The organism is Streptomyces sp. NPDC002156 (genome assembly GCF_053593675.1).
On sequence record NZ_JBSFDA010000048.1, the window covers coordinates 1 to 57671 of the forward strand.

At 69.9% G+C, this 57671-nt stretch carries 47 protein-coding genes, 1 tRNA gene and 1 pseudogene (1 of these 49 running past the window's edge); 25 read left to right on the plus strand and 24 right to left on the minus strand.

Annotation, left to right across the window (positions count from 1 at the left end; all coding sequences use genetic code 11):
* Positions 1 to 116: 116 nt before the first annotated feature.
* The 3 genes from cydD (at position 117) to ACWCRB_RS20780 (ending at position 6371) form a co-directional block, all read left to right on the plus strand.
* The gene (gene cydD, locus ACWCRB_RS20770) at positions 117 to 3686 is read left to right on the plus strand and encodes a thiol reductant ABC exporter subunit CydD (protein WP_450997424.1); all 3570 of its coding nucleotides are present in this window, start codon (positions 117 to 119) and stop codon (positions 3684 to 3686) included.
* A gap of 9 nt (positions 3687 to 3695) precedes the next feature.
* On the plus strand, positions 3696 to 5207 hold the full coding sequence (locus ACWCRB_RS20775; protein WP_450997425.1) for a sensor histidine kinase: 1512 nt from the start codon (positions 3696 to 3698) through the stop codon (positions 5205 to 5207).
* A gap of 102 nt (positions 5208 to 5309) precedes the next feature.
* Entirely contained in the window at positions 5310 to 6371 is a 1062-nt protein-coding gene (locus tag ACWCRB_RS20780) for a M23 family metallopeptidase (RefSeq protein WP_450997426.1), read from the plus strand.
* Between the two features lie 74 nt (positions 6372 to 6445).
* On the opposite strand, the gene ACWCRB_RS20785 is transcribed toward ACWCRB_RS20780, so the two are convergent.
* The 6 genes from ACWCRB_RS20785 to ACWCRB_RS20810 form a co-directional block, all read right to left on the minus strand.
* Complete coding sequence (locus ACWCRB_RS20785) at positions 6446 to 7315, minus strand: HAD-IIB family hydrolase (RefSeq protein ID WP_450997427.1); 870 nt, start codon at positions 7313 to 7315, stop codon at positions 6446 to 6448.
* 78 nt (positions 7316 to 7393) lie between these two features.
* Complete coding sequence (locus tag ACWCRB_RS20790) at positions 7394 to 8311, minus strand: LLM class flavin-dependent oxidoreductase (RefSeq protein WP_450997428.1); 918 nt, start codon at positions 8309 to 8311, stop codon at positions 7394 to 7396.
* A gap of 62 nt (positions 8312 to 8373) precedes the next feature.
* A complete protein-coding gene (locus ACWCRB_RS20795; RefSeq protein ID WP_450997429.1) occupies positions 8374 to 8832 on the minus strand; it encodes a hypothetical protein in 459 nt (152 codons plus the stop codon).
* 23 nt (positions 8833 to 8855) lie between these two features.
* The gene (locus ACWCRB_RS20800; protein WP_450997464.1) at positions 8856 to 9404 is read right to left on the minus strand and encodes an RNA 2'-phosphotransferase; all 549 of its coding nucleotides are present in this window, start codon (positions 9402 to 9404) and stop codon (positions 8856 to 8858) included.
* A gap of 149 nt (positions 9405 to 9553) precedes the next feature.
* Positions 9554 to 11308 (minus strand): SDR family oxidoreductase, encoded by a 1755-nt coding sequence (locus tag ACWCRB_RS20805; RefSeq protein WP_450997430.1) that lies wholly within the window; start codon positions 11306 to 11308, stop codon positions 9554 to 9556.
* A gap of 28 nt (positions 11309 to 11336) precedes the next feature.
* Complete coding sequence (locus ACWCRB_RS20810) at positions 11337 to 12179, minus strand: M24 family metallopeptidase (protein ID WP_450997431.1); 843 nt, start codon at positions 12177 to 12179, stop codon at positions 11337 to 11339.
* A 211-nt stretch (positions 12180 to 12390) separates the two neighbouring features.
* Here ACWCRB_RS20810 and ACWCRB_RS20815 point away from each other — a divergent pair, with 211 nt between their 5' ends.
* The 5 genes from ACWCRB_RS20815 (at position 12391) to ACWCRB_RS20835 (ending at position 16299) form a co-directional block, all read left to right on the plus strand.
* Positions 12391 to 13446 (plus strand): ABC transporter ATP-binding protein, encoded by a 1056-nt coding sequence (locus ACWCRB_RS20815; protein ID WP_450997432.1) that lies wholly within the window; start codon positions 12391 to 12393, stop codon positions 13444 to 13446.
* On the plus strand, positions 13436 to 14341 hold the full coding sequence (locus ACWCRB_RS20820) for an ABC transporter permease (protein WP_450997433.1): 906 nt from the start codon (positions 13436 to 13438) through the stop codon (positions 14339 to 14341). Before ACWCRB_RS20815 ends, ACWCRB_RS20820 begins: the two co-directional genes overlap by 11 nt.
* On the plus strand, positions 14338 to 15249 hold the full coding sequence (locus tag ACWCRB_RS20825) for an ABC transporter ATP-binding protein (RefSeq protein ID WP_450997434.1): 912 nt from the start codon (positions 14338 to 14340) through the stop codon (positions 15247 to 15249). Before ACWCRB_RS20820 ends, ACWCRB_RS20825 begins: the two co-directional genes overlap by 4 nt.
* Positions 15250 to 15260: 11 nt before the next feature.
* Positions 15261 to 15980: an ABC transporter permease subunit gene (locus ACWCRB_RS20830; protein WP_450997435.1), complete on the plus strand. Its 720-nt coding sequence runs from the start codon at positions 15261 to 15263 to the stop codon at positions 15978 to 15980.
* A gap of 91 nt (positions 15981 to 16071) precedes the next feature.
* The gene (locus ACWCRB_RS20835; protein ID WP_235476883.1) at positions 16072 to 16299 is read left to right on the plus strand and encodes an SGM_3592 family protein; all 228 of its coding nucleotides are present in this window, start codon (positions 16072 to 16074) and stop codon (positions 16297 to 16299) included.
* Positions 16300 to 16584: 285 nt separating this feature from the next.
* Here ACWCRB_RS20835 and ACWCRB_RS20840 read toward each other — a convergent pair whose 3' ends face one another.
* From ACWCRB_RS20840 to ACWCRB_RS20880, 9 genes are all read right to left on the minus strand, one after another.
* Positions 16585 to 17397 carry an HAD family hydrolase gene (locus tag ACWCRB_RS20840; protein WP_450997436.1) on the minus strand — a complete coding sequence of 271 codons (813 nt, stop codon included), beginning with the start codon at positions 17395 to 17397 and terminating at the stop codon, positions 16585 to 16587.
* Positions 17394 to 18671, minus strand: coding sequence for a serine--tRNA ligase (gene serS, locus ACWCRB_RS20845; RefSeq protein ID WP_450997437.1), 1278 nt, complete (start codon positions 18669 to 18671; stop codon positions 17394 to 17396). The genes ACWCRB_RS20840 and serS overlap by 4 nt, the downstream gene beginning before the upstream one ends.
* A gap of 537 nt (positions 18672 to 19208) precedes the next feature.
* On the minus strand, positions 19209 to 20141 hold the full coding sequence (pheA, locus tag ACWCRB_RS20850; RefSeq protein ID WP_369029079.1) for a prephenate dehydratase: 933 nt from the start codon (positions 20139 to 20141) through the stop codon (positions 19209 to 19211).
* 9 nt (positions 20142 to 20150) lie between these two features.
* Positions 20151 to 21458, minus strand: coding sequence for an iron uptake transporter deferrochelatase/peroxidase subunit (gene efeB, locus ACWCRB_RS20855; protein ID WP_450997438.1), 1308 nt, complete (start codon positions 21456 to 21458; stop codon positions 20151 to 20153).
* Positions 21459 to 21466: 8 nt separating this feature from the next.
* The gene (locus ACWCRB_RS20860; RefSeq protein ID WP_450997439.1) at positions 21467 to 23440 is read right to left on the minus strand and encodes a copper resistance CopC/CopD family protein; all 1974 of its coding nucleotides are present in this window, start codon (positions 23438 to 23440) and stop codon (positions 21467 to 21469) included.
* A gap of 19 nt (positions 23441 to 23459) precedes the next feature.
* Positions 23460 to 23924 (minus strand): copper chaperone PCu(A)C, encoded by a 465-nt coding sequence (locus ACWCRB_RS20865; RefSeq protein ID WP_450997440.1) that lies wholly within the window; start codon positions 23922 to 23924, stop codon positions 23460 to 23462.
* Positions 23921 to 24574 (minus strand): SCO family protein, encoded by a 654-nt coding sequence (locus ACWCRB_RS20870; protein WP_450997441.1) that lies wholly within the window; start codon positions 24572 to 24574, stop codon positions 23921 to 23923. Before ACWCRB_RS20870 ends, ACWCRB_RS20865 begins: the two co-directional genes overlap by 4 nt.
* Before the next feature lie 116 nt (positions 24575 to 24690).
* Positions 24691 to 25437, minus strand: a complete 747-nt coding sequence (locus ACWCRB_RS20875; protein ID WP_450997442.1) for a YcnI family copper-binding membrane protein — start codon at positions 25435 to 25437, stop codon at positions 24691 to 24693.
* A 198-nt stretch (positions 25438 to 25635) separates the two neighbouring features.
* The gene (locus tag ACWCRB_RS20880) at positions 25636 to 26496 is read right to left on the minus strand and encodes a hypothetical protein (protein ID WP_450997443.1); all 861 of its coding nucleotides are present in this window, start codon (positions 26494 to 26496) and stop codon (positions 25636 to 25638) included.
* A 251-nt stretch (positions 26497 to 26747) separates the two neighbouring features.
* Here ACWCRB_RS20880 and ACWCRB_RS20885 point away from each other — a divergent pair, with 251 nt between their 5' ends.
* A complete protein-coding gene (locus ACWCRB_RS20885; protein ID WP_450997444.1) occupies positions 26748 to 27251 on the plus strand; it encodes an ATP-binding protein in 504 nt (167 codons plus the stop codon).
* Between the two features lie 93 nt (positions 27252 to 27344).
* A pseudogene (locus ACWCRB_RS20890) lies at positions 27345 to 28216 on the plus strand (alpha/beta fold hydrolase).
* A gap of 54 nt (positions 28217 to 28270) precedes the next feature.
* On the opposite strand, the gene fxsT reads toward ACWCRB_RS20890, so the two are convergent.
* From fxsT to ACWCRB_RS20905, 3 genes are all read right to left on the minus strand, one after another.
* Positions 28271 to 32236, minus strand: coding sequence for an FxSxx-COOH system tetratricopeptide repeat protein (gene fxsT / locus ACWCRB_RS20895; RefSeq protein WP_450997445.1), 3966 nt, complete (start codon positions 32234 to 32236; stop codon positions 28271 to 28273).
* 213 nt (positions 32237 to 32449) lie between these two features.
* Positions 32450 to 34834 carry a tetratricopeptide repeat protein gene (locus ACWCRB_RS20900; protein WP_450997446.1) on the minus strand — a complete coding sequence of 795 codons (2385 nt, stop codon included), beginning with the start codon at positions 34832 to 34834 and terminating at the stop codon, positions 32450 to 32452.
* A gap of 40 nt (positions 34835 to 34874) precedes the next feature.
* Complete coding sequence (locus tag ACWCRB_RS20905; protein WP_450997447.1) at positions 34875 to 37295, minus strand: FxsB family cyclophane-forming radical SAM/SPASM peptide maturase; 2421 nt, start codon at positions 37293 to 37295, stop codon at positions 34875 to 34877.
* Positions 37296 to 37823: 528 nt separating this feature from the next.
* On the opposite strand from ACWCRB_RS20905, the gene ACWCRB_RS20910 reads away from it, so the two are divergent.
* The gene (locus ACWCRB_RS20910) at positions 37824 to 38762 is read left to right on the plus strand and encodes an intradiol ring-cleavage dioxygenase (RefSeq protein ID WP_450997448.1); all 939 of its coding nucleotides are present in this window, start codon (positions 37824 to 37826) and stop codon (positions 38760 to 38762) included.
* Between the two features lie 9 nt (positions 38763 to 38771).
* Positions 38772 to 39590 carry a triphosphoribosyl-dephospho-CoA synthase gene (locus ACWCRB_RS20915; RefSeq protein ID WP_369029070.1) on the plus strand — a complete coding sequence of 273 codons (819 nt, stop codon included), beginning with the start codon at positions 38772 to 38774 and terminating at the stop codon, positions 39588 to 39590.
* Between the two features lie 74 nt (positions 39591 to 39664).
* On the opposite strand, the gene ACWCRB_RS20920 is transcribed toward ACWCRB_RS20915, so the two are convergent.
* Positions 39665 to 41131 (minus strand): aminopeptidase P family protein, encoded by a 1467-nt coding sequence (locus ACWCRB_RS20920; protein WP_450997449.1) that lies wholly within the window; start codon positions 41129 to 41131, stop codon positions 39665 to 39667.
* Between the two features lie 81 nt (positions 41132 to 41212).
* Complete coding sequence (locus tag ACWCRB_RS20925; RefSeq protein ID WP_450997465.1) at positions 41213 to 42745, minus strand: PP2C family protein-serine/threonine phosphatase; 1533 nt, start codon at positions 42743 to 42745, stop codon at positions 41213 to 41215.
* Between the two features lie 494 nt (positions 42746 to 43239).
* Between ACWCRB_RS20925 and ACWCRB_RS20930 the strand changes: the two genes are divergently transcribed.
* Positions 43240 to 43917, plus strand: coding sequence for a bifunctional DNA primase/polymerase (locus tag ACWCRB_RS20930; RefSeq protein WP_450997450.1), 678 nt, complete (start codon positions 43240 to 43242; stop codon positions 43915 to 43917).
* A gap of 56 nt (positions 43918 to 43973) precedes the next feature.
* On the plus strand, positions 43974 to 44546 hold the full coding sequence (locus tag ACWCRB_RS20935; protein WP_450997451.1) for a hypothetical protein: 573 nt from the start codon (positions 43974 to 43976) through the stop codon (positions 44544 to 44546).
* A gap of 222 nt (positions 44547 to 44768) precedes the next feature.
* On the opposite strand, the gene ACWCRB_RS20940 is transcribed toward ACWCRB_RS20935, so the two are convergent.
* From ACWCRB_RS20940 to ACWCRB_RS20950, 3 genes are all read right to left on the minus strand, one after another.
* Positions 44769 to 45734 carry a DUF5926 family protein gene (locus tag ACWCRB_RS20940; protein ID WP_450997452.1) on the minus strand — a complete coding sequence of 322 codons (966 nt, stop codon included), beginning with the start codon at positions 45732 to 45734 and terminating at the stop codon, positions 44769 to 44771.
* Positions 45735 to 45890: 156 nt separating this feature from the next.
* Positions 45891 to 46529, minus strand: a complete 639-nt coding sequence (locus tag ACWCRB_RS20945; RefSeq protein WP_450997453.1) for an ATP-binding protein — start codon at positions 46527 to 46529, stop codon at positions 45891 to 45893.
* Positions 46530 to 46726: 197 nt separating this feature from the next.
* On the minus strand, positions 46727 to 47536 hold the full coding sequence (locus tag ACWCRB_RS20950; RefSeq protein WP_450997454.1) for a glycerophosphodiester phosphodiesterase: 810 nt from the start codon (positions 47534 to 47536) through the stop codon (positions 46727 to 46729).
* Between the two features lie 309 nt (positions 47537 to 47845).
* Here ACWCRB_RS20950 and ACWCRB_RS20955 point away from each other — a divergent pair, with 309 nt between their 5' ends.
* The 5 genes from ACWCRB_RS20955 (at position 47846) to ACWCRB_RS20975 (ending at position 51481) form a co-directional block, all read left to right on the plus strand.
* The gene (locus ACWCRB_RS20955) at positions 47846 to 49333 is read left to right on the plus strand and encodes a S1C family serine protease (RefSeq protein WP_450997455.1); all 1488 of its coding nucleotides are present in this window, start codon (positions 47846 to 47848) and stop codon (positions 49331 to 49333) included.
* A 65-nt stretch (positions 49334 to 49398) separates the two neighbouring features.
* Positions 49399 to 49485, plus strand: a tRNA-Ser gene (locus tag ACWCRB_RS20960).
* 219 nt (positions 49486 to 49704) lie between these two features.
* Complete coding sequence (locus ACWCRB_RS20965; RefSeq protein WP_450997456.1) at positions 49705 to 50016, plus strand: hypothetical protein; 312 nt, start codon at positions 49705 to 49707, stop codon at positions 50014 to 50016.
* A gap of 14 nt (positions 50017 to 50030) precedes the next feature.
* On the plus strand, positions 50031 to 50588 hold the full coding sequence (locus ACWCRB_RS20970; protein WP_450997457.1) for a hypothetical protein: 558 nt from the start codon (positions 50031 to 50033) through the stop codon (positions 50586 to 50588).
* Positions 50585 to 51481, plus strand: coding sequence for a hypothetical protein (locus tag ACWCRB_RS20975; RefSeq protein WP_450997458.1), 897 nt, complete (start codon positions 50585 to 50587; stop codon positions 51479 to 51481). Before ACWCRB_RS20970 ends, ACWCRB_RS20975 begins: the two co-directional genes overlap by 4 nt.
* Positions 51482 to 51559: 78 nt before the next feature.
* Here ACWCRB_RS20975 and ACWCRB_RS20980 read toward each other — a convergent pair whose 3' ends face one another.
* On the minus strand, positions 51560 to 52426 hold the full coding sequence (locus tag ACWCRB_RS20980) for a bifunctional DNA primase/polymerase (RefSeq protein ID WP_450997459.1): 867 nt from the start codon (positions 52424 to 52426) through the stop codon (positions 51560 to 51562).
* Between the two features lie 415 nt (positions 52427 to 52841).
* Between ACWCRB_RS20980 and ACWCRB_RS20985 the strand changes: the two genes are divergently transcribed.
* The 6 genes from ACWCRB_RS20985 to ACWCRB_RS21010 form a co-directional block, all read left to right on the plus strand.
* Complete coding sequence (locus tag ACWCRB_RS20985; RefSeq protein ID WP_235476904.1) at positions 52842 to 53147, plus strand: hypothetical protein; 306 nt, start codon at positions 52842 to 52844, stop codon at positions 53145 to 53147.
* A 184-nt stretch (positions 53148 to 53331) separates the two neighbouring features.
* Positions 53332 to 54303, plus strand: coding sequence for a bifunctional MaoC family dehydratase N-terminal/OB-fold nucleic acid binding domain-containing protein (locus tag ACWCRB_RS20990; RefSeq protein ID WP_450997460.1), 972 nt, complete (start codon positions 53332 to 53334; stop codon positions 54301 to 54303).
* Positions 54300 to 54713 carry a MaoC family dehydratase gene (locus tag ACWCRB_RS20995; RefSeq protein WP_450997461.1) on the plus strand — a complete coding sequence of 138 codons (414 nt, stop codon included), beginning with the start codon at positions 54300 to 54302 and terminating at the stop codon, positions 54711 to 54713. The genes ACWCRB_RS20990 and ACWCRB_RS20995 overlap by 4 nt, the downstream gene beginning before the upstream one ends.
* Positions 54710 to 55876 (plus strand): lipid-transfer protein, encoded by a 1167-nt coding sequence (locus ACWCRB_RS21000; RefSeq protein ID WP_450997462.1) that lies wholly within the window; start codon positions 54710 to 54712, stop codon positions 55874 to 55876. The genes ACWCRB_RS20995 and ACWCRB_RS21000 overlap by 4 nt, the downstream gene beginning before the upstream one ends.
* A 225-nt stretch (positions 55877 to 56101) precedes the next feature.
* Entirely contained in the window at positions 56102 to 56674 is a 573-nt protein-coding gene (locus ACWCRB_RS21005; protein ID WP_389349156.1) for a SigE family RNA polymerase sigma factor, read from the plus strand.
* A gap of 166 nt (positions 56675 to 56840) precedes the next feature.
* A protein-coding gene (locus ACWCRB_RS21010) for a long-chain fatty acid--CoA ligase (RefSeq protein WP_450997463.1) crosses the window boundary here: on the plus strand, positions 56841 to 57671 show its 5' portion. It continues 846 nt past the right edge of the window; the window shows 831 of its 1677 coding nt (coding positions 1-831); the start codon lies at positions 56841 to 56843; its stop codon lies beyond the right edge, outside the window.

Sequence of the window (57671 nt, forward strand, 5' to 3'; positions counted from 1 at the left end):
GGCTGCCGCTATTAAGAAGACGGTTCCTGTGGGGATTGCCAACTAGGCGCCGTAGATGGGTCTGTTGCGTTGTTTCACGTGAAACATCGCGAAACCACCTCCCTGGACCGAAGGGCATGTTTCACGTGAAACCAATCGATCCGCGGCTCCTCCGCTACGCCGGTGCCACCCGCCGTTTCCTGCTCGCGGTCGTCGGCCTGGGCGCTGTCGGCGCGGGGCTGGTCATCGCGCAGGCCATGCTCATCGCCGAGGTCGTGGTCGGCGCCTTCCAGCACGGACTGTCGGTCACCGAACTTCGTACGCCTCTGCTGCTGTTGGTCGCCGTCGCCGGTGGCCGGGCGTTGGTCTCCTGGCTCACCGAGCTGGCCGCGCACCGGACGAGCGCCGCGGTGAAGTCGGAGTTGCGCGGGCGGCTGCTGGAGCGGTCCGTCGCGTTGGGTCCTGGGTGGCTGAGCGGGCAGCGGACCGGGTCGCTGGTCTCCCTGGCGACACGGGGAGTCGACGCCCTCGACGACTACTTCTCGCGCTATCTGCCGCAGTTGGGGCTCGCGATCGTGGTGCCCGTGGCCGTGCTGGCGCGGATCGTCACCGAGGACTGGGTGTCGGCGGCGATCATCGTCGGCACCCTGCCGCTCATCCCGGTCTTCATGGTGCTGATCGGCTGGGCCACGCAGTCCCACATGGACCGTCAGTGGCGGCTGCTGTCCCGGCTGTCGGGCCATTTCCTCGATGTCGTGGCCGGGCTGCCGACGCTGAAGGTGTTCGGCCGGGCCAAAGCGCAGGCGGAGTCGATCCGGCGGATCACCGGTGAGTACCGGCAGGCGACGATACGGACCCTGCGGATCGCCTTCATCTCGTCCTTCGCGCTGGAACTGCTGGCGACGCTGTCCGTGGCGCTGGTCGCGGTGACCATCGGTATGCGGCTCGTGCACGGCGAGATGGACCTGTACATCGGGCTCGTCATTCTCATCCTCGCGCCCGAGGCGTATCTGCCGCTGAGGCAGGTGGGCGCCCAGTTCCACGCGGCGGCGGAGGGACTGGCCGCGGCCGAGGAGATCTTCGCCGTACTGGAGACACCGGTGTCGGAATCCGGGACCGCGGCGGTTCCGGAGGGCGGGGTGGCCTTCGAGGGCGTCACCGTCCGGTATCCCGGGCGGTCGGTGGACGCGGTGGCTGACGTTTCCTTCGCGGTGGAGGCCGGGGAGACGGTCGCACTCGTCGGGCCGAGCGGCGCGGGCAAGTCGACGCTGCTGCACGCGCTGCTCGGGTTCGTACGGCCGACGGAAGGGCGGGTGTGCGTCGGGGGAACCGACCTCGCCGGCCTCGACCTGGAGCAGTGGCGGTCGCGGGTGGCCTGGGTGCCGCAGCGGCCGCATCTGTTCGCCGGGTCGATCGCCGAGAACGTACGGCTGGCCCGCCCCGACGCCGACGACACCGCCGTACGGAGGGCACTGGCCGACGCCGGTGCGATGGAGTTCGTGGACGCGCTGCCCGAGGGTGTCCACACCGCGCTCGGTGAGGACGGCGCCGGGCTCTCCGCAGGGCAGCGGCAACGGCTCGCGCTGGCCCGGGCGTTCCTCGCGGACCGGCCCGTGCTGCTGCTCGACGAGCCGACGGCCGCGCTGGACGGGGAGACCGAGGCCGAGGTCGTGGCCGCCGTACGACGCTTGGCGGTTGGGCGGACGGTACTGCTGGTCGTGCATCGGCCGGCGTTGCTGGGGGTGGCGGACCGGGTGGTGCGGCTGGAGGAGGCTGTCGTCCCCTCGCACCTGCCTGGTGCTGAGCCGACCGGTGGTTTCTCGGGCGGCGATGGGCTCCTCGCCGGTGGTCCGCAGCTGCCCGTGCTCGACGAGGAAGAACTCGTACCCGCCGCTCCCGCAGGGCGACTTGGTGTGCTCGCGCGGGTGCGGGCCATGTCAGGGGCCCGGCGCGGGCGGCTCGGGCTCGCGCTGCTGCTCGGGAGTCTCGCGGTCGGCAGTGCCGTCGGGCTTATGGCGACCTCCGGGTGGCTCATCTCGCGGGCCTCGCAGCAGCCGCCCGTGCTGTATCTGATGGTCGCCGTGACGGCCACGCGGGCCTTCGGGATAGGGCGGGCCGTCTTCCGGTACGCCGAGCGGCTGGTGTCGCACGACGCCGTGCTGCGGATGCTGGCCGACACCCGGGTCGCCGTCTACCGGCGCCTGGAGCGGCTGGCGCCTGCCGGACTGCGGACGACCCGGCGCGGCGACCTGCTGTCGCGGCTCGTCGCCGATGTGGACGCTCTCCAGGACTACTGGCTGCGCTGGCTGCTGCCCGCCGGGGCCGCCCTCGTCGTCTCCGCCGCCTCCGTCGGGTTCACGGCGTGGCTGCTGCCCGAGGCAGGGGCGGTACTCGCCGCCGGGCTGCTCGCCGCAGGAGTCGGCGTCCCCCTCGTGACCAGCGCCGTGGCCCGGCGTGCGGAACGCCGGCTCGCCCCGGCCCGCGGCGCACTCGCCACGCACGTGGCCGACCTGCTCACGGGAACCGCCGAGTCGACGGTCGCGGGCGCCCTGAACGCGCGTACCGAGGAGGTCCGGCGGGCAGACTCCGCGCTCACCCGGATCGCCTCGCGCGCCGCCACCGCCACCGCGCTCGGCGACGGACTCACCGCGCTGCTGTCCGGACTGACCGTCGCGGCCACCGCCCTCGTGGGTGCCCAGGCGGTCGCCGACGGGCGGCTCGGCGGTGTGGTGATGGCCGTGGTCGTCCTCACTCCCCTGGCCGCCTTCGAGGCCGTCCTCGGGCTGCCGCTCGCCGTGCGGTACCGGCAGCGGGTGCGCAGGAGCGCGGAGCGCGTGTACGAGGTCCTGGACGCGCCCGAGCCCGTACGAGAGCCCGAGCAGCCGCGGCCCGCGCCGCTGTCGCCCTTCCCGGTTGTCGTCAAGGAGCTGGCCGCCCGCCATGCCGGGCAGGACCGGGACGCGCTCGCCCGGCTCGACCTCACCCTCGACGAAGGGCGCCGGATCGCCGTGGTCGGCCCGTCCGGGTCCGGCAAGACCACCCTCGCGCAGGTGCTCCTGCGGTTCCTGGACGCGGACGCCGGCTCCTACACGCTGGGCGGCGTGGACGCGTACGCGCTGGACGGCGACGACGTACGGCGGCTGGTCGGGCTGTGCGCCCAGGACGCGCACCTCTTCGACAGCTCCGTGCGGGAGAACCTGCTGCTCGCGAAGAAGGACGCCACCGAGGACGACCTGCGGGACGCCCTCGCGCGGGCGCGGCTGCTGGACTGGGCGCAGGCGCTGCCCGACGGGCTCGACACGCTGGTCGGGGAACACGGGGCACGGCTGTCCGGTGGGCAACGGCAGCGGCTGGCGCTCGCCCGGGCGCTGCTCGCGGACTTCCCGGTGCTGGTCCTCGACGAGCCTGCCGAACACCTCGACCTGCCGACCGCCGACGCGCTCACCGCCGATCTGCTGGACGCGACCAAGGGCCGTACGACGCTGCTCATCACCCACCGGCTGGCCGGTCTCGACGCCGTGGACGAGGTGATCGTGCTGGACGGCGGACAGGTCGCGCAGCGGGGGACGTACGCGGAGCTGGTCGCCGTCGACGGGCCGCTGCGGGCGATGGCCGAGCGGGAGGCGGAGTCCGAGCGGTTGGCGCTGGTGGCGGCGGGAAGCCAGCCGCGCGCTGCTCGACTTTCGGTGACAAACAGTACTAATTAGGCTCGTGGGATGTCCGGTCCCCCGCTTCGTCCCGAGCCGTGCGTGCCGCAGTTGCTGGAGGCGATGCGGGCCGTCGGGAGCGGGCTCGGGCCGCATGCCACGCTGGAGCGGATCTGTGCGACGGCGATCGCCCTGGTGGCCGCCGAACGGGCGGACATCGAGGTCCTCGCCGAGGACGGTGACGGCTTCGCCGACTTCGTTCATCGCGGTGTCGACGAGGAGACCGCCCGGTGGGTCGAGCCGATCCGGGTGCACGGCGAGGTCTTCGGCAACCTGTACCTGGGCGACAAGCGCGGCGGCGGGCCGTTCACCGAGCACGATCTGACCCTGGTCCGCGTGCTGGCCACCGAGGCGGGCATCGCCATCGGCAACGCCCGTCTGTACGAGGCCGCCCGGCAGCGCGAGCGCTGGATCGACGGGTCCGTGGCCGTGACGACCGCGCTGCTCTCGGGCGGCGACATCGGTGACTCCCTGCGGATCGTCGCCGAACAGGCCCGCCGGCTCTCCGGAGCCGCCGCCGGGATCGTGCTGCTGCCCGCAGCCGAGGGCGGTCTGGAGATCGTCGCCGTGGACGCGGAAGGCCCCCTCGACGCGCTCGGCGTGATCGTCCCGCCGGAGAGCGAGGTCGTCGCCGAACTCCTCGACGGCGAGCCGGTGTTCGTCGAGGACGCGGCCACCGACCCCCGGCTGTCCCTCGGCGCCGACCTCACCCGCGACTACGGCCCCACCATGCTGCTGCCCCTGCAGAGCGACGGCCGCGTCGTCGGCAGCCTCGCCATGCCCCGCGCGCGGGGAGAGCGCGCGTTCACGGAGACCGAGCGCGCGCTCGCCGTCCAGTTCGCCGCGCAGGCCGCACTCGCGCTGATGATGGCCGAGGCACAGCGCGACCGGGAACGGCTCGCGGTGTACGAGGATCGCGACCGGATCGCCCGTGACCTGCACGATCTCGTCATCCAACGGCTGTTCGCCACCGGGATGATGCTGGAGAGCGCCCAGCGCGGATCGGTCGCGCCCGGCGTACGGGACGGCGTCGGCAGGGCCGTCGACGAACTCGACGTCACCATCCGGGAGATCCGCACTGCGATCTTCGCCCTCCAGGACGACCCCGGCGAGGTCCCGTCCGAGCTGTCCACGCGGGTGGAGCGGGAGATCCACATGGCGTCCGTGGCGCTCGGCTTCAAGCCCTCGCTCCGGGTGGCAGGACCGGTCGACACCGTCGGCGAGCCGACCGGCAAGAACCTCGTCGCAGCCCTGCGCGAAGGGCTGTCCAACGCCTTCCGCCATGCCGGGGCGTCCCGGATCGATGTCGTGGTCGACGCGAACGTGACCCTGCCGGACGGCCGCCCGGGCGTACGGCTGACCGTCGCCGACGACGGGGTCGGCATCCCCGAGGGCGGTCGGCGCAGCGGCCTCAGGAACCTGCGACGGCGTGCCGAGTCGCTGGGCGGCGACAGCAGTCACGGACCTGGCAGCGGCCCGGACGGCGGCGGTACGACGGTGGTGTGGCAGGCGCCGTACTGAGGCCGTCGCGAACCCCGTTGCTGAGCCGTTCGTGGCAACGGATCCCCCAGGCGTACGACTTGAACAGGCAGCCCACCCGGTTTGCGGTACACGATCGCTGACATGGGCTCACGTCGCCGTCATCCACTGCTTGTTCCGGTTCTGCTGTGCGCGTTCGTGGTCCTGGTCGCCCGGCCCACGGACGCCTCGGGCGAAGGCGCCGACCCCGACTCCGCCAAGGACTCGGGCCTCAGCGCCGACGTGACCCGGCTGTACGCGGATGCCGCCGTGATCACGGAGCAGTACGAGGCCGGACGGCGCGAGGCCGAGGCGGAGGGGGCCAAGGCACGGCGGTACGAGGAACTCCTCGTCCGCGAACGGCGCGACATCACCGTCCTGCACGAGGACCTGGGCCGGATCGCACGCGGCCAGTACCGCAGCGGCGGCGGTCTGCCGCTCACCGCGCAGATGCTGCTCGCGGACAGCCCCGAGGAGCTGATGCGCGGTCAGCGGGCCGTGTGGCAGGCCGATCTCGCTTTGAATAACGCGATCGACAAGAGCCGGCGCGCGGAGGCCCGGCTCGCCGCCGACGAGGCGAAGGCGGCGGCGCACTGGCAGAAACTGGAGCGGCGCAACGGCGAGATCGCCAAGCTGAAGCGGATCATCGAGGACAAGCTCGAAGAGGCCCGCTGGACGCTGCAGGGCCGCGCCGACGCCTCGGTCGCGGCGGGCTCCTGCCGGGGCGCCGTCCGGCTCGACCAGCCGGACCCCGGGACCATGCCGGAGTACGTCACACCCGTGGAGACGTACGAGCTGTCCGCGAGTTTCGGCAGCGGCGGCGACCGCTGGGCCAACGGGCACACCGGGCAGGACTTCGCGGTACCGATCGGCACTCCGGTGCGGGCGGTCGGCGCGGGCACGGTGGTCTCGGTGTCGTGCGGGGGCGCCTTCGGCATCGAGATCGTGATCGAGCACCCCGGCGGTTACTACACGCAGTACGCGCACCTCGCCGCCGTCACCGTCGACCAGGGCCAGCGAGTGACCCCGGGCCAGTGGATCGGCCAGACCGGCACCACCGGCAACTCGACCGGCCCGCACCTGCACTTCGAGGTACGCGTCACCCCGGAACTGGGCTCCGGGGTGGACCCGGCGGCATGGCTCTCGGCACGCGGGGTGCAGCTTTAGGAGGTGGGCGGGGCGCCGGTAAGGGGCGTGCGCCAGGACGGGCGCCTCTTACCGCTACCCGTACGGCGGCTCCCTCAGCCGCGTTCCGCGAGCAGTCGCTCGATCACGATGGCGACCCCGTCCTCGTTGTTGGGCGCCGTCTGCCCCGAGGCCGCCGCGAGGACGTCCGGGTGCGCGTTGCCCATCGCGTACGACCGGCCCGCCCAGGTGAGCATCTCGACGTCGTTCGGCATGTCCCCGAAGGCGACGACCTCCTCGGCCGAGATGCCCCGCTCCGCGCAGGACAGGGCCAACGTGCTCGCCTTGGAGACCCCGGGGCCGCTGATCTCCAGCAGGGCGCTGGGGCTGGACCGGGTGACGGTGGCCCGGTCGCCGATCGCCAGCCGGGCGGTGGTGAGGAACGCGTCGGGGTCGATCGTGCGGTGGTAGGCGAGGATCTTCAGCACCGGCTCACCGTCGCTCGGCCCGCCCGGGGCCAGCAGCTTCTCGGCGGGCGCGAGATTGTCCGGCAGCTCCATGTGCAGCTTCGGGTACTCCGGCTCCTGGTGGAAGCCGTACGTCTGCTCCACGGCGTACACGGTCCCCGGCGCTGCATCGCGCAGCAGGCGTACGGCGTCCAGCGCGTTGTCCCTGGCCAGCTCCCGCACCTTCACGAAGCGGTGGGCGCCGGGGCCGCCGTGCAGGTCGACCACGGCGGCGCCGTTGCCGCAGATCGCCAGACCGTGGCCGTGGACGTGCTCGCTGACGACGTCCATCCAGCGGGCCGGGCGGCCCGTGACGAAGAAGACCTCGACGCCCGCGGCCTCGGCGGCGGCAAGGGCGGCGACCGTGCGCGGGGAGACCGACTTGTCGTCGCGCAGCAGTGTGCCGTCGAGGTCGGTGGCGATCAGCCGGATCGGGACGGTGGCGGCGGGGGTCTCGGGCTCTCGGGTCGCTGAGGTCACCCGGCCATTCTCGCGTATGTGCGCGCACGACCGTGCGGGAGCCCGCACAGGTGAGTGGCCGCCCGGACCGGCGCCGGGTCAGCCCAGCTGCGCCAGCGCCTCCGTGGCGATGCGCTCGAAGACCTGCTGGTCGGCCGCGAAGTCGGAGTCGGGGATGGGCCAGTGGATCACGATCTCGGTGAAACCCAGCTCCTGGTGCCGGCCCGCGAAGTCGACGAACGCGTCCACGGACTCCAGCGGGCGGCCCCGGTCCGGGGTGAACCCGGTGAGCAGGATCCTGTCGAGCCCGTTCACGTCCCGGCCGATCGCGGCACACGCGTCGGCCAGCCTCTCGGCCTGGCCGCGCAGTGCCTGTACCGACTGCTCGGGCGTGCCGCTCTCGAACAGCCGTGGGTCGCCGGTGGTCACCCACGCCTGCCCGTGCCGCGCCGCGAGGTCCAGCCCGCGCGGCCCGGTCGCGGCCACCGCGAAGGGCAGCCGGGGGCGCTGCACACAGCCCGGGATGTTGCGCACCTCGTGCGCCGAGTAGTAGTCGCCCTGGTACGAGACGCCGTCCTTGCCGTCCTCGGTCAGCAGCTTGTCGAGCAGCGCGACGAACTCACCGAACCGGTCGGCACGCTCCCGGGGTGTCCACGGGTCCTGGCCCAGCGCGGTCGCGTCGAAGCCGGTGCCGCCCGCGCCGACACCGAGGGTGATCCGGCCGTTCGCCACGTCGTCGAGGGAGATCAGGTCCTTGGCCAGCGTCACCGGGTGCCGGAAGTTCGGCGAGGTCACCAGGGTGCCCAGACGCACCCGGTCAGTGACAGCGGCGGCGGCCGTGAGCGTGGGCACGGCACCGAACCACGGGCCGTTCCGGAAGGTGCGCCAGGACAGATGGTCGTAGGTGAACGCGGTGTGGAAACCGAGCTGCTCCGCACCCTGCCAGGCCGAACGGCCGCCCTCGTGCCAGCGGCGGTAGGGCAGGATCACAGTGCTCAGACGCAGACTCGTACTCATGGATCAGAGCCTAGGCGCCGTTCACGTTTCACGTGAAACAGTCACCGAGGGCCCCCGGGTGGTCACCGGACCCGACTGCTTAGCCACGGGCTGAGGCCGAGCAGCGGGATGTACTCCTTGTAGGTGCGGTCGCCGGGCAGCGGTACCACCAGGTGGTGGGCGGGCAGGAAGCGGCGGGCCGTGACGAACGCCAGGCCGTCGTAGACCGAGCGGAGGAACGCGGGGACGTCGTCGCGCGGGATGTCGGGGCACTCGACGCCCTCGACCGTGATCAGCGCGTCGTCGTCGGGGAAGAGACGGACGGTCACCCGGGGGACTCCACCGAACTCTGCGAAGGCCTCGTGCGGGAGCGAGCCGTCCGGGTCCGTGGTGACGCCGACACCCGCGGACGTGCGCCGGGAGGTCTGGTCGGCGCCGATGTCGTGGCTGACCTCGATCTCACGGGCGTACTCGGCGGCGAGGGCGCGCAGGGCGGTGACGGCGGCCTCGGTGGTGGGCAGGTGGTCCATGCCCTCGATCATGCCGGTGCTGGTCCCGCACGGGGTCAGTGCGGGCCGGGAAAGCGCAGATAGCCCGGAGGTACGGCCTCCGTGAGCCATACGCCGTTCGCGCTCACGTGGAAGGTGTGGCCGTCGCGGTGCATCGCGGCCGCGTCCACCGAGAGTACGACCGGTCGGCCTCGGCGGGCGCCGACGCGGGTCGCGGTCTCGCGGTCGGGTGAGAGGTGCACGGCGTGCCGGTTCATGGGGCGCAGGCCTTCAGTACGGATCGCGTCCAGGAAGCGGTCCACCGTGCCGTGGTAGAGGTACGGCGGCGGGGTCGCCGGGGGCAGCCCGAGGTCGACCTCGATGCTGTGGCCCTGGCTGGCGCGGATCCGGGTGCCGTCGACCGCGAAGCGCTTCTTGTCGTTGGCGGCGACCACGTGGTCGAGTTCGGCCCGTGTGAACCGGAAGTTGTGGGCGGCGCACGCGGCGATCAGCTCGTCGATCTCGACCCAGCCGGCCTCGTCGAGCGTGAGCCCGATCCGCTCCGGCTGGTGCCGCAGATGCTTGGACAGGTACTTCGACACCTTCACGGTGCGTCTTTCATCCATCTCGTTCTTGGTCGTCCCGTTTTCGTTCATCCTGCAAGGGTGCCGGTGAGACCGTGATCACGCATTTGATTTTGGTCCGGAGGTTTGATCCACAGCCAAGTGCAGTTATCCACAGGGGAATTGGAGAAACTGTGGACAACGGGTGGCCGTCACAGTGGCGGATCCACCCGCGCCAGCGCCCTCAACGCCCCCGGCAGGAAACGGGACATGAGATGCGCGCCCCGGGCCTCCGGTGTCACCGGTGCGACCGCCTCGTTGCGGACCACCGCGCGCAGGATCGCCGAAGCGACCTTCTCCGGCGGGTAGTTGCGCAGTCCGTACAGCCGTGCCGTCCGCTTCTGCCGCCGGGCCTGCTCCTCGGCGTCGACTCCCGTGAAGCGCGCGGTCGTCGTGATGTTCGTGTTGACGAAGCCGGGGCAGATCGCCGAGACACCGATGCCCTGTCCCGCCAGCTCCGCGCGCAGACACTCGCTGAGCATCAGCACCGCGGCCTTCGAGGTGCTGTACGCGGGCAGCGCCTTGGAGGGCTGGTACGCGGCGGCCGACGCGATGTTCACGATGTGACCGCCCTGGCCGCGCTCGGCCATCTGCTTCCCGAAGAGCCGGCAACCGTGGATCACACCCCACAGGTTGACGTCCAGGACCTTCTTCCAGTCCTCCGGGGTCGTGTCGAAGAAGGACCCGGAGAGCCCGATCCCCGCGTTGTTCACCAGCACGTCCACGACGCCGTACTCGGTGGCGACCTTCTCGGCGAGCTTCTCCATCGCCTGCTCGTCCGTGACGTCGACGATCTCCGCCCAGGCCTCCGGGGCCCCGACCAGACGGGCCAACTCGGCCGTGCGGGCCGCGCCTTCGGCGTCCCGGTCGACGGCCACCACACGGGCGCCCGACTCGGCGAACGCGAACGCCGTGGCCCGCCCGATGCCGCTGCCCGCCCCGGTGACCAGGACCAACTGCCCGCCGAAACGCTGCGCGTGCTTGCCCGTCGCCGTCGCCGGGAGCCGTCCGCCCTCGTTGGCGGTCACGAACTCCCCGATCCAGGCGGCCACCTGGTCGGGCCGGGTGCGCGGGATCCAGTGCTTGGCGTCGAGCGTGCGGCGCACCAGCCGGGGTGCCCACCGCTCCAGTCCGTCGTACAGCCGCTCGGAGAGGAACGCGTCCCCCAGGGGCGTGATGAGCTGCACGGGCGCGTGTGCGTACGCGTCCGTGCGCGGCCTGCTCAGCCGGGACCGTACGTTGTCCCGGTACAGCCAGGCGCCGTTGGCCGCGTCCGAGGGCAGGGAGGCCGTCGGATAGCCCTCGGCGGAGACTTTCTCGACGCGGGCCAGCAGCTTCGGCCAGCGCTTGCCGAGGGGGCCGCGCCAGGCGAGTTCGGGCAGCACGGGCGTGTGCAGCGCGTACACGTACCAGGACTTGCCTCCCTGGCCCAGGAGTTGGGCGACCGCGCGCGGAGTGGGCCGCTTCAGGCGCCCCTTCGTCCAGTGGCCCAGGTGGTCCAGGGACGGCCCGGACATCGAGGTGAAGGACGCGATCCGGCCCTCGGTGCGCGCGACGGTGACGAACTCCCAGGACTGCACCGAACCCCAGTCGTGCCCCACCAGATGCACCGGCCGGTCCGGGCTCACCGCGTCCGCGACCGCCAGGAAGTCGTCGGTCAGCTTCTCCAGGGTGAAACCGCCGCGCAGCGGACGCGGCGCCGTCGAACCGCCGTGGCCCCGCACGTCGTACAGCACGACGTGGAAGCGGTCGGCGAGGCGCGCGGCGACCTCGGACCACACCTCCTTGGTGTCCGGATAGCCGTGCACGAGGATCACCGTGGGGTCCGCCGGGTCGCCCAACTCGGCGACGCACAGCTCGATCCCGCCCGTCCGTACCCGGCGCTCACGCGCCCCGTCGAGAGTCACTCGTTCTCCGTCCCCAGGGTCACGACCGTCACTTTGCCTCCGCCCAGCGCCGCACATGCGGCAGATCGTCGTCCAGCCAGAACGCGCTCTCCCGCGGGTCCGCGGAGTCCGTGACGACCAGGATCTCCTCGAACTTCGCGCCCGTACCCCGGAATCCGAGATGCGGCTCGACCGCCCACAGACCCGGCTGCGGCGGATGGTCCGAGAAGCGGTACGGCGACCACAGGGGCGACCAGCCCTCGCGGTGGCCGCGCAGCGCGTCGCCCGCCAGCCCCTTCAGGGACTGTGTGCCGAACCCGAACAGCCTGGGTGACCAGGGCCGTTCCCGCACCCGGTCGACCTTGTGCGCGATCACCCCGAAGGGATACGCGCGATGCCGGTTGGCGTAGCCCTGGCGGACCATGAGGCGGTCCACGTCCTCGTAGATCTCGCGCAGCGGTCGCCGCTCGCGCACCTCGCGCAGGATCAGCTCACGGTGCGCCTCCAGGTCGGCCATCAGCCGGTCCTGCACCGGGTTGACGCCGAGCGAGCCCGAGTAGCCGATGTCGGCCGCGAAACCCTTGTGCACCGGCGCCAGGTCCAGGATGAACGGCATCCCGGGCTCCAGCCGACGGCCGGTCGGGAAGAACTGGAGCGGGATACGGAAGTTCACGAACGCCGTGCGGTCCCCGAACCAGGCGAAGGGCAGATGGAACCAGTCCCGCACACCCCGCTCGCGCAGCCACTCCCGTTGCATCCGGGCCGCCTCGCGCTCGGTGATCCCCGGTTCAAGGCGTGCCGCGACGGCCTCCGCGCACTCGTACGCCAGCCGCTGCACCCGCCTGAACCCGGCCAGTTCCGCGGCGAGTTCGCCTGTTTCCGCCGTCGCCATCGCCCGCCGCCACCGTCCCCATCGACCGCGCTACCCGCCCGTAACCTGACCTCGCGAATCTGACACTTGTTAGAGCCCGCGTCAACAGTCGAACGCCTGTCTGTGGACAACCCAGGCCGACAACCCGACGACCTCCCCGGCGATGTGGAAACTCAGGGGCCGGTTGTTCGACCTCAGGGGGACCCCTACGGGCCCGTACGACCAGAGATGGATGCCGAGACAGCTCTTCGGGCTGACGACCGGTGTGGTGTGCGCCACTACCGTCGAGGACGTGACTGTGATCGCGACCGAAAGCCTGAGCAAGCGGTTCCCCCGGGTGACCGCGCTCGACCGGCTCTCCATGGACATCGGACCCGGTGTGACCGGACTCGTCGGCGCCAATGGCGCCGGCAAGTCCACCCTGATCAAGATCCTGCTGGGTCTGTCTCCCGCCACGGAGGGCCGGGCCAAAGTGCTCGGCCTCGACGTCGCCACCGAAGGCGGCGCCATCCGTGAGCGCGTCGGCTACATGCCCGAGCACGACTGCCTGCCGCCAGACGTCTCGGCCACCGAGTTCGTCGTCCACATGGCGCGCATGTCCGGGCTCCCGCCGGCCGCCGCCCGGGAGCGCACCGCGGACACCCTGCGCCATGTCGGTCTGTACGAGGAGCGCTACCGCCCCATCGGCGGCTACTCGACCGGTATGAAGCAGCGCGTGAAGCTCGCGCAGGCCCTGGTCCACGACCCGCAGCTGGTCTTCCTGGACGAGCCGACCAACGGCCTCGACCCGGTCGGCCGCGACGAGATGCTCGGTCTGATCCGCCGGATCCACACCGACTTCGGCATCTCGGTCCTGGTCACCTCCCACCTCCTCGGCGAGTTGGAGCGGACCTGCGACCACGTGGTGGTCGTCGACGGCGGCAAGCTCCTGCGGTCCAGCTCCACCACGGACTTCACCCAGAACACGGCCGTCCTCGCCATCGAGGTGACCGACACCGACGACCACCCGGACGGCACCCGCGCGGTGCGCGAGGCGCTCCACGCGCGCGGGATGGACACCCACGACGGCAGCGGCCTGCCCGGCGCCGGACACATCCTGCTGCTCACCGCCCAGGGCGAGGACACCTACGACCTCGTCCGGGACACCGTCGCCGACCTCGGCCTCGGACTGGTGCGCATGGAACAGCGCAGGCACCACATCTCAGAGGTCTTCACCGACAGCGACGCCCAGGCCGACGAACAGCAGAGCGTGAGTGCAGGAAAGGAGGCGGTCGGCCATGGCGGTTGAGCAGACCCCGGCACAGGTGGGCGCCCAGTCCCGCATCCACAACATCGGCTACCGCTCGTACGACGGCCAGCGCCTGGGCCGCGCGTACGCCCGCCGCTCCCTCTACTCGCAGTCCCTGCGCGGCGCCTACGGCCTCGGCCGCTCGGTCAAGTCCAAGGTGCTGCCCATGGTGCTCGTCGCGGTGATGTGCGCCCCGGCGGCCATCATGGTGGCGGTCACGGTCGCCACCACGGCCAAGGAACTGCCCGTCGAGTACACGAACTACGCGATCGTCATGCAGGCGGTCATCGGCCTGTACGTCGCCTCGCAGGCACCCCAGGCCGTCTCCCGCGACCTGCGCTTCAAGACCGTACCGCTGTACTTCTCGCGCCCGATCGAGACCGCCGACTACGTCCGCGCGAAGTTCGCGGCGCTGGCCTCGGCCCTGTTCCTCATCACCGCGGTGCCACTGGTCGTGCTCTACGTGGGCGCCCTGCTCGCCAAGCTCGACTTCACCGACCAGACCAAGGGATTCCTCCAGGGGCTCGTCTCCGTGGCACTGCTCTCGCTGCTCTTCGCCGGTATCGGCCTCGTCATCTCGGCGGTCACCCCGCGCCGCGGCTTCGGCATCGCGGCCGTCATCGCCGTACTGACCATCTCCTACGGGGCGGTGTCCACGCTCCAGGCCATCGCCGACGCCCAGGGCAGCGGCAGTGCCGTCCCCTGGATCGGCCTCTTCTCGCCCATCACGCTCGTCGACGGGGTGCAGACGGCCTTCCTGGGCGCGACGTCCGCCTACCCCGGAGGGGTAGGCCCCAGCACCGGCGAAGGTGTGATCTTCCTCCTCGCCGTCCTGGGCCTGATCGCCGGCTGCTACGGCCTTCTGATGCGCCGCTACCGAAAGGTCGGACTGTGACCACGCTCAACATCGACCACGTCTCGCGCTGGTTCGGCAACGTGGTGGCGGTCAACGACATCACCATGACGATCGGCCCCGGCGTCACCGGCCTCCTCGGCCCCAACGGCGCCGGGAAGTCCACCCTCATCAACATGATGGGCGGCTTCCTGGCCCCCTCCACCGGCACCGTCACCCTCGACGGACAGCCCGTGTGGCGCAACGAGCAGATCTACAAGCACATCGGCATCGTCCCCGAGCGCGAGGCGATGTACGACTTCCTCACCGGCCGCGAGTTCGTCGTCGCCAACGCCGAACTGCACGGACTGGGCGCCAAGGCGGCCCAGAGGGCACTCGCCACGGTCGAGATGGAGTACGCGCAGGACCGCAAGATCTCGACGTACTCCAAGGGCATGCGCCAGCGCGTGAAGATGGCCAGCGCACTCGTCCACGAGCCCTCGCTCCTCCTGCTCGACGAGCCGTTCAACGGCATGGACCCGCGTCAGCGCATGCAGCTCATGGACCTGCTGCGCCGCATGGGCGCCGAGGGCCGCACGGTCCTGTTCTCCTCGCACATCCTCGAAGAGGTCGAGCAACTGGCGGCCCACATCGAGGTCGTCGTGGCCGGACGGCACGCGGCCAGCGGCGACTTCCGCCGTATCCGCCGGCTGATGACCGACCGCCCGCACCGCTACCTCGTACGCTCCAGCGACGACCGAGCCCTCGCCGCCGCGCTGATCGCCGACCCGTCGACCTCGGGCATCGAGGTGGACCTCGCGGAGGGCGCCCTGCGCATCCAGGCCGTCGACTTCGGCCGCTTCACCGCCCTGCTGCCCCGCGTCGCCCGGGACCACGGCATCCGGCTGCTCACGGTCTCGCCGTCCGACGAGTCCCTCGAATCCGTGTTCTCGTATCTCGTCGCCGCGTAGGAGGCCGACTCATGTACGACCCCACAGTCGCCCGGCTCACCTACCGGGCCCTGCTCGGCCGCCGCCGGGCCCTCATCCTGGGTGCCCTGCCGCTGCTGCTGATCATCATCGCCGTCGCCGTACGCGGTCTCGTCGGCGCCGACGACCAGACCGCGGCGGACGTCCTGGGCGGACTCGCGCTCGCCACGATGGTGCCGATCATCGGCGTCATCGCGGGCACCGGTGCGATCGGCCCGGAGATCGACGACGGCTCCGTCATCTATCTGCTCGCCAAGCCGCTCAAGCGGCCCACGATCATCTTCACCAAGCTGATCGTCGCCATCGGCGTCACCATGGCGTTCTCGGCGGTGCCGACGTTCATCGCCGGCCTGATCCTCAACGGCAACGGCCAGCAGGTCGCCGTCGCCTACACGGTCGCCGCGCTCGTCGCCTCCATCGCCTACGCGGCGCTCTTCCTGCTGCTCGGCACGGTCTCCCGGCACGCGGTGGTCTTCGGGCTCGTCTACGCCCTCGTCTGGGAGGCCCTGTTCGGCTCCCTGGTGTCCGGGGCGCGCACGCTGAGCGTCCAGCAGTGGGCGCTGGCCGTCGGCCACGAGGTCACCGGCGGCGACCTGGTCACCTCGGACGTCGGCCTGACCACGGCCACGGTCCTGCTGATCGTCGTCACCGTCCTCGCCACCTGGTACGCCGGCCAGAAGCTGCGCACCCTGACGCCGACCGGCGATGAGTAGCACGGCCCCGGGCGCGCGTCGGTCTTGACAGGGACTTCACGCGTGTCCGGGCACACTGGACAAACGGGGACGCGGGGCGAGGAGGACGGGGATGGCAGGGAAGACAGCACGGGGTGGGTCCGGGGACGACTGGGACGCGCTGGTTCTCGACGAGGACTTCATACGCTCCGCCGACACCGCCGAACCGTCCGCCCGCGCCCGGATGCTGGCGGCGCGCTGGCGGAAAGAGGCGCCCGAGCCGCAGCCCTGGCGGTCGGACGAACCCCCGGCCGGCTGGTTCTTCAGCAAGTCACGTCGTCGTAGGTGGCGCCGGAAGTAGGTCACCAGTTTTATTCGGTGGCGTGCGACTCGGCGTACGGGCACAGTAGTTCTGTCCAGTACGCCGGATGTGTCCGGTGTGCTGGTGTCGGGTTCTGGGAGTGGAGCCGAGCGACGCCGATGCACGGCGGTCCGCACAGCTCCCTTCAGGGCAGCCCGCGGCGGACACCGGAGCAGTCACTACCTCCGTAGAGTCCGCCATCAGGGGATGCTGCCCGGGGCGGCCACTTCGAGCGCGCGAGTCACTCGCGCGGGCCGCCCTCCCGGACCCCCTCCTGGACAAGCCCTACGCCAGCAACCGCTCCAGCACCACCGCGATGCCGTCCTCGTCGTTCGACGACGTCACCTCGTCCGCCACCGCCCGAAGTTGGTCGTGGGCGTTGGCCATCGCCACCCCGTGTGCCGCCCAGGCGAACATCGGGATGTCGTTGGGCATGTCACCGAAGGCGATCGTGTCCGCGGACCTCAGACCGAGCCGACGGGCCGCCAGGGACAGCCCCTTCGCCTTGGACAGGCCCAGGGGGAGGAGTTCGACTATGTCCTCGCCCGCCATGGTGACCGTGACGAAACCGCCCGCCGTCCGGGTCGCGACCTCGGTCAACTGGTCGGCGGACAGGGTCGGATGCTGGATGTAGATCTTGCTCAGCGGCTCGGCCCACAGCTCCGACGGGTCCGTGAGCGGAACGAAGGGCAGCGCGCCCACGCCCGAGTAGCCCGTCCCGACCAGCACGTCGCCGTCGAGGCCCGCCCTGCTTGCCGCCAGGAACAGCGGCCCGGTCTCCGCCTCGATCTTCGCCAGCGCGAGCGAGGCCAGCTGCCGGTCCAGGGTGATGGATGTCAGCAGCCGGTGCGCCCCGGCGTCGTACACCTGTGAACCCTGGCCGCAGACCGCGAGTCCCTCGTACCCGAGTTCGTCGAGGATGTGCCGCGTCCAGCGCACCCCGCGGCCGGTGACGACGATGTGCGCGCCGCCCCGCGCGGTGACCGCGGCGAGCGCGTCACGGGTGCGCGCCGAGACCGACTCGTCGGAGCGCAGGAGCGTTCCGTCGAGGTCGGTCGCGACGAGCGGATAGGGGAACGAGCCTGCGGCGGCGGTCACTTGGCGACCGGCTCCAGCAGCTCCCGACCGCCCAGATACGGGCGCAGCACCTCGGGCACACGCACCGAGCCGTCGGCCAGCTGGTGGTTCTCCAGGATCGCCACGATCGTGCGCGGTACGGCGCACAGCGTGCCGTTGAGCGTCGCGAGCGGCTGGACCTTCTTGCCGTCACGCATCCGCACGGACAGGCGCCGGGCCTGGAAGCCGTCGCAGTTGGAGGCCGAGGTCAGCTCGCGGTACTTGCCCTGGGTCGGGATCCACGCCTCGCAGTCGAACTTGCGCGAGGCGGACGCGCCGAGGTCGCCCGAGGCCACGTCGATGACCTGGAAGGGCAGTTCGAGGGCGGTCAGCCACTGCTTCTCCCAGTCCAGGAGACGCCGGTGCTCGTTCTCCGCGTCCGCCGGGTCGACGTACGAGAACATCTCGACCTTGTCGAACTGGTGCACGCGGAAGATGCCTCGCGTGTCCTTGCCGTAGGTGCCGGCCTCGCGGCGGAAGCACGGCGAGAAGCCGGCGTAGCGCAGCGGGAGCTTGTCGGCGTCGAGGATCTCGTCCATGTGGTACGCGGCGAGGGGGACCTCGGAGGTGCCGACCAGGTAGTAGTCGTCCTTCTCCAGGTGGTACACGTTCTCCGCGGCCTGGCCGAGGAAGCCGGTGCCCTCCATCGCGCGCGGGCGGACCAGCGCCGGGGTCAGCATCGGGACGAAGCCGGCCTCGGTGGCCTGGGCGATCGCCGCGTTGACGAGGGCCAGCTCCAGGAGCGCGCCGACGCCGGTGAGGTAGTAGAAGCGCGAGCCGGACACCTTGGCGCCGCGCTCGACGTCGATGGCGCCCAGCGCCTCGCCCAGCTCCAGGTGGTCCTTGGGCTCGAAGCCCTCGGCGCCGAAGTCGCGGATCGTGCCGTGCGTCTCCAGGACGACGAAGTCCTCCTCGCCGCCGACCGGGACATCCGGGTGGACCAGGTTGCCGAGCTGGAGGAGAAGCTTCTTGGCCTCCTCGTCCGCCTCGTGCTGCTCGGCGTCGGCCGCCTTGACGTCGGCGGCGAGCTGGCCCGTCTTCTTGAGCAGCTCGGCCTTCTCCTCGGCGGAGGCCCTGGAGATGAGCTTGCCGATGCTCTTCTGCTCGGAACGCAGCTCGTCGAAGCGGACGCCGGACGCCCTGCGCCGCTCGTCGGCGGACAGGAGAGCGTCGACGAGCGCGACGTCCTCTCCACGGGCGCGCTGCGAAGCGCGCACACGGTCGGGGTCCTCACGAAGCAGGCGAAGGTCAATCACGGTCCAAGGCTACCGGTGCCGGGTTGGCGCTCACGACTCGGTATTTCCATACACCCCTTGTATTGCCATTTGACCGAAATGTCGATCACGTCAAGGGGAATGAGAACTGGCCCCGGAAGGGTTTGGGAAGGTCCCGCCGGTTGACTCGAATCCCTTGTGGAGAACGGGACTTGGGGTGCGCTGGGGCACGGTAATCCACACCCCCGAAAAGTTATCCACAGGCTGTGCGAAAGATCTGTGGATGACGGAAGTGATCGTTTCCGAAGGTGTCCGCCAGATGGCCAATTCCCGAAGCAAACCACCCTCACGCCCACTTTCGGGTGGAAATGCGTAACCCCGGGGAGTTACGCCAGGGAAACGAGTGGACGAAGGGTGGCATGCCGGGCTGTGGACGAGTCGACGGCCTGTAGGCCGATTTGTCGACAGACTGGCACTCCGTTGTCGACTTGTCCCCAGGTCGAGAAGCTGGCCTGTGGATAACTTCTGTGGATAACGGAAATCGGCTGGTAGGACTGGGCCCGGCACCGGGAGGGCCGGCTAGAAGCGGCCGTCCTGGCAACGGGCCACCCAGTCGGCGGCCGTCACGAACTCCTCGTCGGACGTCCCCGGCAGCGGCGCGCGGACGTCCTCGACGCCGATGTCCGCACGCGGGTACGAACCCAGGTACCGCACCTTGAGACAGATCCGCCTGAGTCCCATCAGGGCCTCGGCGACCTTCCGGTCGGAAATGTGGCCCTCGGCGTCAATCGCGAAGCAGTAGTTGCCGATGCCCTGCCCCGTCGGCCGGGACTGGAGCAGCATCAGGTTGACGCCCCGTACGGCGAACTCGTCCAGCAGATCGCGCAGTCCACCGGGATGGTCGTCGCGCTGCCAGATGACGACGGACGTCTTGTCCGCGCCGGTCGGCGCCGCGGGCCGGGCGGGCCTGCCGACCAGGACGAACCGGGTCTGCGCGTTCTCCGCGTCGTGGATGCCGGTCTCCAGGGCCTCCAGGCCGTACCGGGCGGCGGCGAACTCGCCCGCGAAGGCGGCGTCGTACCGGCCCTCCTGCACCAGTCGGGCGCCGTCCGCGTTCGAGGCGGACGACTCCCAGACGACGTCCGGGAGGTTGACCTTCATCCAGTTGCGGATCTGCGACTGCGCCGCCGGATGGGCGGTGACGGTCTTGATCTCCGACAGCTTGGTGCCCGGCCTGACCAGCAGCGCGAAGGTGATCGACAGCAGCACCTCGCGGTAGATCATCAGCGGCGCGCCCGCGACCAGCTCGTCGAGCGTGGTGGTGATACCGCCCTCGACGGAGTTCTCGATCGGCACGAACGCCGCCTCGACCTCACCGCTGCGCACCGCGTCGAGCGTGGCCGGCACGGACACCATCGGGATCAGCTCCCGGGTGGCCGCCTCGGGAAGCGTGCGCAGGGCGACCTCGGTGAAGGTGCCCTCGGGGCCGAGATACGCGTAGCTGGCTGGCATGCCCTCACCCTAATGGCCCTCCAGCAGCCGCTGCCCCACGTACTCCCCCTCGCCCGCCCCGCCCGGCACGGCGAACAGTGCGCTCGACTCGTGGCGGATGAACTTGGAGAGCGCGTCGCCCCGGTCGAGCTTGCGCTGGACGGTGACGAAGCCGCGCAGCGGGTCGGCCTGCCAGCAGACGAAGAGGAGCCCCGCGTCGGGCGTACCGTCCGCGCCGATCCCGTCGTGGAAGGAGAACGGGCGCCGCAGCATGGCCGCGCCCCCGTTCTCGTCGGGGCGGGTGATCCGGGCGTGGGCGTTGATGGGGACGACGAGATCGCCCTGGGCGTCGACCTTCTCCAGGTCCATCGCGGTCGTCTCGGTACCGCCGCTGAGCGGCGCCCCGTTCGACTTCTTCCGCCCGACGACGTCCTCCTGCTCCTTGACCGACAGCTGCTCCCAGTCGTCGAGCAGCATGCGGATCCTGCGTACGACGGCATAGGAGCCGTTCGCCATCCAGGACGGTTCGCCGGTGGCGGGGACGAAGATGCGCTTGTCGAAGTCGGCCTCGGACGGCTTGGGGTTGCGGGTGCCGTCGATCTGGCCCATCAGGTTGCGGGCGGTCATGGGCTGCGCGGTGGCGCCCGGCGACCGGTTGAAGCCGTTCATCTGCCAGCGGACGCGGGCCGCGCTGCCCGCGTCCTTCTGGATCGCGCGCAGGGCGTGGAAGGCGACGAGGGCGTCGTTGGCGCCGATCTGCACCCACAGGTCGCCGTTGCTGCGGGCCTTGTCGAGGTGGTCGGAGGAGAACTCGGGCAGCGGGTCGAGCGCGACCGGGCGCTGCTTTTCCAGCCCGGTGCGGGCGAAGAAGCCGTATCCGAAGCCGAAGGTGACCGTCAGGGACGACGGGCCGGCGTCGCGGGCGACATCCGTGTCGTCGTGCGCGGCGGCCTCGCCCGCCATGAGCCGCTGGGCGGTGTCCGACCAGCGGCGCAGCAGCGCGGCGGCCTCGGTGCGGCCCGCGCCTGCCACCAGGTCGAAGGCGACGAGATGGCCGCGTGCCTGGAGGCCGTCGGTGATGCCCGGCTGATGTTTCACGTGAAACATCGCCCTGTCCGTGCCCACCGAAGTGAGCGGGAGGGACTGGCCGGAGGAGCCGGCGGAATCGGATCCGGAGCCGACGGTATAGCCGGTGGCCCCGCCCGCCGCACCGAGCACGAGCCCGGTGGCACCGGCGGTACCGAGCAGCCGCCGGCGTGAGATGCCGGGCTCCCCGTTCTCGTCGGTGCTTCCGGGAACGCTTTCCTGGTCGTTTTCCTTGGTGGACTGGTCAGACATGGTGCGGGTCAGCCGATCTGCGCGTTCTTGGTGACGGTCACTTGGTCGATGTCGGAGGTCCGTACCGTCACGGCGATCTTCCAGGTGCCGGCCATGGGGATCTGGACCTCGTTCGCCGTCCAGTGGCCGGTGGCGACGCGGTCCGGGTTGACGGGCAGCGGGCCGATGTCCTGGGCGGTGAGGGTGAAGGCGACCTTGACCTCGGGCACGTCGAATGCCCGGCCGTTGGGCCGCTCCACGTACACGTGCATGACGTTGCCGCCGACGCGGGCGGGGTTGATGTCGAGCCGGACGAGGCCCTTGCCGTCCTGCCCGCCGGTGTCGAAGGTCATGTCGAGGGTCAGCGCGCCGGTCCCGACCGAGGAGTCCGACGAAGAGGACGACGACGAGGACGCCGCCGCGGCGGACTTGGCCTCCTCCTCCGTACGGCCCGGTTCGGTGGACGTCAGCACGGTGGTGACGGCGAGCAGGACGACGGCGATGCCCGCCTCGGCGAGCACCGAGCGGCGCAGCCCCGTGCGCAGGGGGTCGGCGTCGCGCAGCCGCTTCACGCGCGCGGTGTCGACGGCCGCCTGCTGCCGGGCGAGCTGGGCGGCGCGCTTGGCGTCCCCGCCCTTGACGGCTCCGGCGGCGACCGGTTCCTTCTCGGCGTCGGCGGTCTCGTCCTCCGTACGCTCCGCCGTCACGGCCTCGGCGGTCTCCGGCAGCTGGGTGGTCCAGCGGCGCGAGATGTAGGCGATGCCGACGAGGACGATCACCAGGCCGATCTTGACGAGCAGCAGCTGGCCGTACGAGGTGCCGGTGAGCGCCGACCAGGAGCCGACCTGGCGCCAGGACTGGTAGATGCCGGTCGCGACCAGTGCCAGCACGCTGCCGAAGGCGAGGCGGGAGAAGCGGCGTACGGCCGAGCCCTCGATCGGGGCGTCGGCGGGTGCCCGGAACAGCGCGACCAGGAGTGCGGAGAGCCCGCCGAGCCAGAGGGCGACGGCCACCAGGTGGACCACGTCGACGGGCATCGCGATGCCCGCCTGGAGGCCGGTCGAGGCGTGCTCGGCGAGCGCCCAGGTGGCGGCGAGGCCGATCGCGACGACACCGCCGCCGATGGCGAGCCCGAAGGTGAGATCCCGCTTCGCGGTGGCGTCGTACGCCGCGTCCTCGTCGTCCTCGTCGGCGTCTTCCAGCTCTTCCTCCGGCCGGGCGTACGCCCCGAAGAGGACCGCGATGAAGAGCGCGCCGGCCGCGAGCAGCAGCAGCCGGGAGACGAGCGCGGCGCCCGTCTTGGTCTGCAGGACGTCGCCGAGGAGGCCCAGGTCGAAGATGTCGCCGACCTTGCCGGAGCCGGTGTACGAGCCGCGCATCAGCAGCAGGGCGAGCGTGGCCGCGGTCATCGCGAGCCATCCGGCGGCGACGAGCCGCTGGAGCGCCCGTACGCCGGCGCCGCGCTGCCAGCAGGCGAGGACGAAGGCGGCGCCGCCGACCATGACGATGAAGCCCGCGTACGAGACGTACCGGCCGAAGCCGTAGAGGGCGCCGACGACTCCGCCGCCCGCCGACTCGTCGGAGACCTTGACGGAGGTGACGGAGGGGGCGCCGATGGAGAAGGTGTAGGCGCCGGCGACGGGGTGGCTGTCCGCCGAGACGACCTGGTAGGCGACGGTGAACGTGCCGTCGGGCAGCCCGGAGTGGAGCGGGACGCCGTACGTCGTGCCGCTGATCTCGGCCGCCTTGCCGGTGTCGACGCGCTTGCCCTTGGGGTCGAGCACGCGGATCGAGCCGTCGGACAGCGCGACCTTCTCGGAGAAGGTCAGCGTCACCTGGTCCGGGGCCTTGTCGACCACGACTCCCTGCGACGGTGAGCTGCCGGTCAGCGCCGCGTGTGCGGAGGCAGGCGCGGCGCCGGCCAGCCCGGCGAGCAGCGCGCCGGCGATCGCGAGGAACAGCAGCACCAGGGGCCGTACGCGGGGGGCGATGGTCTGTGTCACGGTGATCCCTCCCTCGGTCTCAGTGTCCGGTCTTCGGGTTGTACGTCGCGGACTTCACCGGCATCTCGACGGTGATCGGCGAGGTTTTGGCAAAGTGCAGCTGGACGGCGACCTTCTCGCCCTCCAGCGGCTTGCGCTTGAGCTGTTCGAACATCAGATGGTCGCCGCCGCTCTGGAGGACGAGTTCGCCGTGGGCCGGGATGTCGAGGCTCTTGGCCTCCTCCATGGTCTGCCCGACGGTCTTGTGCACGGTGACCTCGCCGGCGACCTCGCTGGTGACGCGGGTGAGTACGTCACCGGCGGCGCCCTTGTTGGTGATGACGAGGAATCCGGCGGCCATGGTGTCCGAGACCGGCTGGGGCATGTAGGCGGAGCCTACGGAGAGTCCGGCGTCGTCGTCGGACCCGGAGTCCGAACTCCCGCACGCGGTGAGGGCGAGCGCCCCGGCGAGCACCGCGGCCGTCACCAGGGGGAGGCGCCTCACGGGTTCTGCCCCTTGATGATCTTCGGGAGGTCCTTGGTGTAGTCGTCGACGGTGGCGTCCTCGCCGTACAGGACATAGCCGCCGTCGGTCTTCGGGGAGAACGCGATGACCTGGGTGCCGTGCATCGAGATCGTCTTGCCGTTCTTGTCCTTCGACGTCGGCTCGATGGAGATGCCGAGGGTGCGGGCGCCCGCCTGGATGGTGGCGAAGTCGCCGGTCAGACCGACCACCTGGGGGTCGATGCCCTTGAGCCACTTGCCGAGCGCGGCCGGGGTGTCCCGCTTCGGGTCGGTGGTGACGAAGACGATGCGGAGCTTGTCCTGGTCGGCCTTGGACAGCTGCTTCTTGGCGACGGCGATGTTGCTCATCGTCAGCGGGCAGACGTCGGGGCAGTTGGTGTAGCCGAAGTAGACGAGGGTGGGCCGGCCCTTGGTCTCCGCGCGGAAGTCGTACTTCTTGCCCTGGGTGTCCGTGAGGACGAGGTCGGGCTTCTCGAACGGCTGGTCGAGGATCGTGGCCGCCTTGTCCGAGCCGGACTCGACGGAGACATCGGCGACGGACGTGTCGGAGTCGTCGCCGCTGCCGCAGGCGGAGAGGGTCAGGGTGGCCGCGACCAGCAGGGCGGAGGCGGCGAACAGCTTCTTGCGCATAAGGAGAGGTCCCGGAGGTGTTGTTCGTGGGAGGTTCGGTGCGCCGACAGGTAGGGCGGGTGGGGGCGTACGGGACAACCGCACGCCCCCGGCGCGCACCGGAAGGTGAGCGAGGGTCAGACGGTGGTGCGGCGACGGCCGGCCAGCACGCCGAACGCCACGCCCGCGACACCGACGACGATGCCCACGACTGCCATCACGCGCGCGGTGGTGTCGCTGCTGTCGGCGGGCTCGGCGGCGGTGGTCGTGGTGTTCGCGGCGGGCTCCGCGGAGGCCGCCGCCTCGGTCTCCTCCGTGGACGAGGAGCCACCGTGGTGGCTCTCGGTGGCGGCGGACAGGGCCAGCACCGGCGCGGGGTTGTCGGGCTCCTCGGCGCCGTCCTCCTGGACCTCGATCCAGCGGACGACCTCCTTGTTGGAGTACGTCTGGAGCGCCTTGAAGACGAGTTCGTCGGTGTCCTCGGGCAGCTGGCCGATGGAGAGCGGGAACTTCTGGAAGTAGCCGGTCGGGATGCCCTTGCCGTCGTTGGCGGTCCAGGTGACCTTGGAGACGGCCTCGGAGATCTTCTCGCCGTGCAGCTCGACGGGGGTGGCCAGCTTGGACGTGGTGACCTTGGCGGTCCAGCCGGGGACCGGCTCCGGCATCACCGAGGCGAGCGGGTGGTCGGTCGGGAAGCTGACCTCGAGCTTGGTGGTCGAGGCGTTGTCGCGCTCGTTCGGCACCTTGAAGTTGACGGTCGCGTAGCCGCCCTTGGCGGCGGTGCCCTCGGCGGACACGCTGACGTGCGCGAAGGCCGGACCGGACAGGACGAGGACGGTGGCGCCGGCGAGGGCACCGGCGGCGGCGATACGGGAAACCTTCATGTCGGAAGGCGCTCCACTTCGGTGAGGTCCGAGGGCCCGGGGAGATCCGGGAGGCCTCGGAGAGGGTTCGCGGAGGAAGAGGGACGCACGTGCGGAACGGTGCACACGCGCGTGTGCCGCACGACGGCGGCCTCCTCGAACCCCCGGACCCTCGGATCCGAAGACCCTGGGGACCCGACGGGGAGCGGTCGCGTCGTGTCAGGCGGCGAGCACGAGAGCGCCGGCCGGCGGACCGCGCCGGATCACCGAGTGCTGGAGCGCGGTCGCGGGCGGCCTCAGGGGTACGAGGGTGCACGCGCGCGGGACCCGCGGTGCCGTACCGGGCGTACCCGGAAGGCCCGCACGGAGTGCACGCGCCAGCGCGAGCGCCCCGCGCAGGGAACGTACGAGCGCCCCCTCGGCCACGCCGTGCGCCGACAGCCGCATCAGCCGCAGCAGCGCAAGGTCCCCGTGCCGCAGCACCCAGCCGGTGGCGACGGCCGCGAGCAGATGACCGAGCAGCATGGGCAGCGACGGCAGTACGGAGCTGAGGGACCCGGCGGAGGAGGCGAGGGAGTCCGCGGAGTGGCTCATGGACCCCATGTCGGAGCCGGCGCCCATCCCGGTACCGCCCGTCCCCGTACCGGTGGTCGTGCTGATCCGGGCGTCGGAGAGGATCCGCTGGGCCTGGGCCGGGCTGATCGCCGCGAGCGGCGCACCGCACAGCAGCCGGGCGGCCCGGGCGACCAGGGCGGTGTCCGTCGCGGCGGCCGTCGAAGCCGAAGCGGCCGCCGACGTGGCGGTGTGCTGCCCGAGCCCGAACAGGGTGTGCAGGACCGTCTGCCCGACGGCCAGCAGGGCGACGATGCCCGGCAGCGAACGGGTCCGTCCGGCGAGCGGTGCCGCGCATGCCAGGACCCCGAGGAAACCGGCGCCCAGGGTCCACAGCGGAACGGAGGCGCAGGAGGCGAGGGTGTGCCCGGCACCGGCCAGCACGACACAGACCGCGGCGAACACCGCGGCCCTCAGCATCCGGAGTGCGCTTCCGGAGGGCGCTGTGCGCCGGCGGCGGGCAGTCATGGCGGGCTCATCATCGCACTGGCCCCACGGTGCCCATAAGGCAGGTCCACAAGGTGGTGTACGGCCGGGTAACACCCCGTACAAGCGGGTACAAGCGGAAGACGACTTCTGCGAATCGAAGCCCCACATACACCGATTGGAGCCCGCAGTGCATCCCCCGTATGGGCGGCATCACGTCAACTGCGTGCTTACACACCGGCACTCGCGGCAATACGTACAGGTATGTCGAGCCGCGGCCTGGAGGCTGGAGCATGAGCATCTGGTGGTCACTCCATCTGCGGCGCGAGGCTGCGAGCGTTCCGCTCGCCAGACGCCTGCTGCTGGGCACGATGGAGACGGCGGGCGTCGACCCCGACATCTCCTACGACCTCTCCCTCGCGCTGAGCGAGGCCTGTGCGAACGCGGTCGAGCACGCCGGTGACACGGCGCACGGCGACTCCCGCGGGGCCTATCGCGTCACCGCGTACCTGGACGGCGAGAAGTGCCGCATCGAGGTCGCCGACTCGGGCCCCGGCTTCCCGGCGAGCCCGATGAACACGGCGAGCACGGCCGGCCCGGCGCTCACGGAGGCCCCGCGCCGCCCGGTACCCGTCGCCGCCGTCCCGTACGACGCGGAGCACGGCCGGGGCCTGTCGCTGATCGAGGAACTCGCCGACCACGTCACCATCGGCAACAAGCCGGGCCGGGGCGGTGCGGTGGTCAGCTTCGACAAGATCCTCAAGTGGCGGAAGGACGCACCGCTGATGGCGGTGTGACGCCCTTTCCGTCGATGTCATGACTCCGGAGATTCCGGTCTGCATGCTGACCGGACGGGAATCGGCGCGACGTCGGGCCACGGGGGGCTGACCATGGCGTGGACGGTACGGGCGGGGGACGGACGGCGGCTGTCGGTCGAGGAGCGGGGCGATCCGCAGGGCCGTCCGGTGTTCCTGCTGCACGGCACCCCCGGCAGCAGACTCGGACCCGCGCCGCGGCCCTCGGTCCTCTACCGCATGAGGGTCCGGCTGATCACGTTCGACCGCCCGGGATACGGAGGTTCGGACCGCGGTCCGGGCCGTTCGGCGAGTGCGGCGGCCGAGGACGTCCGCCTGATCGCCGACGCCCTCGGGATCGGCAGGTTCGGGGTGGTGGGCCGCGCGGGCGGCGCCCCGCACGCGCTCGCCTGTGCGGCGCTGCTTCCGGAGCGCACGGCACGGGCCGGCTCACTGGTCGGGCTCGCCCCTCCGGACGCCGCCGACCTGGACTGGTTCGACGGTATGACCGAGGCCAACGTCCACGCGTACGTCAACGCCGCCGCGGGCCGGCACCGGCTCACCGCCACGCTGGGGCGACGCACGCGGACGATCCGTGCCGATCCGGCGGCCTCCATCGCCGAGATGCGCAGCGGACTGCCCGAGTTCGACCGTTGGATCATCGCGGACGCCGGCATCCGGGCCATGCTGGAGTGCAACTTCGCCGAGGGGCTGCGCAGTTCCGCCGACGGCTGGGTGGACGACGTCATGGCGTTCAGCACCGGCTGGGGCTTCGAGCCCTCGGGCATCACCGCCCCGGTCTTCCTCTGGCACGGCGAGGAGGACATCTTCGCCCCGGTGGAACCCACCCGCTGGCTCGGTCGCCACATCCCCGGTCCCGCGTCGAGGTCGAACGCCACGCCGCCCACTTCGGAGCGCTCCGTGTGATGACCCGCATGATCGGATGGGCCTCCCGGCACGAGGAGTGAGTCCGGCGGGTGGGCCCGGCGGACGACCCCGGTCCATGAGCTCCACGCGCCCCCTCACACCTGCTGTGGCTCCAGGTCCCGGTCGATCCGCAGCCACCCGACCGCCGCCGTGCTCAAGGGGTGCGTATCGCCCAGGCGGTGGACCAGTCCGGTCTGCGCCTCCTGGTGGAGCTGGGTGGCCTCCTTGTCGCGGCCCAGCTGGCGGAGGGTGACCGCGAGGTTGGCCATGCTGCTCAGGGTGTCGGGATGGATGGGGCCGAGGCGCCCCCGCAGGCCGGTCACGGTCAGCCGCTCCCAGCGCTCGGCCTCCTCCGGGCGACCGAGGTCGGCCAGGGCGTTGGCGAGGGTGGTCCCCGTACTCAGGGTGGACGGGTGTGCGTCGCCGAGCGTCGCCGCGAGGCCGGCGCGGGCCCGTTCGGCCAGTTCCGCGGCCTTCTCCGGCTCGCCGAGGGCCCGGTGACAGATCGCCAGGTTGTTGAGGCAGAACATGGTGAACGGGTGCTGGGGACCGAAGGAGTTCCGGTAGCCCTCCTGCACCTCCGCGATCTGCTGCACCGCCCGCCGGGCCCCCTGTCCGGGGTCGGTGGCAAGGTAGTCGGCGGCGAGGTTGAGCCCGCAGGCCAGTTCCTCGGGGATGGAGCGGCCGTACCGGTCGCGGTAGCGGGTGTGGGTCTCCCAGGTCTGCTCGCTCAGACGCAGCGCCTCCTCGATCCGGCCGGCCCTGCGCAGGGACACGGCGAGGCTCTTGTCGACCCGCAGCACCTCGGGGACGTACGGGTTGAGCACCTGCCCGAAGTTGTCCCTGACCTCGCGCAGGATCTCCACCGAGTCGTCGTACTCGCCCAGCTCCCTCAAGTCGCGGGCGTAGTGGCTGCGGGTCGTGAGGGTGTACGGGTGCAGCGGGCCGTCCAATGCGGTACGGCGGCGCACGGTGTCCTCGTCGAGATGCAGGGCGGCCTTGCTGTCCCCGGTGAGGCGGTGGTCGATGGCGAGGTTGTTGGCGGAGCGCAGGGTCCGGGAGTCGTCCTCGCCGAAGATCTCGCGGAATCCGCTGTAGATCCGCCGGTCCAGCTGCAGCGCCTCGTTGAAGCGCCCGAGGGCCCGCAGGTCGGCGGCCACACTGCCGGAGGTGATGAGCAGGGAGGGGTGGCCCTCGCCGAGGAGCCGGCGCTGTGCGGCCAGGGTGTCCTCGTCCATCTCGCGGGCGGCCTGGTACTCGCCCTGGGAGCGCAGGATGTTGGCCAGCTCGAAACGGAGGTTGAGGATCTGCTCGTCGTTGGAGTCCGGGAACTCGGTGCTCCAGAACTCGTTGAGCTGCGTGCCCAGGGTGCGGGCGACATGCAGTTCGCCGCGCTTCCACAGATAGCGGATCCGGTCCACCATCAGCTGCCGGGGCTCCTCCTCCGCGCACTCGCGGATGTTGGAGGGGACCAGATGCGGCCAGATCACCTCGAACTCGTCCCACTTGGCGGGGTCGTCCACCGCCCCCTCGGGCGGCCGTACGGCGGCCAGGATGCGGTGCACCTCGTGGACGGTGTCCTCGGCCACCTCCGGGGCCATGCTGTCGCGCACCGCGGACTGGACCAGCCGGTGCACCTGGATGGAGTTGTCGGTGGGGTCGACCTTGGCCAGTGCGAACCTGCCCAGCGACTGGATGACCTTGCCGAGCATGTAACGGGCGCGCAGGTCCTTGTCGTAGGGCAGCAGCGCCTTGATCATGGGGTCGCTGCCGACCAGGGTCATGGAGATCGGTTCGGCGGACAGGAAGCTGCACAGTTCGAGCAGCCGGGCCGCCGCGGGCGATTCATGGCGCAGCCGGGTGATCGAGATGTTCCAGGTGGCGCCCACGGGGGACGGGTACTCCACGGCGTCGACGGCGGCCGGCACCGACAGCACCCGGGTGCTCTGCTCGCGCAGCTGCTCGATGTACTCGCCGACGGGCGTCGCGGTTGTCTCGAGCCAACCCGCCGCGACCGCGATCGCCAGGGGCAGGTCTCCGACCGCGTCGGCGACCAGGGCCGCGTCCTCCTCGCTCAGTCCCGGAACCCGCCGGGTCAGGTGCTCGACGCTCTCCTCCCGGGTGAAGACGTCGACCTGGAGCGGCCGTACCTGGGTGGAGGTCGGCTTGGTGCGGGTGGTGACCAGGAGATGGCCGTAGACCTCGTCCGGGATCGGGCCGGTCAGCTCGCTGAAACGGTTGATCACCAGGTCCAGGTCCTCGACGTTGTCGAAGACCAGCAGCCAGCGCTTGTACGGGCGGGCGGCCCTCAGCGCCTGGAGCGCGGCCTCGACGGCCTCGGACACGTCGTCGCCGATGCTCGGGTCGAGCCGACGGCCGAGGTCGGCGAGCTTGGGCGCGACCAGGCCGGGCTGTTCGGCGTCGACCCACCACACCAGGTCGTAGTCCGCCCTGAAGCGGTTGGCGTACTCGCGGGCCAGATGGGTCTTTCCCACGCCGCCGAGACCGTGCAGCACCTGGGGCAGCCGCTGTCCGGCGGCGACGGCCACGAACTGGCTGCGCACCTGCTCCAGGATCGGCGAGCGGCCGGTGAAGGACCGGTAGCGGGGCTGGACGTTGGACACGCTTGTGCTGGTGTTCGGGAAGCGTGTGCCGTGCGGGCGGACGACCGTCTGGGGGGAACCGGGGCGGCCCAGACCGGTGAGCAGCGCGGTCGTCGCGGTCTCCTCGTCCAGTCGGGCCAGATCGATGGTGCCGCCCCGGCTCGTGTGCGGGATCTGCTGCACGTCCCCGACCCGCAGGGCGACCGGCTGGTGCTTCTGCGAACCGCCGAAGTGCACCGTGGCCTCCCAGGCCGCCATGGCCGTACGGGAGCTGAGGAAGGTGGGGGAGACCACGGCGAGCACCCGGTGCGAGCCGCCGGAGACGGCCTCGCCGCCGATCTCCAGCGTCGTCATCGCCCGCACGTCCTGGGAGACCACATCGAACCGCGCCTCGCGCAGCACCGACTCCAGCCAGGCCACCCACATCCGGTCCTCGGAGACGTACTGCAGGAGCAGCTTCGACGGCGGCAGGGGGCGGCGGCGGGTGTAGGCCGAGAGGTACTGGTTGCGCTTGACGTCGTTGAGGGGTGGCAGGGAGGACACCCGGCCCGCGGTGACGACGGAGGTCAGCCGTTCGCAGGCGGTCAGCATGGAGCTGGCGACCTTGGGCGGGTCGCCGAAGGGGGCGAGGATCTCCTCGTAGGCGTAGTAGGGGCGGTAGGGGATCTCCACCGCGCCCCAGTAGGCGTCGAGTTCCTCGGCGTCCAGGCCGCTGGGCAGGCCCTCGAAGCGCTCCCGGGCCAGCGCCCGGCCCGCGTCGACCTTGTCCTTCTCGCCGTCGTCGATGCGCATGGCGACCGGGAGGATGCGGATCCCCTTGTCGCCGTAGCGCTCCTCGATGGCCCGTACGACCTCGGCGGCGCCGCCGAGGCTCTGGTCGCTGAGGGTGTAGCAGACCACCAGGGTGCTGGGCATCTGCACGGTGCAGATGTCGGCGAGGTCGCTGTGGCCGGTACGGCTGTCGATCAGTGTGTAGTCGTAGTACCGCTCCATGTCCGAGCGCATCGCGTCGAAGAACTGCCCGCCGCCGTAGCTGCGGTAGAAGCTGTCCCAGTCCATGTTGCCGACGATCGGGTAGTCGCGGTGCTGTACGCCGGCCGACAGGAAGTCCAGGCTCCCCGGCTTCGGGAAGGTCCAGTCCAGGGAGATGGCATGGGGGCGTACGCGGGCGTAGCGGCGGTGCCAGTCCGGCTCACGGTCGGGGAGGTCGCGCAGTGCCTCGCGGCGGTAGTCGTCGATCAGGTTGATCAGGCCGGGGGTGGCCCGCAGTAAGGAGGGCTTGAGGAACGGGTGGAAGAACCGGTGCAGGCCCGGGGCCTCCAGGTCCCAGTCGACTGCGAGCACGCGATACCCGTTCGCGGCCAGGATCCAGGCCACGTTGGCGAGCGCCATGGTCCGGCCGGTCCCGCCCTTGTACGAGTAGAAGGTGATCACTGAACCCTTGTGGCCCTCGGTCATGGAGCCCTCCGTTGTGTCGGCCTTGCTCTTCCCTCGTGCCGTGACTTCCGGTGTTCTGTGCGCTTGAGGCCGCGGGGCTCGGGTGTCACGCTCAGGAGTCCGCAGGAGTCCGCAGGAGGCGCTCGGTGCTCTCGGGTCATTGGTCTGGGCTGGGATCCATGTGTGGGAATCTCTGCCGCCCACACCAGGGAGGTCCCGCTGAATCACTCAGTGTTACGCGGTGCTGTGGAGAGTGGCTTTGGCACGCCAGGCGTGGGCCTCCACTGAGTTTCCTTCTTCGTCCAAGCTGGTGGCATGGGTGAGAATGATGTCGATATGAGCTTGCGGCCCGGGCAGACCGTACGCGTCGAGTAATACGGCTCGGGCGCGATTGAGGAGACTGTCAGCCGATTCGGCGGCCTTCTGCCTCCAGCCATGGGCACCCGCAGCTTCTCCACGGGCACTGAGACGTGCCGCAAGGGCTGCTGCAGCTCGTGGATCGCCTCGCTCGGCGATCAGCCGAAGCCAGTACTCCGCCTCTTCCGTTTCCGCCGACTCGCCTCGTTCGAGAAGTGTTTCGGCCAGGCCGAGAATGACGTTGGAAATGCCGTCGTCAGCGGCTTCTCCCGGCCAGGGCTGAAAGGATTGAGGCGACTCCTCCAACTTGGTCAGGGCGAACTCCGCCCCGCGGCGAAACCAGTCGAGGGCGCGATCGGTCTCGCCACGTCGAAGACAGATCGTCGCCAGGTTCTCGATGGCGCCTGTGTGGCCGAGGAGTGCTCCGCGCCGGTTCCAGTGTTCGGCTTCGTCGAGGTCGCCCCGCTGCATGAGCAAGTACCCGAGGTTCGCCATCGCCCTGGCGTCTTCGAGCTCAGCTGCCTGGCGATACCAACGTTCCCCCTCAGCCAGGTTGCCCTGACCGACCATCCTCAGACCGAGGCTGACTATGGCGGACGTGCTCCCACGGTCAGCAGCCTGCCTCAGCCAGGTGACGGCTTCGGCCGAGTCGCCTTGCTCGTGAAGGCAGGACGCAAGTCCCGTCATTGACGGAAGGAAACCTCGCTCGGCGGCTCGTCGGAACCAGGCCGCACCCAGCTGATGATCTCCGCCATCGGTGTGGATTCGGCCGAGCCAGTGCATCGCTTGCACATCGTCATCGTCTGCCGCGCTGCGCCAGGCTCGCTGGGCCATCTCGGTGTTGCCGGCCCATTCCGCGCTGACCCCGATGAGTGTCCGTATGGACGGCTCGACTTGTTCGATAAGGGATGCCCACGTCTCCTCACGGGCCAGCATGTGGTCCACCACGCCCTGACCAGCTCCGTACGAGTGCTGCACCAAGACATCGGACACACGGAAGCCGTCCACTACTCCCGGACGGGTGATCGCTTCACTCAGGGCACTGATTCTGCCCTCGATCGGACGGATTGCCCATGTGAGGGCAGGCGGCAACCAGTCCGTGGATTGCGGGGCCTTGCTCTGCTCTGCCAGATACAGGACAGCCAGGGATTCCAGGACGTTTCTGGGGATGGGCTCCGGGTAACCACAGCGCCTGGCCACGACCGCTGCAGTGATCAAGGCTTGGCCGTTCGGGTCCCCTGACGTCTCCAAGGTCCAGCGTTCGATCAGATCCGGTGCACCGGCCAGCGTCGCAGTGACCCTTCCGTCCTGTGATCCAGCCAGTGCGCTGGCAATGCGCGGGTCGATCTCGGCGAGTGCTCGGGCGCGCGAGAGCTCGTCTCTTGTCAGCTGGCTGTCGACATGGAACCGGATGGCGCGTTCCGACGTACCGCTGCGGGGCGACCATCGAGCCAGCATCTTCACCACCTGCTGGGCGTGGGTATATCCGATGGCCTGCTCGACATGGGGACCGGTTGTCTCATCCTCGGGGGAACTCCCATGGAGCAGTCGGTCCAGTTCCTCTGACCGTATGGTGGCAGCGAGGAGCACGGGTCCGCTGCGCCCCAGGATCAACTGGCGTACGGAACTGGCCGTCAAGGTCTCGTCGGCGAAGAAGTTCTGAAGCTCGTCCAGCCATATGACGGACTGCGACAGGTCCACGCCGTCCTCGACGGCTGCGTTGAGTTGTGCGCCGGTTCCCACCTTCGGAACCAGCCAGTCGGGCACTTCTGTCCGCAGCGCCTCGTAGAGGCTTCTTGTCTTGCCTGCGGTAGCGGGACCGACCAGCACGATCAGTCCGCCACTCCTGGTATGTCCCTTGATCCACGCGCGAATGTCCGCGTCGATTCTGCGTTCGATGTACTCAGGCAGGTTGCCCGACAGGTCCGAATCCGCAGTCTCGGGCAGCGGAATGGCCGGATGAATGCTCAGAGCCAGCTGATGTCCCGCGTCAACGACCAAGGGTGCCTGCCGGAGGAGTTCACCACGCGTGACGGAGCGCCGGTTCAGTTGCTCGACGGCTGCCGCCCACCGGAACCCAAGAGCCTCCATAGCCCGCTTGCCCAGCATGGCCAGGACACCGACTATGACGCCGGCACCGATCTTGACCCATGTCGGTCCATGTACTCGGTCGGCAGCGAACAGAGCCGCAGTGGCGAGCAGACACATGCCTGCTGCGACAACAGACGCTATTTGCCACTGACTCCGGCGCTTCTCCCCCATGGAATGAGAGTTGCCCACTCTTCTGATCCGGAAAGCGGATTTACTGCCAGAGTTGTTGGCATCCGGGCGGAGCCCCAGAGCTCGTCTTGGGCCCGATCACCGACGACTTGTCGGCCCTTGCTGGAACTGTGGGACTCACTGTTTGTGTGAGGCGGTCCGCGAGGGTCTTGCCCATTGCCTGAACGAAGCGATCGCCCTGTTCTGTCAGGGCGTCGGACGCGGCGAGGGTGTCCACCGCCCGTGCCGTCTGTTCGCGCCAGTGGGCGAACTGGGTTTCCGTTGCGTGGACTTCGGTACTCGCCGCAGTCCGCCTACGCGCCTGCCAGTAGTCGACGACGGCGATGTGTGCGTACGTCCCCTGGAGCAGGCCTTCCAGCGGTCGCGGATCGGGGCGCCAGGGTACATGGAACATTCGTTCGCAGCTGGGATCGTACAGGTCCGTCAGATCGAGTAAAGCGCCCAACTTGACGTGCTGGAACTCGTGAACCAGAAGACACGCCAGGGTCTCTGGTGTCCCGGGCTGTGCGATCGCAACCGCGCCGAAGGCGTCCCGGGCCGTAGAGCTGATGTCCGTCCCTGTCTCGGCTTTCCGCAATGGAGTGACGGCCCTCAACCCCGTTGCGAGCCCGGGGGCGTACGCGGGCAGCTCTCGCCGGATCCATTCCCACGCGGCGGACAGCTTGTTCTGCCATTCCTCGACCGCTGCCTCGGAGAGTCGTCCCTGCAAGGCGTAGCCGTGGGTGTCCCGCCATGGATCGGTGTCCTCCAACGCGACTGCCCAACCTTCCAGTTCGAACCTGCGCAGGCTCAACCACGCCGGATCCACCACGCCTTGGCGCTCCACGAGGTGCTCCCGCCCCCCGACCCGCACGGCGAAGCCGTCGCCACCCCCGATGACCTGAGCTTCCGTTGCGTTGTCCACCAGCAGTGCCCCCAGGGTCGGCAGTCGCAGTGCTCCGGAGAGGACGGGAACAGTCACTGTGCCCGGCCGTCCGGCCCGCACCAGCGCTGCCGCGGTGATCTCCGCCACCCCGCGCATCGCGATCGGCCCGGCCTGCTCGTTGCCCTGTAGGACCCGCAGGGCCCAGGGCCGCAGATAAGGGTGGGCCAGCACCGCGTCCACCGACTCCGGTGCCTCGGCGTCGAGGACCGTCAGGGTCTCCCAGGCCGCCGTACCGGTCTCGTCGTGCGGACATGCGTGCCATACGGCGCCGAGGAGTTCGCGGTTCACGGTGAGCTCGTGGAGGGCCAGCACCTCCACGGCATCGACTCCGCCGAGACCGCTGGCGAGCTCGCCGAACTGTGCTTCATTCAGGGAAAGTCGGGGCACTGGCATCCTCTGGACTTCCCTGTCGCGGACCCCGGTGATGAGCTGTTTCAGGTCTGCGCAGTACACGGACGGGTTCATGAACTCGCCGGCGGTGCCTCCGGAGCGGTAGCGGTGCGCGTACAGCCCTCCACCGCACGACTGGACGACCTCACAGGTACGGCAGGTGTCGCACAGCCCGTCCAGCCCCTGTTGCCGGGCGACGATGCCAGGGTGTGCGGCCATCTCGTCCAGCGAGTTGGCGCTCACGTTCATCCCGGTGCCGGGCGCTCCGTCGTACGCGGTCTTCAGCGAGTCCGCCTGTTCGAGCGAACCGTCGGTCTCGATGACCGCCAGTTCGACCGGGGCCAGCCCGAGTGACTCGGTGAGACTGCTCGCCCCGCGCAGGGTGCGTAGGACGGAGTCGAGAACCCGTACTCCCATGGGTCGGTCCGCGGCGGTCCAGCGATCATGGACGCTCAGCAGCCAGTCACCGTACGAGATGCTGTCGGCCGGGCGTGCCGGCGGCTCGTCCCAGGTGGCGTGGGGGAGCAGGAAGTCGACGCGAGGTGGGTTGAGTTCAGCCAGTGCGTCGTAGACGGTGGCGGGGTCGTTGCGCAGGTCGATCGTGCAGAGAATGCCGGCGAAGAGGTGCCGGTAGCGGGGGCGGCTCAGAAGTTCGATCGCGTGAAGGACTCGGCCGTGGCTGCTGCGACCGTTGCGATAGCGGCGGTGCAGGTCGTTGGCGGCGCGGTCGCCATCGAGCGAGATGCCGACCTTGATGTCGAACTCCGCGAACAGGTCGCAGAACTTCTCGTCGAGGGTGATGCCATTGGTGTGGATGCGCAGATCGAGGGCGCTGACGCCGGACAGGGCGGTCTGTAAGTTCTCCGCCGCCTGGCGCAGTCTTGCCCGGCCGGCAAGGAGAGGCTCCCCGCCGTGCAGGACAACGTGAACGGTGTCGAGCTGATGGACGCGGGCGTGCTCGGCGATGCGCCGAGCGCTGATCTCCAGCAGATTGCTGGAGATCACCACGGGACGGCCTTGCCAACTCTGGTCCGCGTGCTCGAACACATAGCAGTGATCACATGCGAGATCACAGCGGCTGTGCATCTTCAGTACGAACTGGCTCAGTGGGTGCGGCGACGGGTCCATGAGTGCACTGGTCGATTCAGGATCGAGAGCGATGGTTCAGAGGAAGGATTGGAAGCTCCCGCCCGAGACTCGTGCGGGTCCCTGCCTCGGAGCGAGCCCAGACAGGAGGCGGGCTACGGCAATGGTATGGAAACTGCCGACTTCGGCGGCGAGTTGGACCAGCGGGACTCGCTCGGGTCGGGCTATGGATGGCCTGCTCTGAACATTGGCTGAGGCGTTGGCGGTCGTTTTGATGGCTGACCCCGATCTTCTCTGTGTCCGTCGGACGACGATCGAGCATTCCAGAAGAGGTGTTGGAATGGTTTGCCTGGGGGAATGGGTTCGACTGTCCGAGGACGGCGCTGGGGAGACATGAAACCACAGCACCAGGTCTGTGGATTGCGTAAATCCGGGCGGCGTTCCTGATCATTCTCGAGTGGCTTGGACTGGCCGCGCGCTCCCGAGCGGGCTTCAGGATGCTCAGCATTCTCAGCCTACCCACAGCCCCCGCCCAAGGTTCTGACGGTCTGCGTTCCTACCGTCCCGATCATGACGGGAAACCACAAGGACACAACGATCAGCCGGCGCCGCGCTCTCGCGGTGACCGGAGGCACGGTCGCCGCAGGCGGGCTCGCGGTCGCGGGCTACCAGTCGGCCTTCGCGGACGAGGCGACGACCACGACGACGGCCGACGCCACCGCGTCCGCCACGGCGAGCGAGAGCACCGGCACCTGCGTCCTCATGTCCAGCGTGACGGAGGGGCCGTACTACCTCGACAACGCCCTGGTCAGAAAAGACATCACCGAGGGCAAATCCGGCGTCCCGCTGACGCTGCGCATCACCGTCCAGGACACCACCGAGTCCTGCGCCCCGGTGGCCGGCGCGGCCGTGGAGATCTGGCACTGCGACGCCTGGGGCTACTACTCCGGCTACACCACCGCCAACCCCGGCGGCTCGGCCCCCGCCGAGAGCGAGGACGGCTCCACCGCCAACGACAACACCTATCTGCGCGGCTACCAGGTCGCCAACGCCAACGGGGTCGTCAAGTTCGAGACGATCTTCCCCGGCTGGTACACCCCGCGCACCTGCCACATCCACGTCAAGGTGCACACCGGCGGCGCGAAGGAGGACGGCACCTACGAGGGCGGCAAGGTCAACTACACCGGCCAGTTCTTCTTCCCCGACGACGCGGCCGAGGCGATCTTCGCCCTGGAGCCCTACTCCCAGCACACCGGCAGCTACACCACCCTCGACAACGACATGGTGTACGACGGCGGCGGCACCTCCAGCGGTCTGCTCACCCTGAAGCCGGTCCACAAGAAGGACGTCTCCAAGGGCTACAAGGGCTTCATCACCCTGGGCATCGACCCGGACGCCGAGAACACCGGCGCGGGTGGCGGCGGTGGCGGCGGTACGCCCCCGAGCGGCGAGCCCCCGACGGACGCCCCGACCGAAAGTGCCTCACCGTCCGCCACGGCCTCCTCGTAAGGTACGGACATGAGCAGCCGTGAGGACGAGGCGCTGGCGCTGGCCGCCGTTGACGCGCTGACCGGGCAGCTGGCCCTGGCTCCCAAGCCGGGCCTGCCCGACCCGCGCGATCTCGACGCCCGCGTGACGCGCAAGGACCAACTTGCCCTGCGCTGGTCGGCCAAGGCGCTCGCGCCCGGCCTCGCGGCCATGGCCGCCGCGGCCCGCCGTACCGGCGAACCGACACCCGCGCTCCGTACGGAGCTGGGCGCGATCGGCCGGTCCACCGAGCACTCGGTGGCGCTGGCGGGCGGCGGCCACCGGGGTGCCCTGTGGGCGCTCGGCCTGCTGGTCGCGGCGGCGGCCATGGACCCCAGGGCCAAGGCACGCGATGTCGCCGCGGCGGCCAAGCGGATCGCCTCCCACCCCGACAAGCGCGCCCCGCGCAGACCCTCCCGGGGTTCCTCGGTGTCGGCGAAGTACGGCGCGGCCGGCGCCCGCGGCGAGGCGAGGGCCGGATTCCCGCACGTACGCCGGGCGTTGGACGCCCTCGCCACCGCCCGCTCCAACGGCGCGACGGAGCCGGAGGCCCGCCTGGACGCCCTCCTGACGGTCATGTCAACGCTCCAGGACACCGAACTCCTGTACACAGCAGGCCCCCACGGCCTACGCCACGTCCAGGCAGGCGCCCGCGAAATCCTGGAAGCGGGCGGCACATCGACAGAGGCCGGCGCCAAGGCCCTGACGGCCTTCGACACCGACCTCCACACACGCGGATGGAGCCCAAGAGGCAGCGCAGGCCTCTTCGCAGGCGCTCTCTTCCTGGACTCCCTCCCGGTAACCCCCTAAGGGGCGCGGGGCTGTGACATTTGCGGCTCTGCCGCGTGGGCGCGACAAGCCCCCACCGGCCGGGCAGCCAAAACTCAACCCTTGAGCCGAGCCATCCAAGCCTCGACATCATCAGAACGCCGAGGCAGCCCATCCGACAGATTCCGATTCCCGGACTCCGTCACCAAGATGTCGTCCTCGATCCGAACCCCGATCCCCCGATACTCCACAGGCACAGTCAGATCATCAGCCTGGAAATACAACCCGGGCTCAACGGTCAACACCACCCCCGGCTCAAGAACCCCGTCCACATACGACTCAACCCGCGCCGCCGCACAGTCGTGAACGTCCATCCCGAGCATGTGCCCAGTCCCGTGCAGCGTCCACCGACGCTGCAACCCCAGCTCCAGCACCCGCTCCACAGGCCCCTCGACAAGCCCCCACTCCACGATCCGCTCGGCCAGCACCCGCTGCGCCGCATCGTGGAAGTCCCGGTACTTGCCACCCGGCTGCACCGCCGCGATCCCGGCCTCCTGCGCGTCGTACACCGCGTCATAGATCTTCTTCTGGATCTCGGTGTATGTGCCGTTGATCGGCAGAGTCCGCGTGACATCGGCCGTGTAGTACGTGTGCGTCTCGACGCCCGCGTCCAGCAGCAGCAGCTCACCGGAGCGCACGGCCCCGTCGTTGCGCACCCAGTGCAGCGTGCAGGCGTGCGGCCCGGCCGCGCAGATGGAGCCGTAGCCGATGTCGTTGCCCTCGACCCGCGCGCGAAGGAAGAAGGTGCCCTCGATGTAGCGCTCGCTGGTCGCCTCGGCCTTGTCCAGGACGCGGACCACGTCCTCGAACCCGCGCACGGTCGAGTCGACGGCCTTCTGCAGCTCACCGATCTCGAACTCGTCCTTGACCAGCCGCGCCTCGGACAGGAAGACCCGCAGCTCCTCGTCGCGCTCGGTGGTGACCTTGTCGGTCAGCGCGGCCTCGATGCCGGCGTCGAACCCACGTACGACGCGCACCGGACCGGTCGCCTCACGCAAGGCGTCCGCCAGCTCGCGCACGTCCGAGGCCGGAATGCCGTACACCTGTTCGGCCTCGGTGAGTGAGTGCCGGCGGCCTACCCACAGCTCGCCCTGCCCCGAGAGCCAGAACTCGCCGTTCTCGCGGTCGGAACGCGGCAGCAGATAGATCGTCGCCCTGTGACCGCCGTCGACCGGCTCCAGGACGAGGACGCCGTCCTCCGTCTGGTTGCCGGTCAGATACGCGTACTCGACCGACGCACGGAACGGGTACTCCGTGTCGTTCGAACGCGTCTTCAGATTGCCCGCGGGGATCACCAGCCGATCGCCCGGGAAACGCGCGGAGAGCGCGGCGCGGCGGGCGGCGGTCTCGGCGGCCTGCGCGATGGGCGTGAGGCCCGTCAGCTCGGTGTCGGCCCAGCCGGACTTCATGTTCTCGGCCAGCTCGTCGGAGACGCCCGGGTACAGGCCGTTCTTCCGCTGCTTGATCGGCTCCTCAGACTCACTTTCCGGGGTCTCCGGAACGAGTTCGTCGGCCACGGTCATCCTCCTAGATACGGCACTGGACCTCGTCCATCGTACGGTCGTACGGGACAAGGCCCAGAGGCGCGAAAGGTGACCGGCAGCTCACTCGAACCGCGCCGCCAGCAGTACGACGTCCTCCTGGCCGTCCGACGCGTCCACCTCGTCCGGCAGCATGCTCCGCAGGACGTGGTCCGCGACCGCGCCAGGATCTTCGCGCAGCCCCTTGGGGACGCTCGCCGCCGCCGCGTGCAGCCGCGAGAAGGCCCGGTCCACGGGCTCGCCCGTACGGTGCAGCAGCCCGTCGGTGTAGAGCAGAACCGTCTCGCCGGGTTCCGTCCGGAACTCCACGCTGGGCGCCTCCCAGCAGGCGAGCATGCCGAGCGGCGCCGACACGGTGGTCTCCACGAACTCCGTGCGCCGCTCGCCGATCACCAGCGGCGGACAGTGCCCGGCACCGGCCAGCGTGACCTTGCGCAGCGCGGGCTCGCAGTACGCGAACAGGGCGGTGGCGCAGCGGGCGGGTTCGGTGAGCCGCAGCAGCAGCTCCAGGTCGGAGAGGACCGCCACCGGGTCCTCGCCCTCCATCACGGCGTACGCGCGCAGGGAGGCCCGCAGTCGGCCCATCGCGGCGATCGCGCTGGGCCCCGAGCCGGTCACCGCGCCCACGGCCAGGCCGAGGGCCGCGTCCGGGAGCGGCAGCGCGTCGTACCAGTCGCCGCCGCCGCGCGGGCCCGTGCGGTGCCGGGCGGCGAGCTGGACGCCGGCCACCCGGGGCAGCCGGGCGGGCAGCAGCTCCTCGGAGATCGTCGTCACGCACGCGCGCGTGCGCTCCACCTCGACCAGTCGCGCCAGGTGCTCGGTCGCGTACCGTGCGTACAGGCCGACGAGGTGGCGCTGGCGTTCGACCGGCTCCGCGGGTTCGTCGTACAGCCAGACGGCCGCGCCGAGGCGGCCCGCGGACTCGGTGGACAGAGGGAGCGCGTAGCTCGCCGCGTAGCCGAGCCGGGCGGCCACCTCGCGGTGGCGGGGGTCGAGACCGTCCTCGGCGAGGAGGTCGGGGTGTGTGATTTCGCTCTCGCCGCCGGGCAGCCCTGCGGCTGTGTCGAGGAGCTGTCCGTACGGCATCGCGCCGCGCGGGATCGTCTCGATGTGTCCGAGGTCGGCGCGGGCGAGTCCCAGGCCGATGGTGGTGTCGGGGCCGAGTCCGTCACCGGGTTCCAGGACGACGAGACCGCGCCGGGCGCCCACGAGGGCGGCTCCGGCGCGCAGCAGTTCCTGGAGGGCGTCCGCGAGTGCTGCCGTGCGCGCCAGCCGCTCGGTGAGTTCGTGCAGGGTTGTGAGGTCCGACACCCACCCGGCGAGGCGGTCCTGGAGGAGGATTCCGGGGTCGTTCTGGCAGGTCAGCGCGGGTGTGTCGGCAGGGGTTGCCGGGGCTACGGGCGCGGGCGCGACAGTGTGTGCGGGCGAGGGAACCGTTGAATCGATTCCAGCCACTTTCGGGAGGTGAGGGGCGTTCATGGCGTCCGGCCTTCCGACCGGCGCGTATTGCTCAATAGCATCGCAAACCCCCATGTGATTCTGCGCCGCTAGCAGTGTCTCCACATGTACACGCACTCGTGAGGGGATGTCCAGCATTGTCCTGCCGGGATTCCTGGTGTCCATGGGTTTCCCGGGGTCCCCTTGCGAAAAAGCAAAGTTGGCTTAAAACTGACTCGGGTAGCGGGTTATTGCGGTCGACTGGCCTGGTTCGACGGAGCGTCACAGCGGTCTTGGTGGGTACGTACTCGGAGAAGGCCAGGGGTGGTTGTGGAACCGCCCGGAACCTGGCGACGGACCCGGGCGTCTTAACCACCGACGGCCGTGCCCCATCCTCCCTTGGCGGAGGCGGAGAGAAATACGCGGGACGGCAAAACGCCAGACTCCGCCACCCCGCGCCATGCCCATGCTTTTGGTGAACGCAGTATGGACGCGGACGTAGCCAACGATCGGCGCTCGGCGCACTAGGGGGCTTCCCCTTGCCTCTCCCCGGGGCGTGATGCGCCAAAAGGTACGCACAGTGAAGTGATCGACACATGGTGTGATGTGGCCCACGGTGTTGCCAGGCGTGCAACGGAAAGGAACGAGCGCTCATGCGCGAGATCCTCGGAAGGCTCGGAAGGCGACGCAGGCTCCTGTCCCGGCGTGATGGCGGCGGGAAGCCTGAAGTACTCGGCGCGGCTCTGACGTTCGCGGCCGAATGGCAGTGGCCCGTACTCCCGGGCGTGGCACCGGACCCACAGGGGCGCGCGCGCTGCGGCTGCCCCGATCCGGAGTGCACGGTCCCCGGTGCTCACCCGTTCGACCCCGGCCTGCTCGCGGCCACCACCGACGAGCGCATGGTGCGCTGGTGGTGGACGAACCGGCCGACGGCTCCCATCATCCTCGCCACCGGCGGCGCGGCCCCGTGCGCGGTCAGCCTGCCGGCCCCGGCAGCGGCCCGCGCGCTCCATGCCCTGGACCGCATGGGCATGCGCCTGGGCCCGGTCGTCGCGGCGCCCACCCGCTGGTCGCTGCTCGTGAAGCCGTACACGATGGAACAGCTGGGCGAACTGCTGTACGCGAAGGACTTCGTGCCCGGTTCCCTCCGTTTCCACAGCGAGGGCGGCTACATCGCGCTGCCCCCGTCCGAGACCGGCCTGGGCCAGGTCCGCTGGGAGCGCGCACCGCTGCCCGGCTCGGCCTCGCCCTGGGTACCCGATGTCGAGGCCGTGGTGGACGCCGTGGTCGAGGCTCTCACTCGTACGGGTGTGAGCGCGCCCGAGTTGTAGGGGTGTCGGGCGCGCGGGCAACCGCGCGCCCGTTCCCTGTCGTTATCTTCGGCTTCATGAACCTCCGTCTGCTCGCGCTCTCGGGCGTCGTGGCGCTCACGGTCGCGCTTCCGCTGGCCGTGGCCTCCGCGGGGCCCGTGGGCGACGCGGACCGCGACGCCCTTCTCTCCCTGATGCCCGAGGAGGGTCCTCAGGACGACCCCGGTGACGGCAAGGCGCCGGACGCCGCCGAGCCCACGGGTTCCCCGCTGCTGGGCCTGGGGCTTGCCACGGCAGCCCGCTGTGGTCCCGAACTCACCTCCCCCGACGGCATCGAGGCACAGACCTGTGTGCTGTCCCAGGGGGAGGAGACCTGGGCGCGCACCTACTACCGCAACGCGACCGGTCATGAACTGACGTCTGTGCTGAGCCTCATGGGGCCCGCTGCCCGCACTGTGCAACTGCGGTGCGCGGTCGGTGCGGAGGACGAGCCGGGGGTGTGCGAGACGCCCAGGGAGCGCACGACGGGCGAGCCGGGGGCCTACTCGGCGGTCGCGGAGTTCGCTGCTGCGGGGGCCGGGGCGGTGGCGGGACAGGGGCCGCTGCTGCTGCGATCGGGGAGCAACTCCGGGGTGCCCGACGGGAGTTGACGTACAGCGTCGTTCCGTACAGAACGCGGCGCAGGACTCCGGGCACAGAAAGACCCGGTTGCTGGCGACGGGGGATGCACCAGCAACCGGGCTACTCCAACGCTAACAAGAGATCGGCTGTTCGCAAATTCGATCTCGGCTATTCGGACACCGATTCTCCTGTTCTTGGCGGGAGTTGTGACAGGAGTCACCCCAACCGGAGTCCGTGAATCCGACTGTGCGTCAGCTGAGCGTCACCTGTCGGTTGGTCAGGCCGCCGCGCGCGCGGCGCTCCTCCGGGGTGAGCGGGGCGTCCGAGGCCAGCGCGGTGGCGAGGCGGTCGGCGAACTCGGCTGCCGGCTTCTCGACGTCCTCCGCGGTGACGCCGGTCGGCAGGTCCCAGACCGGGACGGTGAGGCCGTGCGCGCGGAAGGAACCCACGAGGCGGGTGCCCTCGCCCAGGCTGGACTGCCCGGCCGCGTGCAGCCGCGCGAGAGCGTCGAGCAGCTGCTCCTCGCCGTGCGGCATCACCCAGCGCAGGTGGTTCTTGTCGGGGGTCTCGCACCAGTACGCGGCGTCGACGCCCGTCAGCTTCACGGTCGGGATCGCGGCGTCGTTGGCCCGCTCCAGGGAGGCGGTGACGTCCGCCGTCGCGTTCTCGGCGTCCGGCACCCAGAACTCGAAGCCCGTATGCACAACTGGCTCGAACGCGCCTTCGGGATCGAGCAGATCCTGCAGTCGCGGACCGTCGGCCGGGGCCCGGCGGCCCTGGACGGGCGTACCGGGCGCGGCGGTGAGTGCGCGCTGGAGGGTGTCGGCGAGGTCGCGGCTGATGTCGCCGGACGACGTGTCGTTCTGCAGGCCGAGCAGGACCGAGCCGTCGTCGCGGCGCAGGGCGGGCCAGGCCATCGGCAGGACCGTGGCGAGCGTGACCGAGGGAACGCCCTCGGGCAGGCCGGACTTCAGGGTCAGCTCGACCGTCGCGGCGGGGACCAGCTCGCGCAGGGCGACCCAGTCGCCCTCGCCGGGCAGGCCCTCGAAGGGCCGGTGCACCAGCTCGGTCACCGCGTGCGCGGCGGCCCGGCCGTGACAGGCCTTGTAGCGCCGGCCGCTGTTGCAGGGGCAGGGCTCGCGGGCGCCGACAACCGGGATCTCCTGGTCGGACAGCTGGGGCCGCGAGGCCTTCGTCTGGGGTCGCTTCTTGGCCATCGTGGGTGTCTCCCGGTTACGGCTCGTCTCGTACTGGCGCGAGCCTAGCCGCTCGTACGACGGCCGACGGGACCCTGTGGACAACGGCCGTCACCGGATCTGCCAGGTTCTGTCAGCGGATCCGCCAGGTTGTGCAAGGGGATGTGCCAGACCCTGTCAGTCCATGTCGTCGAACGCGTCCGCGAAGTCCAGGTCGGGTATCGCGGCCATCGAGCGGGCCGTGACGCGGGTGGCGAAGTCCGTCCGCCGATGGCCCGCGTCCGGGTCGTGGACGTCGTCGTTCACGACGACCCACACCGTGACCTCGCCCCGCGTGTCGTCCCGGACACCCCAGTCGTTGGCCAGCGCCGTGATGATGTTCAGCCCGCGACCGCCGTGCGCCGTGACCGACGGGGTCGCCGGAACCGGGCGGGTCGGGCCGCCGCCGTCCGTCACCTCGACGATGAGTCTGCCGCCGGAATCCACACGCCACGCGGCCCGGACGTCGCCGTCCCCGGCCAGGGCCTCGCCCAGCGGCCGACCGTGTTTGCACGCATTGCTCAAGAGTTCGGACAGGATCAACACAGCGTCGTCGATGACCGATTCCGCCACACCGCCCGTACGCAACTGATCACGCATCCGGTGTCTTGCTTTCCCCACGCCCGCAGGGCCATGGGGAACGGCCATGCTCGACGACGTGGGCACCTCCTGTGCCACCACCAACGCCACCCCCGAGACCTCCTTTGCCCCACGCCACGGTGTGAATGCCCCTTTGGCCTGTACCGGAAACCGCCCCTTCCGCCTTCGGTGACGCACTCGCAATGATCGAATACGGATCGAACGCGCCGGTGCACTCCCTGTAACCGAGTGGCCGGATTTCGACGGTATGGCCGAAGGTGGAGGTTTCCTCACTCGGGACCACAGGTCAAGACCTCTGGCAGGAACCGGGGTCGGAGTCGGGTAAGAGCAGGCTCGCGGCCGGAGAGGTTCCGGAGTCGTGGGAGCGCTCCTGGTCAGCGGCCCAGTTGCCGCAGAACCGCGCCCGGGCGGTTGGTGATGATGGCGTCGATGCCGAGATCGACACAGAGGCTGACGTCCTCGGGCTCGTTCACTGTCCAGACGTGCACCTGGTGACCGGCGCATTTCAGCCGCTCGACGTACGCCGGGTGACCGCGCACGATCCGGATCGAGGGGCCCGCGATCCGGACGCCGGCCGGCAGCCGTCCGTCGCGCAGCCGGGGCGAGAGGAACTGGTTCAGATAGACCGTCGGCAGCGTCGGCGAGGCGGCCCGGACGCGGTGCAGCGAGCGCGCCGAGAAACTCATGACCCGTACCTGTGAATCGGCCGGCGACTCCGGGCTGTCCAGACCGAACCGTTTGAGCAGGAACAGCAGCCGCTCCTCGACCTGGCCCGCCCACCGCGTGGGGTGCTTGGTCTCGATGGCCAGCTCCACCCGCCGCCCGGCGTCGGCGACGAGCGAGAGCAGCCGCTCCAGGGTGAGTACGGAGGTGTCCTCGCGGTCCTCCGGGCGGTGCTCCCAGTCGGGCGCCTCGTCGCGGTTCTTCCAGGAACCGAAGTCCAGGGCGGCGAGGTCGGCGAGTTCCAGCGCGGAGACCGCGCCGCGGCCATTGGACGTACGGTTGACGCGACGGTCGTGGACGCAGACCAGATGGCCGTCCGCGGTCAGCCGTACATCGCACTCCAGGGCGTCGGCGCCGGCCTCGATGGCCTTCTTGTAGGCGGCCAGTGTGTGCTCGGGCGCCTCTTCGGAGGCTCCGCGGTGGGCGACGACCTGGATCGGGTGCTGTCGTGCGTGGGTCACCGCGTCATGGTGTCACCGTCGAAGGGCGGGCGTGACGTGGCGGGTACCCAGTCCGCCCAACAGAAGGACACGTCGGTGTGATTTGTCAGATATAAAGGGTGGCCCCGGACCCACAGGCACCGCTTATGGTGCCCTGACGCCCTGTGGGAAAAGCTGACGGCATACAAAAGGACACGCACAGCTGAATCACGTACCGACCGCGTACCCGTGTGAAACGGGCACCCGCACGTATGGATCGGGTGGATCAAGTGGATCGGGCGTGACCGAGTGCGACCGAGAAGGACAGCCGTGGATCGAGGAGAAAGAGCTGTGAGCACCGAGAACGAGGGCACTGCGGTACCCCCGGCCCCGTCCGCACCTCCCGTGCCGGTGGAATCTCCTGCTGCCTCCCCGCAGGCCACCGCGCCCGAGGCCCCGACAACCCAGCTCCCGCCGGTGCCCCCGAGCGCCCCGGAGCCGGCACCGGCGCACGCGGACCAGGTACCGGCGTACGCGTCGGCGGGAGCGCCCGACGCACCCCAGGGCGCCGGTCTGGGCCCCGAGGCAGCCGCCTGGCCGCCGCCTCCCCCGCCGCCGGCGGTGCCGTCGTACATGGACGGCGGTTCGGGTGGCGCCCCGGGCGACCCGGGTGCTCCCTGGGGCGCCACGTACGACCAGCAGCCGCCGAAGCCCAAGTCCGGGCGCGGCGGGCTGATCGCCGCGGTGCTGGTGGCCGCGCTGGTCGCGGGCGGCGCGGGCGGCGGCCTCGGCTACACGCTGGCCAAGGACAACGACGACTCCACCACGTCGACGACCGTCTCCGCCGCGCAGCAGACCGGCGGCGACCTCAAGCGCGACGCGGGCACGGTCGCGGGCGTGGCCGCCAAGGCGCTGCCGAGCACGGTCACCATCGAGGCCGAGAGCTCCAGCGGCGAGGGCGGCACCGGCACGGGCTTCGTCTTCGACACCCAGGGCCACATCGTCACCAACAACCACGTCGTCGCGGACGCGGTCGACGGCGGCAAGGTGACGGCCACCTTCCCCGACGGCAAGAAGTACGACGCCGAGGTCGTCGGCCATGCCCAGGGTTACGACGTGGCGGTCATCAAGCTCAAGAACGCCCCCTCCGACCTTCAGCCGCTCACCCTCGGCGACTCCGACAAGGTGGCCGTCGGCGACTCGACGATCGCGATCGGCGCGCCCTTCGGCCTGTCCAACACGGTGACCACGGGCATCATCAGCGCCAAGAACCGCCCGGTGGCCTCCAGCGACGGCAGCGCGAGCAGCAAGGCGTCGTACATGAGCGCCCTGCAGACGGACGCGTCGATCAACCCGGGCAACTCCGGCGGCCCACTCCTGGACGCCTCGGGCAACGTCATCGGCATCAACTCGGCGATCCAGTCCTCCAGCAGCGGCGGCCTGAGCACCGGCCAGTCCGGCTCGATCGGCCTGGGCTTCGCCATCCCGATCAACCAGGCCAAGTACGTCGCCCAGCAGCTGATCAAGACCGGCAAGCCGGTCTACGCGAAGATCGGCGCCTCGGTCGCCCTGACCGAGGGCACGGGCGGCGCGCAGATCAGCCAGAAGACCGACGACACCCCCAACCCGGTGGAGTCGGGCGGCCCGGCGGCCGCGGCGGGCCTGCAGCCCGGCGACGTCATCACCAAGCTCGACGACCACGTGATCGACAGCGGCCCGACCCTGATCGGCGAGATCTGGACCCACCAGCCCGGCGACAAGGTCCAGATCACCTACGAACGAGACGGCAAGTCAAAGACGGTCGAACTGACCCTGGGCTCCCGCGAGGGCGACAGCTGACCACCACGCGCACGCGGTGACCCGTTACTCTTGTCCCCGCGCCGAGCTGATCAGGCCCGGCGCGGGGAAGCGTGCCCGAGCGGCCTAAGGGAACGGTCTTGAAAACCGTCGTGGCAGCGATGTCACCGTGAGTTCGAATCTCACCGCTTCCGCTGTGATCGAAGGGGTGCTCCTCATTGAGGGGCACCCCTTTCGTATGGGCCCGTCGGGTAAATCGTTCAAATATGCGAGCTATCAATAGTAGTTCGAATTTATCCCATGAAAATTTTATACATAATGATCGAATGCGATCATTATTAATTTGTGCCCCTTGTGTGTTCATAGACCGCTATAGAGTCGAGTGACCAGTGGGATATTCACAGGGGGTACACATGGCCGAGTTCAAGATTCAAAAACAGAGCGCCGAGAACATCTACCAGGGCGAGACACTCTTCATCGGGCCCGAGCAGACGGGTGCCGCGGCCGCTCGCTTGGACGCCCTGCTCGACCGGATCGACAGTGAGCGCTCCGAAGAGGGTGAGTGGGCGGAACTGCGTGCCGAGGTGGAAACGGCCAGGTCCGCTCTGCCCGAACGCACTGCGGCGGTCGGAGCGCTGGAGCGTGCGCGCGTGGTCGCCATGACCCTTCGGGCCGGCTCGATCGTCGCCGCCATCGCCACCGTCATCAGCTCTTTCACGCAGTGATTCCGGGATGAACGATGGGCGGCAACAGAGACGCGAACCCGAACCACTACTCCACCCATAACATCGGTCGGCAGGAAGCCCGCACGATCAACAACGCGGACACGATCAACATCTCCTACCGGGATCCCAGCCCGGTCGAAAGCGCGGAGCAATTTCTTCGGCTCGGAGAAACGTCGCTTCACCAAGGGCTCTACGATTCCGCGGTCGCGCATCTGACGAAATGCGTCGGCCTCGGTGTGTCCGACCCTTCGGCCACCGCACACGCTCGTTTCCTGCTGGCCCTGGCCACTCTCCGAGGAAAGCGTCCGAGTCTCTGCACCGGCGCCGAACTCACATCCGTCGTCAGTCTGCTGAGCCCGCTGCTCGAACCGTACGCACGCTTTCTCGTGGCCCTGGTCGAAGAGGACCGCACCAACGCGTGGATGGCGTCGTCGGAGGTCCCGGTCAGTCTGCGGCTGAGTGCGCGGCAGGTCGATCGGTTGCACGCGGATCTCATCCGGCGGCATGTGCCCGCACCGCAGAGCCGTGTCTGGCAAGCACTCAATGAACGTGCAGGAGGAACCACCTCATGACCCTGACCATGGCAGAGACCGAAGCGACCGAGCGGAAGCGGAAAGTCGAGAAGTACTTCCACCCCACTCCGAAGCAGAGCCTCGACCAGATCGCCACAGCTCTGCTCTCGGTCGGCGGTATCGCGGTGCTGGTGGGGCTGATCGCCCTGAGCAGCAACGCGTTCGTCGGAGGTCTGATGCTGGCGGGCGGCATCTATGCCGCGATCAAGGGCGGCAGCAAGAAGAAGGAATACCGGGACGCGTACGAGAAGTCGGAACCGAAACTGTCCGACCGTGAGATGGACAGGCTTCTCGCCCAGGACCTGAAGGTCATCGAGGAACGTGCCATGCAGCGCCTCGGTATCACCTCGGACCATCTTGAGATCGGTGCCCAGTCGTGGGACCCGGTGGCGGCTCTCCTCGGCACGAGTCCGTCCGAGCGTCCGGAGAAAAGGCCGCTGGTGCTGTACGGGCCGAATCTCAGCGGGTTCGGAATCGGCGACGACGGGGTGTGGCGGTTCCAGGAGTACGAGGTCCTGGTCGTCTGTCCCACCCTGCACCACCTCGCTCTCTTCCACTGCTCGCTGGACTTCCTGTCGGGCGGACTGTCCAAGGAGGACACGGAGGAGTACCAGTACAACCACGTGGTCGCCGTCTCGACCAGGACCACACCCGCTCCCGCCGACATCTCCCTGGAGCAGTTGAACACCCGTACGCCCGACGACGACTCGGTCCACTTCAGCAAGGTTCAGCGGCGTCGGCTGGAGGTCAGCGTGTCGAACGGTCAGTCCATGGGTGTCACGGTCGGCATCTCGGACGAGGAGGACAGCACGAAACGGGCCAGGCTGCAGTCGAGTGGCATCGACGAGGTCATCGGGTCCATCCGGCGCGTCCTGCGCGATCGTTCCCGATGAGGGCGTGACGGATTCTTCGTTCAGTCAGTAGGGGTGCCTCTCGTGGAGAGGCACCCCTTTCTGTCGGCCTGTGCTGGCTCACCCCCGCCACCCCGTCATCCTCCCCGCCGAGGCAACAGTCGCCCGAGCCTCCCGCTCAGTGAGCCCCGTCTGGACGGCCGCCTCCACCAGCGGCTCCACCAGAACATCCCCCAGCCCGTTCTCGTACGCCCGGCAAGCCGCCCAGAACAGGCGGGTGTTGCGTTGGCCCTCGTGGGCCGCGAGGACGAACTGGACCAGGCCCTGGCCGTGTTCGGGTGGGGCGGGGGATGTGGAGCGGTGGGTGCGAGGTGGGGGCAGGAGGAGGCGTAGGAGGGACGCGGGGCAGGGGGCGGGGCTGAGGTGGGATGTGCCTGGTGCTGTGCCGTAGACGCCATGTTCGGTTCGGGAGCCGGGGCCTACCAGGTAGCCGCCGGCTCCTCTGATGTCGATGCCGGGGGCCAGTCTGCTCGCCGAGTTGGGGATCACGGCGTCCGGGGGGCCGGTCAGCCAGAGGTGGCGGCCGCCGGACGGGGTCAGGACGACCACCGTCTCGGGGATCGTGAACAGGTGGCGCAGGGCCAGTTCGCGCAGGGCCGCCGAGGAGTCCGTGCCCGACTTGGTGTCGAGGTCGATGCCGATGAGGTGGTGCGGGGGCAGGCCGCAGGCGATGCCGTAGCCGGTGGCCCAGGGGGCGGCGGTGAAGAGTTCGCGGATGCGGGACGGGTCGGTCGTGGCGTCGTACACGCCGTGACCCATCGCGCCGCACTCGCCGTGGCAGGGGGGTGGGATCGGTTCGTCCCGGTGGGGGGAGCGCAGGGCCGGGAGTTTTGTCCGGGACAGCGGGATGACGGCCAGGCCGCGTTCGGCGGCTGACAAGGCGTGGGCGAGGGCCAGCGTCGTGGCCTGCCGGTCGGTGGTGGCCATGCTTCCATGTTCGTACACCTGTTCGAAAAAGGGAAGGGCGTGCCTGCTTGTTCGGGCCGTTTCGGTCGAATGGCTTGAAAGGTGCGGGAACGCTTCATCCCTTGTGTCCCTTGGGGATCTTGTTCGGTCGCTTGGCGTGAATCACCCCTAACTGGCTGACCTGCGACTTTGGTGATGTGAAGAGGGTTTATCGACTTGTCATCACGCTTCAGGGGGAATAAACGGTTCCGGGGTGGTTCGCCGGGGATTCGGTGGGCAATCCTGATCTCGCGACGCAGTGCACAGCGGCGGGACAACACCGAGGCGGGTGGCCAACTGCCTTGGGAGTAGTGGTAGTTCGCGTAGTTCTCGCATCACACGTACTTCGTACGGTCCGGCACAGGAGCCGGGGCGTACATGTTCTGGAGGAACAGACATGGCAAGCATCCGTACCGCCCGCGTCATCGCCGCCGTCTCGGCCCTGCCCCTCGCCGCCGCGCTCTTCAGCGGCGTCGCGACGGCGGACAACGGCGCCTTCGCGGACGACGGATCGAACTCGGCCGTCGCCAGCATCATCGGCAGCGGCGTGGGTGGCGACAACAACGGCAACTCGTCCACCTCGCAGCAGCAGGCGGTCGGCTCCGGCGCCTCGAACCAGAACAACACCGCGCAGGTGAACGGCTCCGGGTTCACGGCCATCGACCAGTCCAACGCCGTCGTCAACTTCACGAACCTCTGGTAGGCCCTCGGGTCGGCGGGGGTGTGGGTCCCCGACGGTCCTGAACTCCCTGGTGGGGAGCGCTTCATGGGGTGGTAACACGTCTGCGCGGCGGCACGAACTTCGTGTCGCCGCGCAGACGTTTTCCGTGCCGGGTGCAGGGTCCGTCCCTTGACACCCTTTCGTATCTGACGGACAGTCAGAAACCGTGAGTCAGCCACCTAGCCACTCGTCCAGCCCCCAACTCGCCGCGCAGCTCGCCGCGTTCGAAGGGCGGCCCGCCGTCGTCGGTGGTGTCGGCAAGGATCCCGTCAACGAGCCGATGATCCGGCACTGGTGCGAGGCGCTGGGCGACAGCAGTCCGGCGTATGTCGGGCCGGACGCCGTCGCGCCGGCCACCATGCTCCAGGTGTGGACCATGGGCGGCCTCTCCGGGCATTCGAGCCGCTCGGAGGCGTACGAGGAGCTGCTCGCCCTGCTCGACGACGCGGGCTGCACCTCCGTGGTCGCCACCGACTGCGAGCAGGAGTATCTGCGGCCCCTGCGGCCGGGGGACCGCGTCGCGTTCGATTCGGTCGTCGAGTCCGTCGTCGGGCCCAAGACCACCAAGCTCGGCACCGGGTACTTCGTCACGACCCGGATGGATGTACGAGTGGACGGTGAGCCGGTGGGCACCCATCGGTTCCGGATCCTCAAGTACGCCCCCTCCCGTGCCCCAGGCGCCTCGCGCGCCCCTGAGACGCCTACGGGGCGCGAACTCGCCGCCACCCGCCCCCGCCCCGTCGTCAACCGCGACAACGCCGGGTTCTGGGACGGGGTCGGCCGCCGTCAGCTCCTCATCCAGCGGTGCCTGGAATGCCGTGCCCTCCGCTTCCCCTGGCTGCCGGGCTGCAACGCCTGCGGCAGCGGCGACTGGGACACCGTCGAGGCGTGCGGCGACGGCACCGTCTTCTCGTACGTCGTCATGCATCACCCGCCTTTCCCGGCCTTCGACCCGCCCTACGCCGTCGGGCTGATCGAGCTGGTTGAGGGGGTGCGGATCATCAGCAACGTGATCGGCGTGCCGTACGACAAGGTGCGGATCGGGATGCCGGTGCGGCTGGAGTTCGTGCGGTACGAGGACGGGCAGCCGGAGCTTCCGGTGTTCCGGGGCGACCTGCCGGGAGGGGTGGGCGGATGAAGGCCGGGGACGAGCTGCCGCCGCTGGAGATCGAGATCACGCGCACGCTGATCGTCACCGGGGCCATCGCGTCCCGCGACTTCCAGGACGTGCACCACGACGCCGAGTTGGCCCGGGCGAAGGGGTCCCCGGACATCTTCATGAACATCCTCACCACGAACGGGCTGGTGGGACGGTACATCACCGACTGTTTCGGGCCCGCCGCCGTTCTGCGCAAGGTCGCCATCCGCCTCGGCGCCCCCAACCACCCCGGCGACACCATGGTCTTGACCGGCAGGATCGAGAAGGTCGTCGAGGACCCGTACGACGGCGACACCGTCGTCGTACACGTGCTCGGGGCAAACGCGATCGGCCGGCACGTCTCCGGGACGGTGACCGTCCTCGTACCCCCCTCGGGAGGCACCCCGTGAGCCTGCACGCGCGCGACGACCTCGGCGGACGTACGGCGATCGTCGGCATCGGGGCCACCGAGTTCTCCAAGGACTCGGGGCGCAGCGAGCTGCGGCTGGCCGTGGAGGCGGTGCGGGCCGCGCTCGACGACGCCGGGCTGACGCCCGCCGACGTGGACGGCATGGTCACGTTCACGATGGACACCAGCCCGGAGATCACCGTCGCGCAGGCGGCCGGGATCGGGGAGCTGTCCTTCTTCTCCCGCGTCCACTACGGCGGGGGCGCTGCCTGTGCGACCGTCCAGCAGGCCGCGCTCGCCGTCGCGGCCGGGGTGGCCGAGGTCGTCGTCTGCTACCGCGCCTTCAACGAGCGGTCGGGGCGGCGGTTCGGGTCGGGGGTGGAGCGGCGGGAGCCGTCGGCGGAGGGGGTGGCGCTCGGCTGGTCGCTGCCGTTCGGGCTGCTCACGCCCGCCTCCTGGGTGGCGATGGCGGCACAGCGGTACCTGTACGCGTACGGGCTGTCGGCGGATGTCTTCGGGCAGGTCGCCGTGAGCGGCCGGAAGTACGCGGCGACCAATCCGGCCGCCTGGTTCCACGGCCGGCCCATCACCCTCGCCGACCACGCGGCCTCGCGCTGGATCGCCGAGCCGCTGCGGCTGCTGGACTGCTGCCAGGAGACGGACGGCGGCCAGGCGGTCGTCGTCACCTCCGTCGAACGGGCGCGCGAACTGCGGCACCCGTCCGTCGTCGTCGCCGCGGCTGCCCAGGGCGCGGGGCGTGCCCAGGAGCAGATGACCAGCTTCTACCGCGACGACCTCACCGGGCTCCCCGAGATGGGCGTGGTGGCCCGGCAGTTGTGGCGGACCGCGGGAGTCGGTCCGGCTGATATCGACGTTGCCATCCTCTACGACCACTTCACTCCGTTCGTGCTGATGCAGCTGGAGGAGTTCGGCTTCTGCGGCCCGGGCGAGGCGGCCGATTTCGTCGCGGCCGGGGGGCTGCCCCTGAACACGCATGGGGGACAGCTCGGGGAGGCGTACCTGCACGGCATGAACGGCATCGCGGAGGCGGTACGGCAGCTGCGCGGGACCTCCGTGAACCAAGTGCCGGGCGCGGAAAGAGCCCTGGTCACAGCGGGTACGGGGGTGCCGACCTCGGGGCTGGTCCTAGAGGCCGCGGGATGAGCCCGACCCTCCGGGCGACCGTCCCGCCCGCGGTTGTCACTACTACCGGAGGACCAGCCTCCGTACTACTGCCGTACGAGGCCTCAGGGTCGGACCCTCATAGGCCCGTACCCTGCCTCCACCTTCAGGAGGTGGAGGCAGCCCCCCTCCTACAACCTGAGGCGGACGCGGCTTCGGGACCTGCGGCCGATCCGCCCGAGTAGGGGGCGAACCTAGCGTAGAGCCATGACCACACCCGTCTGCACCAGCGCTTCGAACGCGGCTACGACGGCGACGCAGACCCTGGCGTTCGCGTCGTACACCTCGTACCCGTCGTTCTCGTCGTACGTGAAGGCCCGCCGCCCGGTGCTGCTGCGCACCGCCCGGTCGCTCACCGCGAACCCGAGCGACGCGGAGGACCTCCTGCAGACCGCGCTCACCAAGACCTACGTCGCGTGGGAGCGGATCGAGGACCACCGTGCGCTCGACGGCTATGTCCGCCGCGCGCTCCTCAACACGCGGACGTCGCAGTGGCGCAAGCGCAAGGTCGACGAGTTCGTCTGCGACGAGCTGCCGGAGCCCGAGGGGACGCCGGTCGGCGATCCGGCGGAGCACCAGGTGCTGCACGACGCGATGTGGCGCGCGATCATGAAGCTGCCGGCGCGGCAGCGGGCGATGGTGGTGCTGCGGTACTACGAGGATCTGAGCGAGGTCCAGACGGCCGAGGTGCTCGGGGTGTCGGTGGGCACGGTCAAGTCGGCCGTCTCGCGGGCGCTGGGCAAGCTGCGCGAGGACCCTGAGCTGGTGCTCGCCCGATAACTCGCGAACTCGCGCCTGATGGTTCCCTCACGGGAACCTCTTGTGACTCCCGATAGTTCCCCCGACAGTTCCGAGGCACGACGTGATCTGATCGATCACTCTCCCCTAGTGACGTACCGCTCGGTATGTGCGCAGAATCAGCACAACCTTTACCACCGAGTAGGCAATGAAGCCCCGGGAGGACGCCGTGCTGAGCACCATGCAGGACGTACCGCTGCTGATCTCAAGGATCCTGACCCATGGGTCGACGATCCACGGCGAGTCACAGGTCATCACCTGGACGGGCGAGGCGGAACCGCAGCGCCGCTCCTACGCCGAGATCGGGGCCCGGTCGGCACAGCTCGCACACGCTCTCCGCGACGACCTCGGAGTCACCGGCGACGAGCGCATCGGCACTCTGATGTGGAACAACCCCGAGCACGTCGAGGCCTACTTCGCGATCCCCTCCATGGGTGCGGTCCTGCACACCCTCAACCTGCGCCTGCCCCCCGAGCAGTTGGCCTGGATCGTCAACCACGCCGCCGACAAGGTGATCATCGCCAACGGTTCGCTGCTCCCGCTGCTCGCCCCGCTGCTCCCGCATCTCAAGACGGTCGAGCACGTCGTGATCTCCGGCCCCGGAGACCGTTCCGCCCTCGCCGGATCGCACGCCCAGGTGCACGAGTACGAGGACCTCATCGCCGGAAAGCCGACCAGTTACGACTGGCCCGAGCTGGACGAACGCACGGGCGCCGCCATGTGTTACACCTCCGGGACGACGGGCGACCCCAAGGGCGTGGTGTTCTCGCACCGCTCCATCTATCTGCACTCCCTCCAGGTCAACATGGCCCAGTCCATGGGCCTGACCGACCAGGACACGTCCCTGGTGGTAGTGCCTCAATTTCACGTAAACGCCTGGGGTCTGCCCCACGCGACCTTCATGACCGGCGTCAACATGCTGATGCCGGACCGGTTCCTGCAGCCCGTCCCGCTCGCCGAGATGATCGAGAAGGTACGG

Coding starts and splice junctions, on each gene's coding strand:
- ACWCRB_RS20775 (WP_450997425.1), top strand. CDS start 3,696: ATGTCCGGTCCCCCGCTTCGTCCCGAGCCGTGCGTGCCGCAGTTGCTG.
- pheA (WP_369029079.1), bottom strand. CDS start 20,141: ATGCCAGCCAGCTACGCGTATCTCGGCCCCGAGGGCACCTTCACCGAG.
- ACWCRB_RS20915 (WP_369029070.1), top strand. CDS start 38,772: ATGAGCAGCCGTGAGGACGAGGCGCTGGCGCTGGCCGCCGTTGACGCG.
- fxsT (WP_450997445.1), bottom strand. CDS start 32,236: ATGACCGAGGGCCACAAGGGTTCAGTGATCACCTTCTACTCGTACAAG.
- ACWCRB_RS20820 (WP_450997433.1), top strand. CDS start 13,436: ATGGCGGTTGAGCAGACCCCGGCACAGGTGGGCGCCCAGTCCCGCATC.
- ACWCRB_RS20800 (WP_450997464.1), bottom strand. CDS start 9,404: ATGGATGAAAGACGCACCGTGAAGGTGTCGAAGTACCTGTCCAAGCAT.
- ACWCRB_RS20905 (WP_450997447.1), bottom strand. CDS start 37,295: ATGGACCCGTCGCCGCACCCACTGAGCCAGTTCGTACTGAAGATGCAC.
- ACWCRB_RS20810 (WP_450997431.1), bottom strand. CDS start 12,179: ATGGCGACGGCGGAAACAGGCGAACTCGCCGCGGAACTGGCCGGGTTC.
- ACWCRB_RS20910 (WP_450997448.1), top strand. CDS start 37,824: ATGACGGGAAACCACAAGGACACAACGATCAGCCGGCGCCGCGCTCTC.
- ACWCRB_RS20985 (WP_235476904.1), top strand. CDS start 52,842: ATGGCAAGCATCCGTACCGCCCGCGTCATCGCCGCCGTCTCGGCCCTG.
- ACWCRB_RS20885 (WP_450997444.1), top strand. CDS start 26,748: ATGAGCATCTGGTGGTCACTCCATCTGCGGCGCGAGGCTGCGAGCGTT.
- ACWCRB_RS20790 (WP_450997428.1), bottom strand. CDS start 8,311: ATGAGTACGAGTCTGCGTCTGAGCACTGTGATCCTGCCCTACCGCCGC.
- ACWCRB_RS20900 (WP_450997446.1), bottom strand. CDS start 34,834: ATGGGGGAGAAGCGCCGGAGTCAGTGGCAAATAGCGTCTGTTGTCGCA.
- ACWCRB_RS20980 (WP_450997459.1), bottom strand. CDS start 52,426: ATGGCCACCACCGACCGGCAGGCCACGACGCTGGCCCTCGCCCACGCC.
- efeB (WP_450997438.1), bottom strand. CDS start 21,458: ATGTCTGACCAGTCCACCAAGGAAAACGACCAGGAAAGCGTTCCCGGA.
- ACWCRB_RS20835 (WP_235476883.1), top strand. CDS start 16,072: ATGGCAGGGAAGACAGCACGGGGTGGGTCCGGGGACGACTGGGACGCG.
- ACWCRB_RS20875 (WP_450997442.1), bottom strand. CDS start 25,437: ATGAAGGTTTCCCGTATCGCCGCCGCCGGTGCCCTCGCCGGCGCCACC.
- ACWCRB_RS20925 (WP_450997465.1), bottom strand. CDS start 42,745: ATGCTGGACATCCCCTCACGAGTGCGTGTACATGTGGAGACACTGCTA.
- ACWCRB_RS20920 (WP_450997449.1), bottom strand. CDS start 41,131: ATGACCGTGGCCGACGAACTCGTTCCGGAGACCCCGGAAAGTGAGTCT.
- ACWCRB_RS20995 (WP_450997461.1), top strand. CDS start 54,300: ATGAAGGCCGGGGACGAGCTGCCGCCGCTGGAGATCGAGATCACGCGC.
- ACWCRB_RS20780 (WP_450997426.1), top strand. CDS start 5,310: ATGGGCTCACGTCGCCGTCATCCACTGCTTGTTCCGGTTCTGCTGTGC.
- ACWCRB_RS20930 (WP_450997450.1), top strand. CDS start 43,240: ATGCGCGAGATCCTCGGAAGGCTCGGAAGGCGACGCAGGCTCCTGTCC.
- ACWCRB_RS21005 (WP_389349156.1), top strand. CDS start 56,102: ATGACCACACCCGTCTGCACCAGCGCTTCGAACGCGGCTACGACGGCG.
- ACWCRB_RS20965 (WP_450997456.1), top strand. CDS start 49,705: ATGGCCGAGTTCAAGATTCAAAAACAGAGCGCCGAGAACATCTACCAG.
- ACWCRB_RS20795 (WP_450997429.1), bottom strand. CDS start 8,832: ATGATCGAGGGCATGGACCACCTGCCCACCACCGAGGCCGCCGTCACC.
- ACWCRB_RS20815 (WP_450997432.1), top strand. CDS start 12,391: ATGCCGAGACAGCTCTTCGGGCTGACGACCGGTGTGGTGTGCGCCACT.
- ACWCRB_RS20975 (WP_450997458.1), top strand. CDS start 50,585: ATGACCCTGACCATGGCAGAGACCGAAGCGACCGAGCGGAAGCGGAAA.
- cydD (WP_450997424.1), top strand. CDS start 117: ATGTTTCACGTGAAACCAATCGATCCGCGGCTCCTCCGCTACGCCGGT.
- ACWCRB_RS20870 (WP_450997441.1), bottom strand. CDS start 24,574: ATGCGCAAGAAGCTGTTCGCCGCCTCCGCCCTGCTGGTCGCGGCCACC.
- ACWCRB_RS20935 (WP_450997451.1), top strand. CDS start 43,974: ATGAACCTCCGTCTGCTCGCGCTCTCGGGCGTCGTGGCGCTCACGGTC.
- ACWCRB_RS20940 (WP_450997452.1), bottom strand. CDS start 45,734: ATGGCCAAGAAGCGACCCCAGACGAAGGCCTCGCGGCCCCAGCTGTCC.
- ACWCRB_RS20830 (WP_450997435.1), top strand. CDS start 15,261: ATGTACGACCCCACAGTCGCCCGGCTCACCTACCGGGCCCTGCTCGGC.
- ACWCRB_RS20880 (WP_450997443.1), bottom strand. CDS start 26,496: ATGACTGCCCGCCGCCGGCGCACAGCGCCCTCCGGAAGCGCACTCCGG.
- ACWCRB_RS20970 (WP_450997457.1), top strand. CDS start 50,031: ATGGGCGGCAACAGAGACGCGAACCCGAACCACTACTCCACCCATAAC.